The organism is Sphingopyxis sp. H073 (assembly GCF_001468395.1).
Lineage (GTDB): Bacteria > Pseudomonadota > Alphaproteobacteria > Sphingomonadales > Sphingomonadaceae > Sphingopyxis.
Genome location: NZ_LNSG01000002.1, coordinates 1 through 56,527 on the forward strand (window position 1 = coordinate 1; position 56,527 = coordinate 56,527).

Sequence of the window (56,527 nt, forward strand, 5' to 3'; positions counted from 1 at the left end):
TCAGCGTTTCGCCAATCGCGAAACCCGCCCGGTCGAACAGGAAACCGAACCCCGTCCGGATGTTTCGGTCCGCGAGATTGTCCGCCAATGTCGCAAACAGGCCGTAGGCGACCACAAGCCCGCCCGCGATCAGCAGCCAGGGTAACGCAGCGATGGCAAGCCGCCTGTGTTTATGAGTCATCGCATCGGCAACGGGTAGATCAGCCCGCCGTCCCGATAGAGCTTATTCTGTCCGCGTTCGACGCCGAGCGGCGTAATGTGCCGGTCGAAGATTTCGCCATAATTGCCCGTCGCCTCGATCGCGCGATACGCCCAGTCATCGTCGAGGCCGAGCGACTTGCCGAATCCGGGCAGGCCGCCGAGCATCTTGCGCACTTCGGGGTCACGCGAGGCCATGCGCATGCGCGCTGCATTCGCGCGGGTGACCCCCATTTCCTCGGCAGCAAAGAGCGCGTTCAGCACCCATTTGTTGATCTCATACCATTGCTCGTCGTCGCTGCGCACGACGGGACCTACCGGCTCCTTGGTGAGTCGTTCGGGCAGCACAACATAATCGTCCGGATGCGCGGTATCGGCGAGACGGATCACGGTCAGCGTGAAGGCATCGGTGGTCATCGCGTCGCACCGCCCGGCAAAGAAGGCGAGCTTGGCTTCCTCGGGATTCTCGAACACGACGGACTGGAAACGCAGCCCCTTGCGCTCGAAATATTCGGCGGTGTTGAGTTCGGAGGTCGTCCCCTTGGTGATGCAGATCGATGCGCCATCGAGATCCGTCGGAAGCCGCACACCCGATCGCCGGGGCACCAGGAAGCTCTGCCCGTCATAATACATGGTGCCGACGAAATTCACCCCGAGGTCGGTGTCGCGCGTCAGCGTCCATGTCGTCGTCCGCGACAGGACGTCGGCCTCGCCCGTCTGCACGATCGTGAAGCGCTTGTTCGAGGCGACCGGCATGAACCGGACCTTGCGGGCATCGCCGAGGACCGCAGCGGCGAGCGCCCGGCAGTAATCGACGAAGAAGCCCTGCCAACGCCCGCTTCTGTCGAGATAGGACATGCCGAGCTGCCCCGTATGAATTGCGCAATTGAGCGTTCCGCGCGCGCGAATCCGCGCAAGCGTCGATCCCTTCGCCGCGGCGATTTCATGCCCACCGGTGCCGGCGGGCTCGCGGCCGCAGCCGCCGAGTAACAGGGCGCCTGCGGCGAGCAGCGCCGGTAACCAGCGGCGCGATGCGTGCGACCTATTCATAAACGAGGCTTTCAATGCTAGCGCCATAAGAAATAGCTATAGGGAGCGATGTCCGATGAACCTGCGTCACCTCGAAGCCTTCAGGGCCGTGATGCTCTCGGGATCGGTCACCCAGGCCGCGCAGTCGCTCAACCTGTCGCAACCCGCGGTGAGCAAGATGCTTGCCGAGCTCGAGCATCAGCTGGGCTTTCAGCTCTTCCTGCGTTCGCGCGGCAGCGCGCTCACCGTGACGCCCGAAGCCGACGCCTTTTTCTACGAAGTCGAGCGGAGCTTCTCGGGCATTGCGGCCCTGAAGCGGGTAGCGGAAGACATCCGCAACATGGCGACCGGCACGCTCCGGATCGCCGCCCTTCCGGCGCTCGCGGTCAGTTTCCTGCCGCGTGTGATCGCGGCCTTTCGCGAGACACATCCCGGCGTCACCGTTCAGCTCCAGACCCGCAGTTCCTCGACGGTGCGGCAATGGATGGCGAACCAGCAGTTCGACATCGGGCTCGCGACGCCGGCGCGCGAATTGCCCGGCATAAGGATGGAGCGCTTCCTGCGCTGCCCCGGCGCCTGCGTTCTCCCTGCCGGCCACCGCTTGGCCGTCAAGGACGTCATCCGGCCGGCCGATCTCGAGGGCGAGCCCTTCATTTCGCTCGCGCTCGAGGACGGCGTGCGTCACCGCATCGACCGCATTTTCGAGGACGCGGGCGTCCACCGCGAGATGGTCATCGAAACCCAATATGCGATGACCATCTGCGCGCTTGTCATGCAGGGGGTCGGATGTTCGATTCTCAACCCCGTGACCGCAGCGGATTATGCCGAGCGGGGCCTTACGGTCCGTGATTTCGCGCCGGAGGTCCATTTCGAATATATGCTCTTCACGCCGAAGTTGAGGCCGATGTCCCAAGTCGCTGCGGCCTTTATCGCGGTGCTCGAATCCCACCGCGACGCGATGTTCGGCTCCGACGCCAGCTGAAGACACAAGACGCCGCACGGCCCTCACGGCCACCGATCAGAAGGAGGCGGTCGCGCGGACGTACCAGAAGCCCCCGTTGAACCCCGTCGGCGCGAAGCGGAGATATCGGATCCCGTTGTTGATCTGGGATTGCCGCGCCTCGACGTCGGGGTAATTGTCGAAGATATTCTCGCCGCCGACCGCGAGCTTGAGCATGTCGCTAACCTTGTAGGACAGCTCGAGATCGACCAGCAGTTCGGCGCCGCCCGTCTGGTCGGCAGCCGGTGCGGCGCCATAGTCGGTCCATTTGCCATAATAGTTCGCCCGCGCGACGAAGCCGAAGCGCTCGCCCGCATAAGTGAAGGACGCATTGCCCTTCCACTTCGGAACGAAGCCCTCGAGTTCGAGCAGCCGCTCGCGGTCCGCAGTGATCACCGGCGAGGCCTTGATGACATCGGTTTTGGTATAGTTGCCGTTGAGGCCGAGCGTGGCCTTGCCGTCGCCGAGGTCGAAGCCCACGGTGAGCACCGCATCGACGCCCTGGGTGCGGCTGTCGAAGGAATTGGTGAAGAAGCTCACCTGCTGGAAGGAATCCCCACCGGGAATGCCAAGCGCCGCGAGCTGCGCACGCTGCGCCGGGGTGAGATTGAAATTGCCCGATACGGCGATCCGGTCTTCGACCTTGATGTTGAAATAGTCGAGCGTGAAGGTGATGCGATTGGAGGGCTTCACCACGATGCCGCCGGCGACGTTGAACGAATTCTCGGGCCGAAGCGGCGTCGCGCCGAAGAATTGCGCCACCGGATTGTTGGGCGCGATAATGCCTGCGGTCAGCGGCGCCCCGGTTATCGAGTCGATGTTGGTCTGGACCTGCGAGGCGTTCGACTGGCCCGGCGTCGGCGCCCGAAAGCCGGTGTTGACCGATCCGCGCACCGCGAAGACGTCCGAGAAATCATATCGCCCGTTGATCTTCCAGGTGAATTTCGAGCCGAAGTCCGAGTAATTCTCGTAGCGGCCGGCAAGGCCGAACTGGAGCGCGTCGGTGAGATTGCCTTCGAGCGACGTATAGGCGGCCCAGTTGCTGCGCGCGAACTCGCCCGCCTGGATGGGACTGAAGCCCGGGAAGCCGTTCGAGCCGACCGGCAGTCCGACGCGGTTTCCGGTATCGGGATCGATGACCGACGCGAAAGGACCAACCTGCCATGATGCGATGTCGCCGGCCGTGATCTCATATGTCTCGCGCCGATACTCGAGACCGCCTGCAAGCGTCAGCGGATCGGAGGTGCCGATCGCGATGGGGTAAGTGAGATCGAGATTGAAAGCGAGTTCGCGCTGCTCGAGCTGCCCCGGCTTGAAGGAGGTCGGCGACGCGAGGCCAAGCGACGGATTGACCGTATTTTCGATCCGGTAGGAAGCATGGTTCTGACCATAGGAAGCGCTGAGGTCATAGGTCAGGCCCGAGGAGAATTCGCCCTTGAGGCCGGCCGCCAGCGCCGCATCGGTCACCGTGGCACCGAAATCCGGGGTGAAACCGCCGGGAAAGAGCTGGCGGAAGCTGAACCGCTGTCCTCCGGGCGTATTGGTGAGCGGAATCGAGGTGGAAATGAAGCTGGCATCGGGGTTGCGGTAAAAGAAGGCCGTCGTGCCGCGGCTCCAGCTATAGTTGCCGAAGGTGTAGAATTCCATCTGGTCGGACAGGTCGATCCCGGCGTTGACGAAAATGCGAGCGGCCTCGGACTCGGGATTTCCCCAACGCTGCGCCGGAACCGGGACGTCCGCGACGCCGGCGTCAATGAGCGCCTGCGCGTCGGGCCGCTGGATGCCGCGCGACGTCGAGCTGGCGTTCACATATTCGCCGCTGATGTTGACGAAGCCCGCGTCGGTGAAGGGGAGCCCGACATTGCCCTGGACGAGGACATCCTCCCCATCGCCCTTGTAGAATTGGCCGTAGCGGGCGATCAGCAGGCCGCCCTCCCGGTCGCGCCGCAGCCCGAAATTGAGGACCCCGGCGATCGCGTCCGACCCGTAGAGCGCGGACGCCCCGTCGCGAAGGACTTCGAGCTGGCCGATCGCGATCGACGGGATCGCCGAGAGGTCGGGGCCCTGCGATCCACGGATATAGGGGATGTTGGTGAACTGAACCGTCGCGCCGCGATGGCGCCGCTTGCCATTCACGAGCACCAGCGTCTGGTCCGGCGGAAGACCGCGGAGAGAGAATGGCCGGGTGAAGACGGCGCCGTCATTGCTGACGAGGCGCTGGACGTTGAGCGACGGGACCTCGGTGCGGAGGAGGTCGTTCATGTCGGCCGTGCCCTTTTCGAGCAGCTCGGCGCCGGTGATGATGTCAATCGGCTGGGCGGAATCGGCCGCCTTGAGATCGTTCCGCCGCGTTCCCGTCACGACGATTTCGCTCTGCGTCGTCCCCGGTTTCGGCGTCTCACCCGCGCCATCCTGGGCGAAGGCGGCGGCGGCCGACATGGCAGCGACGGCGGCGGCAATCGAGCCACTCGTGCGAAGCAATTTCCTCATGGTCCCCTCCCATTTTCGAAAGCTCTCGGCTTCCCCACCGAGCTAACTGCGCGACCCTGACATGGCCAGAAATAATCACGACTCATCGCCATAAACGAGATGGTTATTCCATATGGTTATATCTGGGTGACAGGCTGCGCGGCACCGACCCTGAGCGGGCGCTCTCGCGGGCAGCCGGGCTCGGGATCGTCAGCGCCACCCGCGTTCGCGTGAAATCTCGCGCTTCCGGCCCGAGCTTCCTCGCTCGCCGGCGAGCCAGCTGGCCGGCCGAATTCCGCCGGGCAGCTGGCCGTGTCCGAAACTCAAGTCCTATTTCTTGTCCATATCGTGCCCGGCATGGGGATCGGGTTCGGCCGGCTTCGGCGCGTCCGGCACGGTCTTGGTTTCGGGCGGAGGCCCGGCCTTCCTGGCGGGGTCCTGTTTGGGACGCGTCGTCTCGGGAGCCTTTGCCGCGTGCGGTGCCGCCGGGTCAGAGGCGGCCGGGGCATCGTCCGCAGCTGGCACGGTGTCGGCGATTGGGGGCGCTTCCCCCGTGGGGATTTCCGCCGGCTCAGGCGTCGCATCGCTCTCCTTCGCCGGCTCCGAGCCGCATCCGGCCAGTGCGAGCATCAGCGCTGCGGCGCTCGATAAGGGAATGAGTTTCGCCATATCCGTCTCCACTTGTCGTTTCGGCCGATCATGCGCGGAATTGCGAAACCTTGCCGTCATCGCCGAACGCCATCACTTCGAACGGGTCGGAGCTTCCGTCCGGCATTTCCATTCCCGGAGATCCGCGCGGCATGCCGGCGACCGCAATTCCGCGAATGTCGCGCGGCTGCAGTTGGAGCAGCTTCGCGACATGGCGCATCGGCACATGCCCCTCGATGGCGTAACCGCCGATTACGGCGGTGTGGCAGGACGCCAGCGCGTCGGGCACGCCATAGCGCGTCTTGACTGCAGCCATGTCGGCGCTGTTTTCGATGGTGACCGCATAGCCTCCTGCCCGGGCGATATCCGCCCAGGCTTCGCAGCAGCCGCAGTCGGGATCCCGGTAGACGAGCATCGGCATGCCGGGCTTGTCTTTGGCTGGCGGAGGCGAGGCGGACATTCGGGACGTATTATCGGGCGTTGCGGACTTGCGATCGCATCCCGCGAGCACGGCCCCGCCGGCCAGTGCGAAAAGCGCGAGAAGCCGGCGCCGGCTGTACGCAGTCGTCATATTCATTTTCGGTCCAATATGCTCTTCATCTGATCGATCTCGGACGCCTGGCCGGCGATTATGCTCTTGCACAGCTGAAGGATCTCGGGATCGGAGAGCTTGGCTTGTTCGCACATGAGAATCGCGCCCGAATGATGCGGGATCATCGAGCGCAGAAAGGCGGTGTCGCCGATCGTCGCCTGCGTCCGGATCAAGGCGAAGCTTCCGAAAAATGCGACCGCCGATCCGAGCAGGAGGAGCGTGTTGAGACGCTTCGACGGGAACATGTCGCGCATGGCGACGATCATCAGCACCACCATGGGCGAGACCATCATCAGCGTCATGTAGAGCATGTTCAGATTGTTATAGAAGCTCGAGAGTCGGTCGATCATCACGAACATCACCAGATACATGATGATTCCGCTGACGATCGTCTGCAGCGCGAGGCTGCGATAGGCTGGTTTCACGGCACTTCTCCTCGGCGTGTCTCCACCTCGCGAAATTCTAGAACCAGGTCCGCACCCCCATCACGAAGCTGACGCCATTGGCATCCGCGCCCGCCGCCCGCGCGAAGCGCGCGGTATCGCCGAATTTGCGCGCCCATTCGACGCCGACATAGGGGGCGAATTCCTTGACGATTTCGTAGCGCAGGCGAAGGCCGAGCTCGAGGTCGGAGAGGCCGGAGCCGGTGCCGGTCTCAGGCACGTCCTGCAATGCGAAATTGAGTTCGGCCATCGGCTGGAGGATCAGCTTCTGGGTGATGCGCTGATCATAATAGCCCTCAAGCCGGGCGAGCAGGTCGCCCTTGTTCGACAGGAACAGCGCGCCCTCGACCTCGAACCAATAGGGTGCGAGCCCCTCGAAGCCGACCGTCGCATAAGTGCGATCGGGCCCCGGCCCAAGATCTTGCCTGATCCCCGCCTGCGCGTTGAAATAGGGGCCGATCGCCCGGCTGTAGAGCGCCTGCACCTCGGCGCCCTCGATGCCTTCGCCAAAGACGCCCTCGCCTTCGCTCTTAAGAGTCAGCCGGTTGATATCGCCGCCGTACCAGGCCTCGCCGTCCCAGCGGAAACCGTCACCGCTCTTGCGCGCCTGATATTCGGCGAGATTGAAGCTGATGAAGGCAATGGTCTGACCGCCATTTTCCTTCATCATGTCGTGGCGCGAGTGGTCCATTTCGGCCTTGGGATAGACGCGGTCGGCGTACCAGTCGCCCGGGGGCGCCGGCGCGGGCGCATCGCCCGGCGGCAGGTCGGTGCCGCTCGCGCCGCCCGTGGCCATGCCCTCCATCGTCGCCATGGGTTCCGCGGTCGCGCCTTTCGGCGCGCAATGGCCCATTTTGGCGTGTTCGGGCGGGCAATCCGGATCGGACGCTGGCGGCGTGCCATGGTCCATCGCTCCCATGGCGGGAGCGTCCTTACCTGGCGTATCGACACCCTTGCCCGGGTTCTCTTCCTCGGGCGTACAATGGCCCATCGCCGCATGTTCGGGCGAGCAACTCGGCGCCTTTGGCTCCATGTCCATGGGCTGCATGCTGCCGTGATCCATCTGCTCCATCGATTCCCCGCTGGCGGATGGTCCGGGCGCGGGGGTTGGTGCCGACGCGGGAACGGGTGCGGGCGCAGACCCATGCATCGAATGATCCATCGATTGGGCTGCTGCGGGGACCGCGAAGGCAAGCGGCGCGATGCCGGCGAGGAGGAGCGCGATCCGGGTCATTCGGCGTCTCCCTTCGGACGGACGCTGACGACCCGCATCATTCCCGCATGCATATGATAGAGGAGATGGCAGTGGAACGCCCAGTCGCCGAGAGCGTCGGCGGTGAAGTCGAAGCTCGCGATGCCGCCCGGCTGGACCAGCACCGTATGCTTGCGCGGCGAACGATCGCCCTTGCCTGTGACCAGTTCGAAGAAATGGCCGTGCAGGTGGATCGGGTGGCTCATCATCGAATCGTTGATGAGGTTGATTCGCACGCGCTCGCCCTCGATGAAGGGGATCGGTTCGTGATGATCGGACATCTTCACCCCGTCGAACGACCACATGAAGCGTTCCATGTTGCCGGTCAGATGGATGTCGAGCGAGCGCGAGGCAGCGCGCACGTCGGGATTGCGTTCGAGCGCGACAAGATCGTGATAGGTCAGCACCTTGTGCCCGACATCATCGAGGCCCTGTCCAGGATCGCCCATGCGGTCGACCGGCATCGGCGAGATCGTCTGGACGCTCGGGTCGCGCTTGACCTGCGGCGCGACGCTAAAGTCGCGCATGCTGTGCTGCATTCCGCCGGAGCCATGGTCCATGCCCGCCATCGCACCGCCTTCGCCCGCGGGCGTGCAGTGACCCATCTTGGCATGTTCGGGCGAACAGGCGGGATCGCTCGCGGGCATTGGCATGGCGCCCATGTCGCCCCCGGAATGATCCATTCCGGGCATCGAGCCGCCCGACATATCCATGCCCCCCATTCCCATGTCCTTCATGGTGACGAGCGGCCGTTCGCGGAGCGGTGGGACCTCGGCCGCCATGCCGGCACGCGGCGCGAGCGTCGCGCGGCCCATCCCCGACCGATCGTTCGCCTCGGCGACGAGCGTATAAGCGCGATCCTCGACCGGGGTGACGATGACGTCATAGGTCTCCGCAACAGCGATCTGGAATTCGTCGATCTCGGTCGGAACGACATTGAGCCCATCAGCCTGAACGACCGTCATTCGTAGCCCCGGAATGCGCACGTTGAAGATCGTCATCGCCGACGCGTTGACGATGCGCAGCCGCACGCGTTCGCCGGGATTGAACAATGCGGTCCAGTTGTCGCGCGGACCATGGCCGTTGACGAGGAAGGTGTAGGTCGAACCGTTGACGTCGGCGATGTCGGTCGGGTCCATCCGCATCTTGCCCCAATCTATCCGCTCCTTGAGTGGCTGATCCTTTCCGGCAAGCAGGCCCGACAGCGTTTGGCGCTGCATGTTGAAATGGCCGGGATTGACCTTCAGTTTGCGGAAGATCGCCTCGGGGGACAATTGGCTGTGGTCCGACAGCACCACGACATGCTCGCGGTCATAGCCGATCGGATCTGCGCCGGCAGGATCGATGACGATCGGGCCATAGTGGCCAAGTTGTTCCTGCAGTCCCGAATGGCTGTGATACCAATAGGTTCCTGACTGGACGACAGGAAATTCGTAGACGAATTTCGATCGCGGCTTGATGCCGGGAAAGCTGACGCCGGGGACACCGTCCATCTGAAACGGCAGGATCAGCCCGTGCCAGTGGATCGAGCTGTCCTCGTCGAGGTCGTTCACGACCGTGAGTTTTGCCGTCTGACCTTCCTTGAGACGCACGAGCGGCGCCGGCACCGTACCGTTGATCCCGATTGCACGGCTTAGCTTGCCGTCGATCCGCATCGTCTGACGTGCGATGCGCAGGGTGATGTCGTTGCCCGATACGATGGGGAGCGGGGCGGTGATGCCTTGCGACACAGGCTGGGCCCACGCCGGGAACCAAGCCGCCGCCGCAGCGGCAGCGCCGCCACCCAAAGTTGCGCTCACGAAGCGACGCCTGTCTATCTGCATGTTCTTCCCGACCGTTACTGACTGTTCCTAAAGCATACGCAGGCGAGACGGTCGCCCCTCATCAAAAAATGCCGAATGATGAGAGGTGCCGCCCGAACGAGAGGACAAAACGTCAACCCCGCGCGCTCGTGAGTGTTCCCGCGAGCAATTCCCTGAGCCTGGTTCGTGCGCGGTAGAGGCGGGTTTCGACGGTCTTTTCGCTGACCCGCAAAATCACGGCGGCTTCGGCCTGACTGACCTCGTCGACACCGCGAAGAAGCAGCACCTCTCGCAAATTCTGCGGCAGCCGGTCGATCGCTCCGCGGACTCGCGCAAGCTCCCGCTTGTCGGCCACCTCGGCGTCGGGGGAAGGAATGTCGCTTGCCACATTATGCGCGCTCTCGAGCGGGAGCGCGCGGGAGAAAAAGGCACGCACCCTCCGCCGGCGCGCCCAGTCTCGACATTTATTGAGCGCGATCCGGGCAATCCAGGTGCGGAACGGGCGATCACCATCATAGCGATGCAGGGCCGAGAAGCCGGCAACGAAAGTTTCTTGCGTCAAATCCATCGCCTCGTCGGCGTCACCGACTTGCTTGACGATGAGCCGATAGACGCCAGCCTTGTAACGGCGCAGCAACTCGCGACAGGCATCGTCGCGACGCGCGAGCGCGAGGGCAGCCAAGTCCTGGTCGCTACACTGCGTTAGGTCAGAGATCACCGCGCATCGGCGGTCAGCGCCTTGACCACGCTCTTGTCGAACATGCGCGCCTGATCGCGATCGAGAACTGCGCGCATCGCGAAGAGATGCTGGAGCGTTTCCTTTTGCAGCTCGCCCATCACTTCGTGTGTCTCATCGATCGCCTTGGTAACCTGCGGCCCGTAGCCATGTTCGGCTTCTATCGCCTGGGCGAGCCGGACATTGGCACCGCGCATCTCGAGCTCAAGCGCCGTGCGACGTTTCGCGAAATCGGCCTCGATCTGCTCGATCCTCGCCTCCTGCGCCGGCGTAAGGTCGAGCTGGTTGTGGAGAAGCGCATGGAGTTCGGTTTCGCTGGCTCTCGGTGCGTCGGACACAATGCGCCCGATGAACACGCCGGCGAGGGCCGCAACGAAAGCGATGAGTCCCAGCAGCAGAGCGCGGCGCGACAGCATCGTTATTGGGTGTCGAGCAAGGTGGAAGGCGCCAGTGCGCTGGCCGGGCCGAACGGGGTGAGCGGACTGGCCGCAACCGCCGGTTGGGATATCACGCTGCCCGCGACAACACCGCCGCCGAGCGAGACAAATGCCGCCAGCGCCATCAACCGCCCCGTCGCCGCTGTTTCGCGGCGGCGCTCGGAGAGGGCGCCGATAATGCGATCATCGAGGGCATCAAGCGCCGCAGGCAGATCGATCCTGTTCAATATGCGAAGCTCTTTATCCATCGATCGTCTCGTCAAATCCTTCCGTCATCATATATACGCGGCGATGCGCTTCATCCCTCATCCCAGAAATTTGAGGGTTATTTCGTCGACCTGCGTATTAGCAGGACAGACACGCAATTGGAGATCCTTATGTTCAAATCACTTCTCCCCTCCGCGGCGGCGGCTTTCGCGCTGCTCCTCATGCCTGCCGCAGCGAGCGCCCATACCAAGCTCGTCGGCTCGACACCTGCGGCCAATTCGACCGCCTCGAAAGTGACGTCGGTCAATCTGCAGTTCAACGAAAAGGTGGTCGCCTCAACCCTCAAGACCGAGTTGGTCATGACTGGCATGCCCGGCATGGCCAATCATGCGCCGATGAAGGTGCCCTACTCGTCGATGATGGGCAAGGATGGCAAGTCGGTGATGCTGATGCTGAAGCGGGCGCTGACGCCGGGCACCTACAAGGTCAAATGGTCGGCAGCGGGCGCCGACACCCACCGCATGGGCAGCGAATTCAGCTTCTCCGTAAAGTAAGGCGGTGGGCGACCCCGTCCTGATCGGCATCAGGTTCGCACTTTATGCGATCCTGATGCTCATCGCCGGCCTCGCTGCGTTTCCGCTATATGCGCTGACACGGAGCGAACGCCTTGAGCCGCAACCGATGGCCGCGCTCTGGCGCGCGGAGCGATCGCTCTGCGCCGCCGGGCTGCTTCTTTCCGCATTGGGGATGGGCGTGCTCGCGGCATCGATGCAGGGCGTGGACCTCCTCTCCCTGGAGTTTCAGCCCTTCTGGGATCTTGTTCGCGAGACCCACGTCGGGATGGCCTGGATTTACCGGAGCGCTGCGCTCCTGCTCGCACTGGCAGTAGCGATCTGCGTGACACGGTGGCCGACAACCGCCGCTGCCATTCTCGCCGCTGCGGGGTCGGTGGCCGTCGCGACCTTGGTCTGGTCCGGTCATGCTGGCGCGACCGAAGGCGCAGCGGGTACGGTCCACCGGGCCAGCGACATATTGCATCTTATCGCAGCCGCGATCTGGATCGGGGCGATCGGCGCCTTTCTTCTGCTGCTCTCGCCCCGAGTCATCCGCGAATCGCCGAATGGACTCCGGATCGCCGCGCGGAGTCTCGAACAATTTTCACTCGTCGGTACGATCTGCGTCCTCGTCATCGCCGCAACCGGCCTGATCAACAGCCAGATGATCGTCGGCGCCGAGAATCTCGGCCGGTCGCTCGGTTCACCCTATGGGCAATTGCTCCTTGCCAAGCTCGCGCTGTTCGGACTGATGCTGGCGCTCGCGGCCGCCAACCGCTGGCGGCTGACGCCCGCGCTCGCGGCGGCCGTCGCAGGCGTCGATTCCGAAAGTGCCGACCCCGACCAGACGCTTGCGGCCATGCGCAAGAGCCTGGTTATCGAAGCCTCGGCCGCGCTCGCCATACTCGCGCTGGTCGCGTGGTTCGGTACGCTCGAACCATTCGTCGGCACCGACCCGGTTTGACCGCCGACACGGACTCGCGGTCCGGTTCGGTCATGCCGGACCGGCTGGGCATTGATCGACGCGAGCATCGGGAAACAGCGGTCCCCATAGCGTGGCATGTCCGGCACTGCCCGGGGCCGCAGGGCGCGATCGTGCATCCCTCCCTATCGACCCGATTGGTCGCGCCGATGCGCTGCTGCCTGCCCGATCGGCACCTGTCCCGCCGCCACCGCCGGAAACGTCGGGCCTCGGCCGGATAGCAAGCGCCGCCGACGCCAAACGCCGGGCCTCCGATCATCTCGATCGGCCGCAGATAGAGTCTGTTGGATACGCGCCTGCGCAAGAAAATCCGAGGGGCGGCGGGCTTTCTTGCGTATCGATAGGAGTGGCCCCATTCTGCAGCCGCGATGAAGCGGTGTCGGCGCGGGGCGAACCCGACCGACAACCCGGGCGGCCCGCCTGTGCAGAAGGGCGCGCTATGACGACAGGAGCGGCGGCGATGCACGATCATCAGGGCGCAGAAATAGGCAGCGGGAGCATGACCGACCCGGTCTGTGGCATGACGGTCGACCCGGCGAACACGCCGCATGTCGCGACGCATGGCGGTGAACATCAATATTTCTGTAGCGCAGGCTGCCTCGCCAAATTTGAAGCTGAGCCCGATCGCTATACCGCGAAAGGCGAGCCGGCCGCAGCCGATGCACCCGAAGGCGCGATCTGGACCTGCCCGATGCATCCCGAGATTCAGCGCCCCGGTCCCGGGAGCTGCCCGATCTGCGGAATGGCGCTCGAGCCCGTCATGCCCGACGCCGCCAGCGGCCCCAGCGAAGAATATCGCGACATGCGGAGACGCTTCTGGATCGGACTCTTTCTCGCGCTTCCCGTCCTTGCCCTTGAGATGGGCGGCCATCTGACGGGTCTCCACGAAATCCTTGGCCGCCAAACGAGCAACATAATCCAGATGCTGCTCGCGACCCCTGTTGTCCTGTGGGCGGGCTGGCCCTTTTTCGAGCGCGCCTGGCTCTCGATCCGCAACAAGAGCCTCAATATGTTCACCCTCATCGCAATGGGGACGGGCGTCGCCTGGGGTTACAGCATGATCGCGGCGCTCGCGCCCCGGATTTTCCCGGGCGCGTTCCGCGCGGCCGACGGATCGGTCGCAGTCTATTTCGAGGCGGCGGCCGTCATCACGGTGCTGGTACTGCTCGGACAGGTGCTCGAACTCAGGGCGCGCGAGACGACGAGCGGCGCGATCCGCGCCCTTCTGGACCTGACGCCGAAGCTCGCCAGGCGCGTCCGCAGCGACGGGGGCGACGAGGAGATCGCTCTCGAGAATGTCGCGGTCGGCGACGTGCTGCGCATCCGCCCGGGCGAAAAGATCCCGGTCGACGGGATCGTCCTCGAAGGCCGCGGCACGGTCGACGAGTCGATGGTCACGGGCGAATCGATGCCGGTCACCAAGGAGACCGGCGCTGCGCTCATCGGCGGCACGATCAACCAAACCGGCGGCCTGCTGATGCGCAGCGAGAAGGTCGGGCGCGATACGATGCTGGCGCGCATTGTACAGATGGTCGCCGATGCGCAGCGCAGCCGCGCGCCGATCCAGCGTCTTGCCGATACGGTTTCCGGCTGGTTCGTGCCGGGCGTCATCGCCGTGGCCATCGCCGCCTTCGTCGCCTGGTCGCTTGTCGGCCCCGCACCTGCCATGGCCTATGGCCTGATTGCCGCCGTCTCGGTGCTCATCATCGCCTGTCCCTGCGCGCTCGGCCTTGCGACGCCGATGTCGATCATGGTCGGCGTCGGGCGCGGCGCCGAAGCCGGGGTGCTGATCAAGAATGCCGAGGCGCTCGAGCGGATGGAAAAGGTCGATACGCTCGTCGTCGACAAGACCGGAACGCTCACCGAAGGCAGGCCATCGGTTGTCGACATCGAAGTCGCGGACGGGTTTGAAGAAAGGGACCTCCTCCGTACAGCCGCTAGCCTTGAGCGCAGCAGCGAGCATCCGCTCGCGGCTGCCATCGTCAGGGCAGCCGAGGACCGGAATCTCGTTCTTGTCGAGCCATCGGGGGTCGATCAGCCCGTCGGCAAAGGAATCGTCGGGGTTATCGACGACCAAGCGATCGTCCTGGGGAACGCTGGTTTCCTCGAAGAATATGATGTCGATCCGGGCGGGCTCGCAGAAGTGGCAGACAGGCTTCGCGCAGACGGCGCCACGGCGATCTATATCGCGGTCAACGGCAAGGCGGCCGGCGTCATCGCCATCGCCGATCCGATCAAGGAGACGACGGGCGAAGCACTCGCGGCGCTGCGCGAGGCGGGAATCAGCGTCATCATGCTGACCGGCGATAATCGCGTCACCGCCGAGGCGATTGCGCGGCGTCTCGGCATTGACGATGTCGAAGCCGACGTCCTGCCCGACCAGAAGAGCGCCGTCGTCCTGCGGCTGCGCGAGCAGGGACGGATTGTCGCCATGGCGGGGGACGGGGTCAACGACGCCCCCGCGCTTGCCGCCGCCGATGTCGGGATCGCGATGGGCTCGGGAACCGACGTCGCGATCGAAAGTGCGGGCGTCACGCTGTTGCGCGGCGACCTTCTCGGCATCGTGCGAGCACGGCATCTCAGCCACGCAACAATGACGAATATCCGCCAGAATCTCTTCTTCGCTTTCGCCTATAATGTCGCGGGCATTCCGGTGGCGGCAGGCGTACTCTATCCGGTCTTCGGACTGCTCCTGTCGCCGATCATCGCCGCCGCGGCGATGGCGCTTTCCTCGGTCAGCGTCATCGCCAATTCACTGCGCCTGCGGTTCGTGAAAATCTGATCGAAGCATCGCCGCGCCGTTGGGCGGCGACGGGTATCAATCAAGGGAGAATAAGGATGAGAGGTTTCACAATAGCGGCGATCGGGCTTGCCTTGGTCATGGCGGTCCCCGCCCACGCGGCCGCAACGCCGGATTATCAGGCGGCGGCCGCGACTCTGGCGCAATATAAGCACGCGATCGAGAGTAGAGACCTGTCGGGCGCCGAAGCGCTGTTTGCGTCCGACGCCCAGATATTCGAGTCGGGCGGCATCGAAGGCAATTTCGCGCATTATCGCGATCATCATCTCGCACCCGAATTGAAGGCATTCAAATCCTTCGCCTATAAGGGCTATAAGGTTTCGGTACGCGGCGAAGGTGACGTCGCGATCGTGACCGAAACCTATTCCTACACGATCGTCCTTCCAAGTGACGAGACGGCCGAGCGCAACGGCGTCGCAACAAGCGTCCTCAAATGGACGGATGGAAAATGGCAGATCATCAGCCTGCACAGCTCCTCGCGCAAACCAAAGGCCTAGCCAGCGGGCATGTGGGCCGAGCACAGGAAGCAGTCCTTTTTGCCGATAGAAGCGGATCATCTCGACGTGGACGCCAATAGGTCTCGCAAGCTGCGCGATGGTCATGTCGCGCAAGGGCTTGACTCCGTACCATGGCACGGACCCTGTAAGCGAACGAGCAGCTGAAATCTGGTGATGATCGCGATGGCGCTGTGGATGCTTGTTGCCCGCCGTCGGACCGATGGCGGACCGAGCGAGCGGTTGGGATGTAACCATGGGACGGCGCTGGACGAACAATTATCGGTAAGTCGCGCGTCACCGAAACAAATTGACGCCTGAACGAACAAGGATCATGATTTTACCGTGAAACATTGGCTGTCCTTCCTGCTCCTCTTCGGAGCCATATTGGGGCTTCTCGCCCAGGAAGCGGCGTTTGCCTCCGCCCCTGCGATGCAGGGGCCAAGCGCGGCGATCGCCGCGCAGGCGATGAGCGACGAATGCGCGGAAATGATGGGCATCGACAAGTCTCAGGACAAGAAGTCCTGCGCCGGCCTCACGCTTGACTGCATTGCCAAGATGGGCTGTGCGCTTCCGCCCGCCGTCGTATCGCCAGCCATGCCGCTCGCGGTGAAAGCCCACATCCCGGGCTTGCTCGACCCGCTTCCGATCCGGCGATTGCATGGCCGGACGATCGGTCCCGAACCCGATCCTCCTTTGTTCTTCGGCTGAATTGCACGATGCGCGACGGCCCGTTCCGGCGCGCGTTTCCTGCCTTTTCAACTGAGGAATTCGACATGAAGACCATAATTGCCGTTGCCGCGCTCGCGGCAGCAACCCTTGCCGCTCCCGTTCTCGCTCAGGACCAATCGGGCGGCCATTATGAATGGCAGACCCGCCAGGTGCCGGGACCGAACAAGTCGGGCACCACGACGCGGGTCCGCGTCTGGGTCAAGGACAAGCCGGGACAGATGGCGCATTGCGACTGCGACATGATGAAGGTGAGTCCAGCCGACTGCATGAAGAAAATGTCCGGCGACCAAATGGGACATCCCGGGGCGTAAAGCTCTCCGCCCTCGGCGCCGATGCGTCGGGGGCGGTTCTTGTCCGGACCACAAAAAGGGGACAGCATGCGTCTTTTCCTTACGGCAGCCTTACTAGCGCTGCCGACGCCCCTTCTCGCCAACCCGATGTCGCTCGACGAAGCGCTTCAGCTGGCGGCGACGCGCGCGCCGGAACTGCAAGCCCGCGAAGCGGGCATCGATGCCGCGCGGTCGGCGGCGATCGCCGCCGACCGGCTGCCCGACCCGAAACTCAATATCGTCCTGCAGGATTTCCCGGTGACCGGGCCCGACGCGGGCCGGTTCAACCGCGACGACTTCACGATGCAAGTCATCGGCGTCAGCCAGGATTTTCCGAACCCTGCCAAACGCCGCGCGCGTGCAACGCGCGCACAGGCCGACATCGGAATCGCCCGTGCCGACGAAGCTGTGACCGCACAGGACATCAGGCTCGCGACGGCGCTTGCCTGGGTAGATCTCTTCTATGCCAAGAAGCGTCTCAAGGAACTCGACCTGCTCGACGACGGCCTTGAAGATTTGCAAGCGACCGTCACGGCTCGGCTCGCGAGCGGCGCGGCGCGCCCGGCACAGGCGCTCGAACCCGATCAGCTTCGCGCCGCGATCAACGATCGCCGCAGCGCACTTACAGCCGAGATCGCGCGCGCCCGGGCGCAACTCGCACGCTTTACCGGCGACCCCGCCGCCGACACGCTCGGCGATTTGCCGCCGCAGATGATCGACCAACAAGGATTGCGCGCCGGCATCGACGCCCTGCCAAGGCTCAGGGCGCTCGACGCCCGCGCCATAGCCGCCGATGCCGAGACCGGTCTCGCGCGCGCCGACAAGCGGCCAGACTGGAGCGTCAACGCTGCCTATGGGCGGCGCGAGCCCAATTATGGCGACCTCGTCACGGTCGGGGTCACCGTAGACCTGCCCTTCTTCTCGAAAAAGCGGCAGGATCCGAAGATTGCCGCGCGCGCCAGCGAAGCGACGCGCGCACGGCTCGACCGCGAGGCCGCCAAGCGCGACATCGCGGCGGCGCTCGACGCCGATCTCGCCGATCACCGCATGCATCATGAGCAGCTCGCCAATGCGCGCACGCGGCTCGTGCCGCTCGCGAAGAAGCGCGCCGAGCTCGATCTTGCCAGTTACGCCGCCGGAAAGCTCGACCTCGGGACTGCGCTCCTGTCGACGCTCGCGCTCGCCGAGGCCGAAGTCGATGCGCTCGCGCGCGAAGCCGAGGTCGCGCGCGACGCGATCCGGATCAATTATATCTATGGGGAGGCAGGTCAATGACCGATGCAACATCAGCGGCGCGCTGGCGCGCCGGAATCCTGGCTGCGGTGCTGATCGCGGGCGGCGGCGGCTACTGGCTCGGACAGCGTGGGGAAAGCGAGGCGCCAGCCGAAGCGACGGCCGTAGGGCGCAAGATCCTCTATTATTACGATCCCATGTTCCCGAACCAGAAGTTCGACAAGCCCGGCAAGTCGCCCTTCATGGATATGCAGCTCGAGCCCAAATATGCCGACGAAGGCAGCGGAGCTGCACCCGGCGTATCGGTCGATCCTGCCGCGCGGCAAAGCCTCGGCATAAGGGTGGTCGCCGCCGAAATGGGCAGCCTTGCGGCGACCTTCGACGTCAATGGCAGCATCGATTTCAACCAGCGCGACGTCGCGATCGTCCAGGCGCGTTCGGGCGGGTTCGTCGAGCGCGTCTATCGCCTCGCGCCCGGCGATGTGATCGGCGCCGGCACGCCGATCGCCGACCTGCAATTGCCCGAATGGGGCAGCGCCCAGACCGAATATTTGAGCGTCAAAAGGCTCGGAAAACCGGAACTCACCGCGGCGGCGCGACAACGGCTGCGGCTGATGGGCATGCCCGAGGGGGTAATTTCCGAAGTCGACCGGAGCGGACGCACCGGCGGCAGGCTGACGGTGCGCGCGCCGATCGGCGGCGTAGTCCAGACGCTGGGCGCGCGTGCGGGCGTGACGCTTGCCGCGGGGCAGACGCTCGCCGAAATCTCGGGGCTCGGCACGGTGTGGCTCAACGCCGCGCTCCCCGAAGCGCAGGCGGGACTCGTACAGGTCGGCCAGCGCGCGACCGCGACGCTCACCGCCTTTCCCGGCGAAGCATTCACCGGCAGGATCATTGCGATCCTGCCCACTGCATCGGCCGACAGCCGGACGCTGACGGTGCGCGTCGAACTCGCCAATCGCGGCGGGCGTCTCCGCCCCGGCATGTTCGCGGTGGTGGCGCTCGGGGGCGATGCCAAACCGGCGCTGCTGGTGCCGAGCGAAGCGGTGATCCGCACCGGCACGCGCAGCATCGTGATGCTCGAGAAGGGCGACGGGCGCTACCATCCCGCCGAAGTGATCACTGGACGCGAAGGTGGTGGCAAGACCGAGATATTGCAGGGGCTCGCTCCCGGCGAAAAGGTCGTCGCGTCGGGCCAGTTCCTGCTCGATTCCGAGGCGAGCCTGACCGGCCTCACCGTCCGTCCGCTGGAGCCCGCGCAATGATCGCGAAGATCATTCGCGCTTCGGTCGCGGCGCGCGGGCTCGTCGTCGCGGCGGCGCTGATCCTGACCCTGCTCGGGATCGCCGCGGTGCGCACGACGCCGGTCGATGCCCTGCCCGATCTCTCCGACGTCCAGGTCATCATCCGCACCACCTATGCGGGTCAGGCGCCGCGGATCGTCGAGGATCAGGTCACCTATCCGATCACGACGACAATGCTCTCGGTGCCCGGCGCGCGCGTCGTGCGCGGCTACAGCTTCGTCGGCGACAGCTTCGTCTATGTGCTCTTCGACGACGGCACCGATCCCTATTGGGCGCGCAGCCGCGTGCTCGAATATCTGAGCCAGGTGCAGAGCCGGCTCCCCGACGGCGCGCGGGCGAGCCTCGGCCCCGACGCGACCGGGGTCGGGTGGATCTATGAATATGCGCTCGTCGACAAGAGCGGCCGCCACGATCTTGCCGAGCTCCGCAGCCTCCAGGACTGGTTCCTGCGCTTCGAACTGAAGTCAGTGCCGGGCGTCGCCGAGGTCGCGAGCATCGGCGGCATGGTGCGCCAATATCAGATCATCGTCGATCCGCAGAAGCTTGCCGCCTTCGGCGTGACCGCAACCGACGTGGCAGACGCCCTCAAGCGCGCAAACCAGGAAAGCGGCGGCGGCAGCCTCGAACTCGCCGAGGCCGAATATATCGTGCGCGCGGGCGGCTATCTGAAATCGCTCGACGATTTCCGCAGCGTCCCGATCCGCACCGCCGGCGGCGGCATCCCGGTGACGGTCGGCGATGTTGCGACGGTCCAGATCGGCCCCGACACGCGGCGCGGCATCGCCGAACTCAATGGCGAGGGCGAGGTCGCGGGCGGCGTGATCGTCATGCGCGAGGGCAAGAATGCCCGCGAGGTCATCGACGGCGTGCGCGCCAAGCTCGCCGAGCTCAAGCGCAGCCTGCCGCCGGGGGTCGAGATCGTCACCACCTACGACCGTTCGGGGCTGATCGATCGTGCGGTCGACAATCTCACCTCGAAGCTCGTCGAAGAATTCATCATCGTCGGGCTCGTCTGCGCGCTGTTCCTGTGGCACGCCCGGTCGGCGCTGGTCGCCATCCTGACCCTGCCGCTCGGCATCCTCATCGCCTTCATCGTCATGCGGCTGCAGGGGCTCAACGCCAATATCCTGTCGCTCGGCGGCATCGCGATCGCGGTCGGCGCGATGGTCGATGCGGCGGTGGTGATGATCGAAAATGCCCACAAGCATCTCGAACATTGGGAGCGCGATCATCCGGGCGAGGAATTGAAGGGCGCCGAGCGCTGGCGCGTCATCACCGATGCCGCCGCCGAGGTCGGCCCGGCGCTGTTCCTCAGCCTTCTCATTATCACCTTCTCCTTCTTGCCGATCTTCACGCTCGAAGGCCAGGAAGGGCGGCTCTTCGCGCCGCTCGCCTTCACCAAGACCTATGCGATGGCGGCCGCTGCGATCCTCTCGATCACGCTCATCCCGGTGCTGATGGGCTGGCTGATCCGCGGAAAGATCCCGGCCGAACAGGCCAATCCGGTCAACCGCTGGCTGACCCGCGCCTATCGCCCGGCACTCGACTGGGTGCTCGAACGGCCGAAAAAGGCGCTCCTCATCGCCGGCCTCGTCTTCGCCACCAGCCTGTGGCCGATGACCCAGATCGGCGGCGAGTTCATGCCGCAGATGCATGAGGGCGATCTCCTCTACATGCCCTCAGCGCTTCCCGGCATCTCAGCAGCGCGGGCGTCGAGCCTGCTCCAGCAGACCGATCGGCTGATCAAGACGGTGCCAGAGGTCGAAAGCGTGTTCGGCAAGGCGGGCCGCGCCGACAGCGCGACCGACCCCGCGCCGCTCGAGATGTTCGAGACGACGATCCGCTTCAAGCCGAAGGACCAGTGGCGCCCCGGAATGACCGAGGAGAAATTGATCGAGGAGCTCGACGCGCGGGTCCGGGTCCCTGGGCTCGCCAATTTCTGGATCCCGCCGATCCGCAACCGCATCGACATGCTCGCGACCGGGATCAAAAGCCCGGTCGGCATCAAGGTCGCGGGCTCGGATCTTGCCGAGATCGACCGCACCGCGAAGCGCATCGAGGGCGTAGTCAGGACCGTCCCCGGCGTCGCCTCGGCGCTGGCCGAGCGCCTGACTGGCGGCCGTTATATCGACGTCGACATCGATCGCGCCGCCGCGGGGCGCTATGGTCTCAACGTCGCCGACGTGCAGGCGATCGTCGCGGGCGCGATCGGCGGCGAGACGATCGGCCAGACGGTCGAGGGGCTCGCGCGCTATCCGATCAGCGTCCGCTATCCACGCGAGATGCGCGACAGCATCGGCGAGCTCGCGGCCCTTCCGATCCTGACGCCGTCGCGCCAGCAGATCACGCTCGGGACGGTGGCGAGCGTCAAGGTCAGCGACGGGCCGCCGATGCTGCGCAGCGAGAATGGCCGCCCGGTGACCTGGATCTATGTCGACAGCCGCGGCCGCGATTTGCAGGGTCTGGTGCACGACATCCAGCGGGCGATCGCGCGCGATGTCGAGCTGCCCCCCGGCGTCAGCATCTCCTACACCGGGCAGTTCGAGTTCCTCGTTCGTGCGACCGAGCGGATGAAGGTGGTCGTGCCGGTCACGCTCGCGATCATCTTCATCCTGCTCTACCTCACCTTCCGCCGCTGGGACGAGGCGCTGCTCATCATGGCGACCTTGCCCTTTGCACTCACCGGCGGGCTCTGGCTGCTCTATCTGCTCGGTTACAACCAGTCGGTCGCGAGCGCGGTCGGGTTCATCGCGCTCGCCGGCGTCGCCGCCGAGTTCGGGGTCGTCATGCTCATCTACCTCAAGCATGCGCTCGCCGATCGCGGCGATGGCGACATATTGGCCGCGGTTCGCGAGGGCGCGCTGCTTCGCGTCCGGCCGAAGGCGATGACCGTCGCGGTGATCCTCGCGGGCCTGTTCCCGATCCTCGTCGGGACCGGCACCGGCTCCGAAGTGATGAGCCGCATCGCCGCGCCGATGATCGGCGGCATGCTGACCGCGCCGCTGCTCTCGATGCTCATCATTCCCGCCGCCTATCTGCTGATGCGCAGGCGCGCGGCCCATCCCGTTCAACCCGAAGGAGAAATGACATGAAGAATTTGACCGCCATCGCACTGGGCATCGCGCTCAGCGCAGGACTTGCCGGCTGCGGCAAGCAGGGCGAAGCGCCGAAGACCGAAGAAAAGGCCGCGATGGCCGATGACGCCGGAACCATGGCGATGCCCGCCGAAACCAAACATGGCAAGGGCACGGCGACCGTGACCGCAATCGATAGCGCGAAGGGACAGGTCACGCTCGATCATGGCGCGATCGCCGAACTCGAATGGCCGCCGATGACGATGGGCTTCGCCGCAAAGCCCGAGCTGCTGAAGGACATCAAGGTCGGCGACAAGGTCGCGTTCGAGCTCGACTGGAACGGTAAGGCCGGGACGATCACCAAGCTCGACAAGGCGCCATAATATCCGCCGGCGCGCGCGGCGAAGCCAGTCGTCGCGCGCGCCAGCCCCTTCCTTCCCCGAACCCGGATGCGTCCGGTCGGATCGATCAATCGGTCTGGAGCGCGAGTTCGGTGCCCGCGATCGCCTCGATCACCCGGCATTCGGCGGCCCGGCCGCCCTCGCAGGAGGTCGCGACCTCGGTCAGCGCCGAGCGCAAGGTTTCGAGCCGCGCGATGCGGATGCCGATATCGGCAAGATGCGCGCGCGCGATCGCCGCAGCCTCGCCGCAATCGCGGTCGGGCTGATCCGAAAGCGCCAGCAGCGAGCGGATTTCGGGGATCGAAAAACCGAGCTGCCGGCCGTGGCGGACGAAGGCGAGCCGCCGAAGGTCGGCCGCATCATAGCTTCGCCGTCCCGAAGCGGTGCGCAGGGCTTCGGGCAGCAGCCCGATCTCTTCATAGAAGCGGATGGTGTTGACCTTGGTCCCGGTCTCCCGGGCAAGGTCGCCGATCGCGAGCCGCTTGGTCATATTATGCTTGATCCTCCAGTGACTGGAGGATGTATAGGCGGTCCTCGTCCGAAGTTGAAGGCGGCAAAGCGAAGAGCGCGCCACCACCATGGAGTGAAGACGCGATGGCGGAGGGATCCGAGAACGGCGACGGCTGCGGCTGCACGGGAGACCCGGTGCGCGCGGAAAAGGACCCGGCCTATCGCCGTGCTCTTTGGATCGTGGTTATCCTAAATCTCGGCTTCGGCGCTATCGAGATCGTCGGCGGATTCATCGCCAACAGCCAGGCGCTGAAGGCCGACTCGCTCGACTTCATCGGCGACGGCACCATCACGCTGGCCGGCCTCGTCGCGATCGGCTGGACGGCGCTCGCCCGCACCCGCATCGCTCTTGCCCAAGGCCTGTTCCTGCTGACGCTCGGGCTCGGCGTCATCGGCGTCGCGCTGTGGCGCGCCCTGACAGCGGTTCCGCCCGAAGCCGAGCTCATGGGCGGCATCGGCTTCGTTGCACTGCTCGTCAATCTCACCTCGGCGGCGGTCCTCTCGCGGTTTCGCGAAGGCGACGCCAATGTCCGCGCTGTTTGGCTGTTCAGCCGCAATGACGCGGTCGCCAATGTCGCGGTAATCATCGCTGCGGGTCTCGTCGCATGGACCGGCCAGGCCTGGCCCGACCTTGCAGTGGCCGCCATCATTGCAGCGCTCTTCCTGCATTCGGCCTATGAAATTCTTCGCAGCGCGCGGACCGAGCTGCGCCAACTGTCGGAACAAGGGATTCGTGGTCAGGCTTGACCCTGTAGTTGCTACAGGGTGCATAAGGCCGGCGAATCGACGCAAAGGGAAATGTCGCGAGCATGCTGGATCGACGTCAAGCTGCCGGCCTGATCGCCGCCGAGATGACGCATTACCGGGCCGCGCGGCGGGCCGGCGATTATCCCGCGGCCTGGCGCGCGCTCGAGCGCGCGCACATCGTTGCGCAGCCCTTCTTCGGCATTCACCTGTCGTCGCATGGCCACATGCTCGGTTTCGCGATGGCGCTCGGCGACTGGCGCGAAGCGGCGGGGCAGATTTTCCGGCTGGCCCTCGTCCCTCTGGGATCGCTGACGGGCCGGATCCCGGCAGGCAATAGTGGGCGGGCGCGGGTCAGCGCGTTCCAACCCATGGCGATTCCATCCGATCTGGCCGCCGCGATGTCACGCCGCGACAAACAGATGACGGGTCGATAGGGGGCTTTATGGCTGGTGCGATGATGCGACTGCTGGTGATTGTGGGCGTGCTGCTTTGCACCCTGCAATTCTGTGAGCCCGCGTCCGCGCATATTGCCGATCAAGGCACCGCCTATTCGCTGGACAGGGACGGCGGCAAGCAAGTGCCGGGCGAACCGGCAAAGAAATTCGCCCATAGCGGCCATCATCATTGCCCCATGGCGCCGGACCAGCATCAGACGGTCAGCGAAGCCCCGCTGGCCCCGGCGCGTGGGCCACTATTTGCCGCGCCGGTCGTGCAGCGACCATCGCGCGTCCTGCCGCCCCTTCTCGACCCGCCCCTCGCCTGACGTCTTGACGCGCTCGCGCATTCGCGCGGCGATCTATCGGCTCAATCGAGGATGGAATTATGTACAGGATCGTTGTTGCCCTCGTGGCAGCCACATCGTGCGTTGCGATAGCGCAGGCACAGGAGGTCGGCACCGAAAGCCGGCAGATATCAGGACCGCTCCTGACGCTCGACGAGGCGGTTGCGCTCGCGGGCGGCAGCGCGCCCGCGGCGGAAGCCGCAGCGGCGGACGTTGATGCCGCAAGCGCAGCCCGCCGAGTCGCGGGGCTGCGCCCCAACCCAGCGCTTTCGGTCGAAGTCGAGAATTTCGTCGGCACCGGGCCCTATAATGGCGTCAATGGCGCCGATATCACGGCAAGCGTCGCGATCCCGCTCGAACTCGGCGGCAAGCGGCAGGCCCGGATCGCGGTTGCCGATGCGGCGGCGCACCGCGCGCAAATCGCGCAGGCGATTGCGCAGGCCGATATCCGGTTCCAGGTCACCGAACTCTATATCCAGGCCTCGGCCGCCGAAGTGCGTGTCGCGATTGCCGAGGACCAATATCGTATCGCCGGCGACACGGCGCGCGCCGCGACCATAAGAGTGCAAGCGGGGCGCGCCTCGCCGCTCGAACAAGAACGCGCCGAAGTCGCGCGCCTGACCGCCGAAACCGAGGCCGAGAAAGCGCGCCGCCTCGCCGATGCCGCGCGCGCCAGTCTCGCGCGCCGCATTGGCCGCCCGGTCACCGGCCCGCTCGATGTCGCGGTACTCGGCGGCCCCGGAAGCGGCACCATGGGTCCGCCCCGCCCTGTATCGGCGGCTGGCACGCTCGCGCTGGCGGCGGCCGATGCCGACCTCGCCACCGCGGATGCCGGCGTCGAACTGGCGCGTTCGCAGCGCGTGCCCGATCTTACCGTCGGGCCGGGCGTTCGCCGGCTCGAAGCCACCAACGATGTCGCTGCGGTGTTCAGCGTCTCGGTGCCGCTGCCGCTGTTCAACAACGGACGCGCCGCGGTCGACCAGGCGAATGCCGAACGGCGGCGTGCCGACGCGCAGCGCCGCGTCACCGCGCTCGATATCGAGCAGAAGATCAGCGACGCCGAAGTCGAGGCTGCCAATGCGGCCGCGGCGGCGCGCGTCGCGAGCGGCCCCGCTCTGTCCTCGGCCATGGAAGCCGCGCGCATTGCGCGCATCGGCTACCGCGAGGGCAAGTTCGGACAGCTCGAACTGCTCGATGCCGAACGGACGCTGACCGAGATGCGCTCCGCGTCGATCGAAGCCCTCGCCTCCTATCAACTCGCCAAGGCCCGGTTGGAACGCCTGACGGCTCCCGCGCCGCTCGAAGGAAATTGACCCGATGACTATCACTATCAACCGAAAGCTGCTGCTCGCCGCGACGCTGCCGCTGTTCCTCGCCGCCTGCGGTGGCGGCGAGACCGCCAAACCCGCCGACGAGCATGGCGAGGAAGAGGCCGGCCATGCCGACGAGGGCAAGATCACCCTCACCAACGAGCAGATCAAGATCGCGGGGATCGCGCTCGGCAGCCCGACCATCGGCAGCGCCGGCGCGCTGCAATTGCCCGCAACGATCGAAGGCGATCCGCAAGGAACGCAGGCCGTGTCGGCCGCGATCGGCGGGCGGATCGTCGCGCTCAACCGCAATCTCGGACAGAGCGTCGGCCGTGGGCAGACGCTTGCGATTGTCGAGAGCCGCGAGGCCGCGCAGCTCCAGGGCGAGGTGCAGGCCACGCGTGCCCGATTAGCGCTTGCCAACTCCAATCTCGCACGCGAGGAGCGGCTGTTCGCACAGCGCGTGTCGCCCGAGCAGGATGTGATTGCGGCACGCACGGCCGCGACCGAAGCCAGGATCGCCTATCAACTCGCGCAGCAGCAGGTATCCGCCGCAGGGGGCGGCGGCGGCCAGCTCAACCGGATTGCCATTACCGCGCCGATTTCGGGCCAGGTAATCGCGCGCAGCGTGGTGCTCGGTCAGACGGTTCCCGCCGATGCAGAACTCTATCGCATCGCCAACCTCTCGAGCGTTTCGCTCTCGCTGAACCTCCAGCCCGCCGACGCCGGTCGTATCCGGCCCGGCGCCGTCGTCTCGGTGAGCGCGCCTGGACGCCAGGCGACCGGCAAGATCAGCTTCGTCTCGCCCGCGCTCGATCCGGCCACGAAGCTCGTGCCCGCAATCGCGATCCTCGACAATCGCGCCGGCCAATGGCGCGTCGGCGAAGCCGTGACCGCCTCGGTCGCGCTGGCTGCGAGCGGCGGCGTCGGCTCGATCAGCGTTCCCGCGACCGCGATCCAGACCGTCGAGGGCAAGAGCGTCGTGTTCGTGCGTATCAAGGACGGGTTCGAGGCTGTCCCCGTGGTGCTCGGCGACCGCGCGGGAGCCAATGTCATCGTCCGCTCCGGGCTCAAGGGCACCGAGCAGATCGCCATCACCAACAGCTTTTCGCTCAAGGCCGAGATCGGCAAGGGCGAAGCAGGCGATGAGGACTAAGCCATGATCGCTCGTATCGTTACCTGGGCGGTCGAAAAGCGCTGGCTTGTCGTCCTGCTCACCGCCATCGCCGCCATAATCGGGGCGACAGCATTGTCGCGCCTGCCGATCGACGCGGTTCCCGACATCACCAACAACCAGATCCAGATCAACGTCCGCGCCCCCGCGCTCTCGCCCGAACTCGTCGAGAAGCAGGTCGCCTTCCCGATCGAGACCGCGCTCGCGGGGATCCCCGGCCTCGATCACACAAGGTCGCTGAGCCGCAACGGCTTCGCGCAGGTCACCGCGGTCTTCGACGATTCGACCGACATTTATTTCGCGCGCCAGCAGGTCGGCGAACGCCTCAACGAGGCAACCGAGAATATACCCGACGGGGTTCGCCCGGAGATGGGGCCGATCGCGACGGGTCTCGGCGACGTCTATATGTGGACGGTCCGCCTCGCGCACCGCAAAGACGATGCGCACAAGGCCGGCGAGCCCGGCCTCCAGCCTGACGGCAGCTATGTGACCCCCGAAGGCGAACGGCTCGTCACCGAGGCCGACAAGTCGACCTATCTTCGCACGACGCAGGACTGGATCGTCACGCCGCTCGTCCGGACGGTTCCCGGCGTCGCGGGCGTCGATGCGATCGGCGGCTATTCGAAGCAGTATCTGGTCGTTCCCGACGTGCAGCGCCTCGCCGCGCTCGACCTCAGCCTCACCGAGCTCGCCGAAGCCCTCGAACGCAACAATAGTGCGGTCGGCGGCGGCGTCGTCGAGCGCAATGGCGAAGGGCTCGCCGTTCGTTCGGACGCGTTGGTCCGCGACACCGCCGAGCTGGCACGCACCGTCGTCGCAACGCGCGCGGGCGTTCCGATCACGCTCGACCAGGTGGCGACGGTCCGCACCGGACAGGCGGTTCGCATGGGTTCAGCCTCTGAAAATGGCACCGAAGTCGTCGTCGGCACCGCGGTCATGCGCATCGGCGAGAACAGCCGGACGGTCGCGACCGCGGTCGCAGACCGGCTGAAGGAGGTAAACGCCTCGCTGCCGCCCGATGTCGTTATCGAGCCGGCGCTCGATCGTACCAAGCTCGTCAATTCGACGATCTGGACGGTCGGCAAGAACCTGACCGAGGGTGCGCTGCTCGTCATTGTCGTGCTTTTCCTGCTGCTCGGCAATTTCCGCGCAGCGCTGATCGCGGCGCTCGTCATCCCGATCACGATGCTGCTCACCAGCTTCGGCATGCTGCGCGCCGGCGTCTCGGCGAACCTGATGAGCCTCGGCGCACTCGACTTCGGCCTCATCGTCGATGGCGCCGTCATCATCGTCGAGAATGCGCTGCGGCGCATGGCCGACCTCCAGCATCGCCACGGCCGCATCCTGACCGTCCAGGAACGTCTCGCGACCGTTGCATCGGCCGCGCGCGAGATGGTGCGACCGTCTGTCTACGGGCAGGCGATCATCATCCTCGTCTATGTGCCCTTGCTCACCTTGAGCGGGGTCGAGGGCAAGACCTTCATCCCGATGGCGCTGACCGTGATCATCGCGCTCGCTTTCGCCTTCATCCTCTCGCTCACATTCGTCCCCGCCGCGATCGCGATCTGGCTTTCGAAGCGGGTCGAAGAAAAAGAGGGCCGCATCATGGCGTGGCTGAAGCAACGCTACGAGCCGGGTCTCGACCGCGCGATTAGCAAGCCCAAGATCACCCTCGGCGCGGGCATCGGGGGGTTCGTCATCGCGATCCTCGCCTTCTTCTCACTCGGCCAGGTCTTCCTGCCGCAGCTCGACGAGGGAGATCTCCTGATCCAGGCGTTTCGCGTGCCCTCGACGTCCGTCGAACAGAGCCAGGCCATGCAAGTGCCGATCGAGCGGATGCTCGCAAGGCAGCCCGAGGTCGCGATCGTCTTCTCGAAGACCGGCACGGCGGACCTCGCGTCCGATCCGATGCCGCCCAACGCGACCGACAATTTCGTGATCCTCAAGCCTCGCAAAGAATGGCCCGACCCAAGCCTCCCCAAGGCCGAACTCGTCGAGCGGCTGGAGAAGGAACTGAACAAGATCCCGGGCAATGCCTATGAGATCACTCAGCCGATCCAGATGCGCTTCAACGAGCTGATTGCGGGCGTGCGCGGTGACATTGCGATCAAGGTCTATGGCGACGACTTCGACGCGATGAACGCGACCGCGCAGCAAGTCGCCGCAATCTTGCGGAAGACCGAAGGCGCGAGCGACGTGCGCGTCGAAGAAACCGAAGGTCTCTCGATGCTCGACATTCGGGCGAACCGCGACGCGATGGCGCGGCTCGGCGTCAGCGCGCGTGACGTGCAGGATGTCGTCACCGCAACGATCGGCGGCCGCGAGGCCGGCACGATCTTCGAAGGCGACCGGCGCTTCCCGATCGTCATCCGGCTGTCCGACGCGCAGCGCGCTGACCTGTCGGTGCTCGAACAGGTACAGGTCCCGGTGGCGGGCGGCGCCTTCGTGCCGCTTGCGAGCGTCGCCGATATCCGTATCGTCGAGGGACCGAACCAGATCAGCCGCGAAAACGGGAAGAGGCGCGTCGTCGTCCAGGCCAACGTCCGCGGCCGCGCGATCTCCGACGTCGTGGCCGACGCCAAGGCCGGCATCGCTAAGGATGTTCGCCTCCCCGCCGGCAGCTACCTTGAATGGGGCGGCCAGTTCGAGAATCTCGCCTCCGCACGCGACCGGCTTCAGCTCGTCGTCCCGGCCTGCTTCATCCTGATCCTGCTGCTGCTCTATGGCGCGCTTCGATCGTCGCGCGATGCGGCGATCGTGTTCACCGGGGTTCCGCTGGCACTGATCGGCGGCGTGCTAGCACTGTTCCTGCGCGGGATGGACTTCTCCATCTCGGCAGCAGTCGGGTTCATCGCGCTCTCGGGTATCGCGGTGCTCAACGGCCTCGTGATGGTGTCGTCGATCCAGGAACTGATGCGCTCGGGCATGGCGCGGGCCGAAGCCGCAAGGCAAGGCGCGCTCATGCGCCTTCGCCCCGTCGTGATGACCGCGCTCGTCGCCAGCCTCGGGTTCGTGCCGATGGCGCTCGCGACCGGCGCGGGCGCCGAAGTGCAGAAGCCGCTCGCGACGGTGGTGATTGGGGGACTGATCTCGGCGACCCTGCTCACGCTCTTCGTACTTCCGACCCTCTATGCCCGCTATGGCAGCCGGGAAGCCGACCTGCGGGAAGATCATTTGCAGTACGACGACAGCCTATCTGCGAGCACCCCCTAATGATCAGCACGACAAGACGCGCGGCACGCAAGGCTGCGGTTCTGTTGAACCGGCGGGCGACCATGCTGCTCGCTGGCGCCCGGGCGCCGATTCTCGACGACTTCGTGAACAGGTTGCCACATTGCCCGGCGATTCACATCGTAAGGGATCAGAATTCTAAAAATCTGGATCCAGGTCCAGCCCGGAACGGATGAGGTGCTCGTCACCGGAAGCGCCCAACGAGCCGGGACGAGCAGAGTCGTAAACCGCGGGCATCTTCACGCTTCCGCCGACATCGTCGGTGGAAGCGAGTCGATCATCGCAGACGCGCGCTAGACCTGTCCGATTTCCCCGTGCGTTAGATATTCCGCCCGGTTCGGCGTATCTATACCGATTTGAACATCTATCTGCTCCGCAACCGCTTGGCTGGAGTGGGTGGAAATCGCTGCCGGAGAACATGACAACGTCCTCTTCCGCCTCGGCCGGGCAGCCGTTTCCGAAGGGGTCACGCCGTTGGCGTTCCACTCCAGCAATTTTGACGCAACCCAGCCGATCGGAGGGACCGACTCATTCTACTGCGCGCTTGGGCCCCGATCCGGTAGTTGCAGCACGCTAAGCGCCAATCCTTTCCTAGACACACCCGTCGGCTCGCCGTCATCATATTACGTCCTTATTACGCGAGACGAAATGCGGCTCGACGTAACGCGGCATATTACGCCGCCTTTTGGCGTAAGTGACTGGAATTACTAGGAAAACTGGAGCGGGCGAAGGGATTCGAACCCTCGATCGCCGAGCTATGCCGCAAGGAAGGCATTGCCCAGAGCCTGTATTACACCTGGTCGAAGGAGTTCATGGAAGCTGGCAAGCGCCGCCTGGCCGGCGACACCGCCCGTGCCGCGACCACCGGAGAGGTCCAGGACCTGCGCCGCGAAGCCCGGGCCCTGAAGGAATGCGTGGCCGATCTGACACTGGAAAACCGTCTGCTCAAAAAAAGCATGGTCGCGGATGGGGGCAACGACGAATGAGATATCCCGCATCCGAGAAGCTCGAGATCATCAGAACCGTCGAGCAGTCGCACCTGTCGGCCAAGCGCACGCTGGACCAACTCGGCATCCCTCGTCGGACATTCTACCGCTGGTATGATCGCTACCTCGAAGGCGGGCCGGAGGCGTTGGAAGATCGGCCATCGGCGCCGAGCCGGGTGTGGAACCGCATCCCGGCGGGCATCCACGACCAGATCATCGAGCTGGCGCTGGAACAGTCTGAGCTGAGCCCCCGGGAACTGGCCGTGCGCTTCACCGAAGGGCAGCGCTACTTCGTGTCGGAATCCACGGTTTACCGCCTGTTGAAGGCCCACGACCTGATCACCAGCCCGGCCTATGTCGTGATCAAGGCTGCCGATCAGTTCCACACGAAAACCACGCGGCCGAACGAGATGTGGCAGACCGACTTCACCTACTTCAAGATCATCGGGTGGGGCTGGATGTATCTGTCGACCGTGCTCGACGACTTCTCACGCTACATCATCGCCTGGAAGCTGTGCACCAACATGCGAGCCGAGGACGTCACCGACACGCTGGACCTCGCCCTGGCGGCTTCTGGTTGCGACAGCGCCACGGTGCTGCACAAACCCCGGATACTCAGCGATAATGGCCCCAGCTACATCGCGGGTGAGCTGGCGGAATACATCGAGGCCCGGAAGATGAGCCATGTCCGCGGCGCCCCGTGTCATCCCCAAACCCAGGGCAAGATCGAGCGCTGGCACCAGACCCTGAAAAACCGCATCTTGCTGGAAAACTACTTCCTGCCCGGCGACCTCGAAGCCCACATCGAGACCTTCGTCGAGCACTACAATCACCAGCGATACCACGAGAGCCTGGCCAACGTGACGCCTGCCGACGCCTACTTCGGCAGGGCTCCGGCAATCATCAAACTGCGCGAAAGGATCAAGCGACAGACCATCGAACATCGGCGCTTGCAGCACCGCAAGTTCGCCGCCTAACATCAACCCCCTGACGAGGTCCGCACTCCGCTAATCTACGCCGCGAGTTGTGCCGAATGTTCTGACGACGGACACCTATTTAACCGACGGCCTTCCCTGAGTGGAGCGAGAGCCACATAGACCGTCGCGATCATTTGGCACGGAGCGCCGCCGCGATCGATGCGCGAACAGAAGGAAGCCGCGCCCACGGTAAGCCGGTGACGGTTAAGGTGGCGCAACACAAGAGGAGTGAGTCCGACAAGGCTGAGGGGAATGTGATTTTTGCGTATATCAGAGAATGACGATCCGAATGAAGGCGAGTTGCAATCATGCCGCCTGGTGAAAGGCGGTTGAGCTGGAAATCTGACAGGAGCTTCTGACAATGGATCATCAGCATCATGGCCATTTGGCGGAAGGCGCGGTTACCGATCCCGTCTGCGGGATGGCAGTCGATCCGGAGACGAGTATTCACCAGCTCACGCATGCCGGCGTCCATCATTATTTCTGCAGTGCGGGATGTCTGGGCAAGTTCAGAGCGGACCCGGCTCGCTATCACGGCGGCGCGGAGAACTCGGCACCGCCCCCTCCGAAGGGCGCGATCTGGACGTGTCCGATGCATCCCGAGATCCAGCGGCCGGGACCAGGAGCTTGCCCGATCTGCGGAATGGCATTGGAGCCTATCGTTCCCGAAGCCACCGACGGCCCGAGCGAAGAATATCGGGACATGCGCCGACGCTTCTGGATCGGCCTGGTGCTTGCGCTTCCGGTCCTTGCCCTCGAGATGGGCGGGCACATGACCGGACTTCATATGCTGATCTCCCGCCAGGCTAGTAATTGGGTCCAGATGCTGCTTGCGACGCCCGTCGTCCTCTGGGCGGGCTGGCCGTTCTTCGAGCGCGGCTGGCAGTCGCTGCGTACGCGTAACCTCAACATGTTCACGCTGATCGCAATGGGGACAGGCGTTGCCTGGCTTTACAGCATGGTCGCAGCACTCTTGCCCGATATCTTTCCAGATGCTTTCCGCGCCGCGGACGGTTCGGTGGCGGTCTATTTCGAGGCAGCCGCCGTAATCACGGTGTTGGTGCTGCTCGGCCAGCTACTCGAACTGCGCGCCCGCGAGACAACCAGTGGCGCGATCCGGGCGCTTCTCGATCTTTCACCGAAGCTCGCCCGCCGCGTCGCCGCGGACGGCAGCGACGAGGAAATAGACCTTTCCGAGGTTGTGGTAGGCGACGTCCTGCGAGTCCGCCCTGGCGAGAAGGTCCCGGTAGACGGTATCGTCATGGAAGGGCGGAGCACGGTCGATGAATCCATGGTTACCGGGGAATCCATGCCCATCACGAAGGACATCGGGGCCGCGCTGATCGGTGGAACGATCAATCAGACCGGCGGACTTGTGATGCGAAGCGAGAAGGTCGGCCGCGATACGATGCTTGCGCGTATTGTGCAGATGGTGGCCGACGCCCAGCGCAGCCGTGCCCCAATTCAGCGGCTCGCCGATGCGGTATCGGCCTGGTTCGTGCCGACTGTCATTCTGGTCGCACTGGTTGCCTTCGTCGCCTGGTCGCTATTCGGCCCGGCGCCATCGATGGGATATGGACTTGTGGCCGCTGTCGCGGTCCTCATTATCGCCTGCCCCTGCGCGCTCGGTCTCGCGACGCCGATGTCGATCATGGTCGGCGTTGGCCGCGGTGCCGAGGCTGGAGTGCTGATCAAGAACGCCGAGGCCCTGGAGCGCATGGAGAAGGTCGACACTCTGGTCGTCGACAAGACCGGAACGCTGACGGCCGGAAAGCCTTCGGTCGTCGCCATCGAAGTTGCGGAGGGTTTTGCTGAGGAAGAGATTCTGCGCATTGCGGCAAGCCTTGAACGTACAAGCGAACACCCGCTGGCACAGGCGATCGTCCAGGCCGCCGAGCAGCGCGGGATCAAGCTCCTCGAACCGACCGCAGTCGACCAGCCGGTTGGCAAGGGCATAGTCGGCATGGTCGACGGGCAAACCGTGCAGGCGGGCAACGCGAGTTTCCTGGCCGAATATGATATCGGCCCCGGCGACCTCGCGGGTCCGGCCGACCGGCTGCGCGGGGACGGGGCTACCGCCATTTTCCTGGCAATCGGCGGGCGCGCAGCGGGCGTCATCGCCATCGCCGATCCGGTAAAGGAGACAACTCCGGCAGCGCTCAGGGCGCTCAGGGAGGCCGGCATCAAGGTAATCATGCTGACGGGCGACAACCGCACGACCGCGCAGGCGATAGCGCGGCGCCTCGATATTGCCGATGTCGAGGCCGACGTCCTGCCGGACCAGAAGAGTGCCGTGGTAACGCGCCTTCGCGAGGAAGGGAGAATTGTCGCAACGGCCGGCGACGGCGTCAACGACGCGCCCGCGCTCGCTGCTGCCGATGTCGGGATCGCGATGGGATCGGGCACCGATGTCGCGATCGAGAGCGCCGGAGTGACGCTGCTCCATGGCGACCTGATGGGTATCGTCCGGGCGCGGCATCTCAGCCATGCCACGATGCGGAATATTCGCCAGAATCTCTTCTTCGCCTTCGCATATAATGTCGCCGGGATTCCGATCGCGGCTGGCGCGCTCTATCCGGTTTTCGGCTTGCTGCTGTCGCCGATTATCGCCGCCACCGCGATGGCGCTCTCTTCGGTCAGCGTGATCGGCAATTCGTTGCGACTGCGCCTGGTGAAAATCTGATCCGTGCGGCGCTTCGCACATTGCGTATACGGGCGAGGAACAGCGAACAGCATCTCTCGGGCAAGCTCGGTTTGATGAGCGAAACCAAAGTCCCTCTCGGGAATATGCGCGAGGCTCACGAACGCGGGGCGGATCTTCGGGTGTGTCGAGGGGCGGTTGCTGAGAGGGAAACAAGCGAGCCCAACGACAACTTATGACCCGCTTCGCACCCTCGGCGGGCCATTCCCCAACCGGCTGCCTCGGTCGCGACCCGCCGGAGAATCTCGGGCATCCGGACCCGGACTGGTCGGTCAGGATCATGAAACGGCCTGACCTCGGACGAGGATCCAGTCGCATGATCCGTGCGAATACCGGGCCGCTCCAGAGTGGATTCGTAACTTACGTATATTGAAGGGACGGTCGGGACGGCATTGAGGCGATCTAGCTCAAGACAGCTAATGGAGCGCGATCATGTTCGAACAGGCCTTCAGCACCATCAATGCCGCGCCGTCCTTCCGGCATCGCTATGACAATTTCATCGGTGGTCGTTGGAGTCCCCCCGCTGCGGGAGAATATTTCGCCGATACGAGCCCGATCAACGGCGCCCTGATCGCCGAGTTCGCGCTGTCAACACCGGAAGATGTCGAGCGCGCGCTCGATGCGGCGCACGCGGCCAAGGATCAGTGGGCCAAGATATCACCAGCCGAGCGTGCGCGGTTGCTCAACCGGATCGCCGACCGGCTGGAAGACAATCTGGAGCTGCTGGCCTTCGCCGAGACGATCGACAACGGCAAGCCGATCCGCGAGACGCGTACCGCAGACGTGCCTCTGGCGATCGACCACTTCCGCTACTTCGCCGGCTGCATCCGGGCGGAAGAGGGCGCGATCTCGACGATCGATGCCGACACGATCGCCTATCATTTCCGCGAGCCGCTTGGCGTCGTCGGGCAGATCATCCCGTGGAACTTCCCGCTGCTCATGGCAGCCTGGAAAATCGCTCCGGCACTTGCCGCGGGCAATTGCACGGTGATCAAACCTGCGTCCCAGACGCCTTTGACATTGCTGATGTTCGCAGAGCTCACCGCCGATATTCTGCCGCCTGGCGTGTTCAACGTCGTGACGGGACCTGGACGCACCGTTGGCCAGGCGATCGCCGCCAATCCACGGATCGCCAAGGTCTCCTTTACGGGCGAGACGGTCACCGGCAAGCAGATCATGCATGCGGCCGCCGACCATCTCATCCCCCAGACGATGGAACTTGGCGGCAAGTCGCCCAACATCTTCATGGCCGACGTGCTCGACGAGGAGGACGCCTTCTTCGACAAGGCGCTGGAGGGCTTCACGCTCTTCGCGTTCAACAAAGGCGAGGTCTGCACCTGTCCCTCGCGCGCGTTGATCCACGAATCGATCTTCGACCGTTTCATCGAGCGCGCCGTGGCGCGTGTCACAGCGATCCGCCAAGGTGATCCGCTCGACCCTTCGGTCCAGATCGGCGCCCAGGCATCCGAAGATCAACTCCACAAGATCCTCGGCTATATCGACATCGGAAAAACCGAGGGCGCGCAATGCCTGACCGGCGGCGCGCGGGCGCTCCCCGGCGGCGAACTCGATCGGGGCTATTTCGTGCAGCCCACCGTGTTCCTCGGCGAAAATCGGATGCGCATCTTCCAGGAAGAGATCTTCGGGCCGGTGCTGTCGGTGACCACATTCAAGACAGTCGACGAGGCGATCGCGATCGCCAACGATACCGCCTACGGCCTCGGCGCGGGCGTCTGGACCCGCAACGGCAACACGGCCTACCGGCTCGGCCGCGCGATCGAGGCCGGGCGGGTCTGGACCAACTGCTACCATCACTATCCCGCACATGCCGCTTTCGGCGGATATAAGGCGTCGGGTTTCGGACGCGAAAATCACAAGATGATGCTCGACCATTATCAGCAGACCAAGAACCTGCTCGTCTCCTATGACGAGCATGCGCTCGGCCTGTTCTGATCCCTCCCGGAAGGAGAAGCAGACATGGCGAAAACCATGAAGGCGGCGGTCGTCCGCGAATTCGGCAAGCCGCTGGTCATCGAAGAGGCGCCGATCCCGACGGTCGGACCCGGCCAGATCCTGGTAAAGGTCGCGGCGGCCGGCGTATGCCACACCGACCTGCATGCGGCCGAGGGCGACTGGCCCGTCAAGCCCAACCCGCCCTTCATTCCCGGGCATGAAGGCGTCGGACATGTCGCCGCCGTCGGATCGGGCGTCACTCTTGTAAAAGAGGGCGACCGGGTCGGCGTCCCCTGGCTCTACTCCGCCTGCGGGCATTGCGTGCATTGCCTGGGCGGCTGGGAGACGTTGTGCGAGAGCCAGCAGAATACCGGCTATTCGGTGAATGGCAGCTTCGCGGAATATGTCCTCGCCGATCCAAATTATGTCGGGCATCTTCCCGACAATGTCGACTTCCTCGACATTGCGCCGATCCTCTGCGCCGGCGTCACCGTCTATAAAGGGCTGAAGGCCACCGAGGCGAAGCCCGGAGAGTGGGTGGTCGTCTCCGGGATCGGCGGGCTCGGCCACATGGCGGTGCAATATGCCCGCGCGATGGGTCTCAATGTGGCTGCGGTCGACGTCGACGACCGCAAGCTCGATCTCGCGACCCGTCTCGGCGCGGCGCTCACAGTCAACGCGCGTGAAGAGGATCCGTCAGCCGCCATCAAGCAGGCGATCGACGGTGCGCAGGGCGTCCTCGTCACCGCGGTCTCGCCCAAGGCCTTCCAGCAGGCGCTCGGCATGGTCCGGCGCGGTGGTACGGTCGCGCTCAACGGCCTTCCACCGGGCGATTTTCCGCTGTCGATCTTCGACACCGTACTCAACGGCATCACCGTTCGCGGTTCGATCGTCGGCACCCGGCTCGACCTTCTCGAAGCACTGGCCTTCGCCGGCGAAGGCAAGGTGCATGCGACGGTGCACGCCGAAAAGCTGGAGAACATCAACGACGTCTTTGCGCGTATGCGCCGCGGCGACATTGACGGGCGGATCGTTCTCGATCTGGCCTGACCATCTTCTGGCGAAAGAAACATTCAATGCCCCTCCTTCATAGCTTGCCGATCGCACGGCGGCGCTTCGTTCAGGGGCTGGCGATTGGCGGAGCCGTCGCGGGCTTCATCCCGGCACTGCAGGCGAAATCCCTCTCCGCGTCGACGGCTGAGTTGAGCGGGACCGAATTCGACCTCGAGATCGCCGAGATCCCGGTCAACTATACCGGCAAGCGCCGGGTCGCGACGGCAGTGAACGGCGCCGTACCCGCGCCGATCCTGCGCCTGCGCGAGGGCGACACCGTCACGCTGCGCGTTCGCAACAGCCTCAAGGAGATGTCCAGCATCCACTGGCACGGGATCATCCTGCCCGCAGAAATGGACGGCGTGCCCGGCATCAGCTTCGCCGGTATCGCCCCGGGCGAGACCTTCACCTATCGATTCGAAGTGCGCCAAGTGGGCACCTACTGGTATCACGCCCACACGCTCGCCGAGCAGACCGGGCTCTATGGCGCGATCGTCGTCGAGCCGAAGGTGCCGACGGGGCCTGTTCCCCACCGCGACTATACCATCATGCTGAGCGACTGGTCGGACGAACCACCGCTCCAGATCTTCACGAACCTCAAGAAGCTGAGCAGCTATTATAACTTCGCGCAGCCGACCGCCGGCGACTTTCTAGAGGATGTGAGCGAGCTGGGCCTCGCCAAAGCCCTCGAACGGCGGCGGATGTGGAACGGGTCGCGGATGAATCCGACCGACTATAGCGACCTTTCCGCAGCGACCTACACTTATCTTATGAACGGGACGACGCCTGCGGGCAACTGGACCGCCGTCGCCGCGCCCGGCGAGCATGTGCGCCTGCGCTTTGTGGGCGCGGGAACGGCGACCTTCTTCGACGTACGGATCCCCGGTGTGGAGCTGACAATCGTTTCTACCGACGGGCAGCCGGTGGTGCCGGTGACGGTCGAGGAGTTCCGGATCGGCCCGGGGGAAACCTATGATGTCGAGTTCACCATGCCCGACGGCAATGCACGCACGATCTTCGCCCAGGCGATCGATCGGACCGGCTTTGCCCGCGGCACGATCGCGCCTGCTCCCGGCATGTCGGCACCGGTCCCCGCCCTCGATGCGCGGCCCTGGCTCGATCCCGTCGACATGATGGGGGCGATGATGACGATGGGCGGCGGCGAGCACGCCGGGCACGGCCTGACGGAGATGCCGCCGAAGGCCCGGCATGCCCGCACCGAATATGGCGCGAACACCGATATGCGCGTCGACTATCCCCGCGCCAATCTCGATGATCCCGGCGCCGGCCTGCGCGACCGCTCATGGCGTGTCCTGACGCTGGCGGACTTGCGGACACCCAATGGCGATCCCGATCCGCGCGAGCCCGAACGCGAGATCGAGCTCCACCTCAACGGCAATATGGAGCGCTTCATCTGGGCGCTCGACGGAATCAAGCTCAATGACTCGCGGCCGCTCCACTTCAAGCCGAACGAGCGACTGCGCATCATCTTGGTCAACGACACGATGATGTCCCATCCGATGCACCTCCACGGCATGTGGAGCGATGTCGAAGGATCCGATGGCGCCTTCCAGGTCCGCAAGCATACGGTGGTGGTCCAGCCTGCCCAGAGGGTGAGCTTCCGCGTCACCGCCGATGCTATGGGTCGATGGGCGTTTCACTGCCATCTGCTCTACCATATGGCGGCCGGCATGTTCCGGGAGGTCGTCGTCGCATGATCCGCATGGCCCGCACCCGCCCCGCGCCGTTCCTGGTTGTCCTCCTCTTCTCGACTGCGATTGCATCACCCGCCTCGGCGCAAGAGCCATCTTCCACGGCGCCGGACGCCTTCCAGGCGGGGCAGGTGCCTCCACCGGAGGAGCACATCCATCCCGCGTCTCAAACCCAGGACCATGCGGGAATGGACATGCCTGGCATGGATGTGCCGAGCACCGGTATGAAGATGGACATGGGCCGCATGCAGGGCGGCAAGGCTCCGCCGGACGCGCGCGATTCAAATGACTATTCGGACGGCTACCGCAATTCGACACTGCCCGGCTATGAGATGGCCGACAAGCTCTCGATTCCGAAGGTCCTCGTCGACGAGCTCGAGTTCGTCAGCGGCAATGAGGGCCAGGGGGTGGGCTGGACGGTGCTCGTCACGAAGGGGCAGGACAATGACAAACTATGGCTGCGCAGCCAGGGCCTGAAAAACTCGCGCGATCGTCTTGATGCTGAAAGCAGCGTCGAGGCGCTCTGGTGGCACAGCAAGAGTCCATTCTGGGGCACGGTGCTGGGAGTTCGCCAGGATCTCGGCAAGGGAGCGACGACATGGCTTGCCGCAGGCGTCGAGGGATTGGCGCCCTATTGGTTCGACGTGCAGTTGACCGCCTATGTGGGCGACGATGGCCGCATCGCGGGGCGCGCCAAGGCCGGCTACGAGGTTCTGTTCACCAATCGGCTGATCTTGACCTCCCAGGTCGAGACCAACCTCTATTCCAAGCGCTCGGTCGACCGCGAGCTTGGTGGCGGGTTCAGCAATGTCGAGCTGAGCGGCCGACTGCGCTACGAGTTGTCGCGCAAGTTCGCACCTTATGTCGGCTTTGTCTGGGAACGCGCGCTCGATGGCACCGCCGCCTTCCGGCGCGCGGACCGCGAACTGACAACCGAGCGTCGCGTGGTCGTCGGCCTCAGATTGTGGTGGTGATCCCTGGACCCGAGACGGTAGCGAACGCGCAACGGTACGATGGTGCGACCGGACGGCCATATCAGGCGGCCGGTCATCACCACCCAGGCGACGGTGCATGATGGACAATTGCATGCTTGAACGTGCGATCTTCATCCATTGAGTGCCGGATCGGAAATCTTGGACTGACCTCGCGTCACGGCCTGCTTGCACTGGCTATCGATCCGTAAGGCCTGCGCCATTGGCATGCGAACTCCAAGGATCGGCTTCAGCGACGCTTGCTCGCAATGGCTATCGGTCTCGTGTGTTGGCTGACTCGCAGCATCGGTGCTCGCGGGACGGTTAGCCGGGGCCATATCGACGTCGAGTATCGGTCACGCCAGCCTGGAGCAGCGGCCCGCAAGCAATGGTCTCGAGTGGCGCGGCGGCGAACGATGATCGATCCCGACAAGGCGGCATTACACCGGAACGCCCGCGCCGGTGCAGCGCTCAGGCTGGATCGCGCGAGAAATTTCGAGGGGTATCGCGCCGAGCTGCGTATTTGACTTGGTGCCCGTTCCGATTGGGGGATTCCGACGGCCATGAAACCATTGCCCTGTCGCCTACGCGCCCGGCCTGGACGGCTGGGGATGACATGATCCCCGAAGACAATTCGGTAGCGTGGCGCGACGACGTCCGCGAAATCGAGGCGCTATCGGAGCTCATGCTTCGCGAGGCCAGCGGCTATGTCGTCGTGTTGCTCGATCCCGCCGGCACCATCCGCGCGATCAATGGCGAGACCGAGAGGAAGGGACTTTGGTCGAGCGCCGATCTGTGCGGCCGCTCGCACGAGATTTTCTATCCGCCCGATGAAATGGCGAACGGCCGGCCTGAAGCCGATCTGGCGGCGGCCCTCGCGCAGGGTTCCCTCGAGCGTGAGGCTTGGCGCGTGTGCCGTGATGGAACCGAATATCTCGCCAGGCTGACGATCAATGCCCTGAAAGATCAAGCGGGTGTTATTCGCGGTTTCGGCAGCATCGTGCGCGACATCACCGAGGATGCGGCAATGCGCGGCTCGATCGAAGCCCGCGAACGACATCTGCAGTCGATTCTCGCGACCGTTCCCGATGCCATGATCGTCATCGACGAGCGGGGCCGCATAACCTCGTTCAGCGCTGCGGCCGAGCGATTGTTCGGTTATGGCGAGAGCGAATTGCTTGGCCGCAATGTGTCCTGCCTCATGCCGCGGGCGGACAGTATCAGGCATGACGAATATATCGGCCATTATCTCGAAACGGGAGAGCGCCGAATCATCGGGATCGGCCGCATCGTGGTCGGGCAGCGCCGGGACGGTTCGACTTTTCCAATGGAATTGTCGGTCGGCGAGGCGGGGGGGCCGGAAGGGCGCATCTTCACCGGCTTCATTCGGGACCTGACGGAAAAGGAACATGATGAGCTGAGGCTCAAGGAATTGCAGGCCGAGCTTGTGCATGTCTCGCGGCTGAGCGCGATGGGAACGATGGCCTCGACCTTGGCCCATGAGCTTAACCAGCCGCTGACTGCTATTGCCAACTATCTGGAGACGACGCGGGATCTTGTTGACGGGGAAGGGGATATACCGCGGGATATCCTGCACGAAGCGCTGACGGAGGCCGCCAATGAGACCCTCAGGGCAGGCTATATTGTTCGCCGCCTCAGGGATTTCGTAGCTCGGGGCGAGGTGGAAAAGACCGTAGAGGATTTGCCGCGCCTGATCGACGAGGCAGGCAAGCTGGCGCTTATCGGTGCCCGGGAACGCGGGGTCCGCAGCTTTTTCACCTTCGACCCGGCCGCGACACCTACGCTCGTGGACCGCGTCCAGATCCAGCAGGTTCTGGTCAACATCATGCGCAATGCCATTGAAGCGATGGCGGACTCCGAAGTGCGGGAACTGCGCGTTTCCACAAGGCTGCGGGCCGACGAGATGATCGAGATTGCGGTAGAGGACAGCGGTCCCGGCATTGCGGAGGACGTGATACCGCGGCTGTTCCAGGCTTTTGTCAGCAGCAAATCGGACGGCATGGGGCTCGGCCTGTCGATCTGTCGGACGATCGTTGAGGCTCATGGCGGACGGATCTGGGTCGAGGACGGTCCAGGCGGTGGAGCCGTGTTCCGATTCACCTTGGTTCACGCAAAGCTGGAGGAAGAACATGCAGGATAAGCGCCTCATTCATCTGGTCGATGACGAAGAGGCCATCCGGAAGTCAGCCGGATTCATGCTGCGGACGGTGGGGTTCGAGGTACGGACCTATGCGAGCGGCGTGGAATTTCTGAAGCTGGCACGCACGGCCGAGACTGGATGCGTACTTCTCGACGTTCGCATGCCTGAGTTAGATGGGCTTCAGGTCCAGTCGGAAATGGCGCAGCGCGGCATCAATATGCCGGTCGTCGTCCTGACCGGTCATGGCGACGTCACTCTCGCGGTGCAGGCGATGAAGGCGGGCGCAGTGGATTTTATCGAGAAACCCTTCGAGAAGGCATCGCTACTTGAGGCTATCGACCGCGGATTCGCCCGTATCGACCGGGTCGATGTCCGAGCGACGGAAGAAGCCGAAGCGCAGGTCCGGATCGGCGTCTTGACGCCCCGCGAGAAGGAGGTTCTCGATGGGCTCGCGCGAGGCTATCCCAACAAGACCATCGCCTATGATCTAGGCGTTTCTTCGCGAACCATCGAAGTCCACCGGGCAAGCCTGATGAGCAAGTTGGCTGTCCGCAGTCTTTCCGATGCGCTCCGGATTGCATTTGCTGCGGGCCTTGGTCGCAGCGAAGCCAAACTGGGATGATTACGTAGCGACTGAGATACGCGGTTCTGGAATGCTGCACTCACGGAGAATCGATTTTCGGATGCTCGCCACTCATGTCTGTGCACATCGGGCAATCGTACCGTCACCCCTTCACGATATTGGTCTCGGACGACGACCCGGGCGTCCGCCGTTCGACGCAATTGATGCTGCGGGCCCAGGGATTTCGGGTCCGGGCCTATACTAGCGGCAGCGCGCTATTGGCCGACCCGCGATCACTTCATGCCGATTGCCTTGTCGTCGACTTTCGCATGCCGGACATCGACGGCCTGTCACTCCTGAGACGCTTGCGCTCGAAGGGCTGGTGCGGTTGCGCGATCATGATCTCCGCCTATCATGACGACGCGCTGGAACGCGAAGCGAGGCGCGTTGGATTCGAGCATGTCATTTCAAAGCCGCTGATCGCGCGCGCACTGCTCGAGGCGATCGCTTGCTCCGCAAGGGATCATGGCTGACTGGACCGATCGCTCGTCCGTTCCCCCTCTTGCCACAGCAAAGGCAGGCTGAGAGCGACGATCAATGCCGCCGCCGCCAGGGTGAACGTGATCACCCACTGCTGCCCCACTCCCGCGAGCGCAAGCCCGATCGGCGCCGCCGCCTGTCCAATACTCGCCGCCGCATGCTGGAGCCCGAGCCGAGCACCCGAAACCCGGGAGCTGCGGTTGCTGATCCAGAAGCTGGTCACGAGGCGAAGGCTGGCCGCGCTCCAGCCGAGAAGGAAAGCGATCCCCGCGAGACCAAGGATCGACCGCGGATTTTGCGAAGCCAACAGTCCGATTGCCAGAACGAGCAGCATAAGACGCGTGAGATCGACCGGCCGGCGGACAAGCCAACCCAAACGGGCCTGCGCGATTTGTGCCGCGAGCATGCCGACGCCGCAAAGGCTCAGCATGAAGGCGATAGCTTTGCGGTCGAGCGAAAGGCCTTGGCCGGTCACCAGCAGACCGATGTGAAGGGCCGCCAGGGCAGCGCCGGCGATAATGGTGATGACGAGGAGTGTCGCAGTCTTCCGGTTGTTGTCGCGGTTGCTGCGGCGCGGGATGGCATGCGAACGAGACCGTTTGGGAAGCTGAGAGGGCGACAGCAGGCAACCGGCGAGCAAGAGTGCCAGGGCGAGAGGGAACAGCGGGGCCGACGGCAGCAGCGGAAAAGACAATTGTGTGAGCAGGGGGCCGGCCAGATCACCAAGAAAGACAAAGCTGGTCAGCCATGTGAAGAGACGGGCCCGACCCACCCGGCTCTCGGCCCGGAAGCCCGCAGCAAGGAGCGAGAGAGGAATGATGGCCCCCGACGCCATGCCAGACAGGATGCGCAGAAGATATAAGGTGGCGAGATCGGTACTGCCGAACGCCAGTGTCGTTGCCGCGAGGACCAGAAGCGCGATCCGAAGAAGCACCCGATAGTCCATGCGATCGGCCAACCACCCCCAAATGGGCGCAAGGCCGAGAGCGGCAAGAGGAAAGGAAGCCGAAAGGCTCACTATATGGAAATCGTGGGTTGCGGCAACGGGGATCACCGCGCTGCCCTCGATCAAGGACGGCAGAAAAGCGATGGCGGCCGTTTGCGTGGCCGACGTCGCGGCAACGGCAATCAGGAGGAGCAAGAATCCGAAGCTTGATCCGCCAAAAACTGCGGAGTTCCGGCTGGCTGCCGCAGGACCGAAAATCTTCACGGGAACATTTGAGCTTTTCAGACAAAAAGCCCGCTGCCACGGGGGCAGCGGGCTTCCGGGGGGATGGACCGACCGATGCTCACATATGCTCGTGCTTCATCGGCATGTCTTTCGGTTTGTCCGCAGGCTTGGAAGTCCCCATGCCGCCCATGGCAGGCATGGGCTTGTCGTTGCCGCCGCATCCACCGCCGGACTGATCCTGCATCTTTTCCATGCCCTCGCGGTGATCTTTCATCATCTTGTCGTGCATCTGCTGTCCGCCGTGGTCCATGCCGTGGCGATGCTCGTCGCCGGGCTTCTGGGCCGGCGCGGTGGCGGCCGGCTTCTTCGGCGGCCCTTTGCTCTCGTCGGCGAGGACCGGCATCTGGGTCAGGGCGAGGAGGCCAAGGACCGCCAGAACAGGGGAAATCTTGCGCATGATATGTCTCCATTCGAAATCTTTGCTTTGTATCGACACCAAGTCGGATCGGCGCCGCTGTGCTCGGTATGCTGCACCGAACGTCCGGATCGAAATACGTGAAGCCCACATGTTGATCTCTCGCCCGAAGAAAATCGGAACGCCGCGTGCTGCTATGAAGGCATGACCATCATGCCGCACCCCTCGGCACAGCGGCGGCTTAAGTTCGCGCAGCGCAATAGTTGTGCGTCACCCGTGAATGCAGCGCAGTTCTCCGCGCACAATCGGCAGATCTGGTCGCAGGTCTGGCAAAGGACCCCATGAGCCGGAGAATTGCGAAGCAGCGATTGCGCGGTCGTGAGGCAAATCCCGGCGCAATCGGCGAGAATAGCCATGATCCCCGGAGCGGCCTTGTCGCCGCCCTCTTCGAGGCAATGGCGCGCGGCTTCGATGCAGCTTCGATGCGTTTCCAGGCACAACGCCGCGCAATCGGCAAGCGGCATTGCATGGGAGTCGCGCATTCCCCCGCCGGGCGGTGGATCTTCGGCGCGCGCGGCGCCGACGAGCATTGTCAGGGCAAGCCCGGTCCCCAGGATCGATCGCCTCTCAAGCATGAAAATTCTCCCATTGAATCGAGCCAGGCGGCCGAAGCCGCCATCCTCTCGGAAAGATGCACCCGAGCGTGTCGGATGGCATGGTGGTCACCGGTCCGTCGCCGCGTCGAGGCGGGCGCGCTCCATGCGCGTATTCTCCCAAGGCCAATGACCATTGATCTCGACGCCCAGCGAAATGCTCAGGAAGGTACGAACAAACACGAGGCCCGCGAGCACGACGAGGTCGTTAAGCGTAGGGTTGATCACCAGTGATTTCACGATGTCGCCGGCTACGAGAAACTCAAGGCCGAGCAATATGCTGCGACCGAGTGTCGATCGGAACGGACGATAGGCTTCGGCATAGAGGCCTCGGCAGGCCTGACGGAGAAACGTCGCGGTCGCCAGCGCGGCACCTGTCAGGATGGTTGCCGTGCCGCTCAGTTCCAGGATAACCACGGCGAGGCGGAACAGGCTCTCGAGCCAGTGACCGCTTCCGCCGTCAATGGTGATCATACCAGCCTCTCCTGCGAATATTGTTGAAACTGTCGGTCGTGTGACAGGCATAGCATTGTTCCACGGTCGCCCGCTCGCCTGCGGCGCGCTGCGAAACCATGCTGAAATGCTCCATATAGTGGCTCGGCGGCGCCCGGTGGCATTCGGAGCAGTTCCGGGAATTGGTCGAGGGATGCCGGTAGCCGTCGATGCGCCAGCTGTCGGTCGCGTGGCAACTCGCGCAGCGCGTTCCGAAGAGGCCCAGGTGCGGGTCACGAATGGAATGGCAACCAGCACAGGCGAGCACGCCTGTCACCGCGCCGCCGGCGGTCGCGGCGGCGGGGCGCTGCGACCATATTCCCGGCTTGAACAGGGCCTTGTGATCCATGCGAATGAGGCTCTGTCTGCCCGCATGCTCGACGTGGCATGAGGTGCATTGCGAGGCCGAGGCATGGAATTGGGTCGATTGCTTGTTTCCGAAGTCGGTCGCGGCATGACAACTCTTGCAAGTCTCCCCCGTCACACCAGCAATGGGGGTGTGGCAGTTTCGGCACGATCCTGCGAGGCTGCGGTGGGCTTCGGACAGGGGGCCCGGCGAAACGAGCTGCGCGACCACGCCGGCCTGCGGCGGCGCGTTCGACCGCGACAGCGCCGGTAGCCCAAGCAGCACGACGAGCAGGCTGGTCGCAAAAAGGGCCGGAAGCAGCCAGTGGCGCATCATGGCCAGCGAAGACCAAAATAGACCGCGGCTGCGATATGGAGAATCACGAGCGCGTAAAGCAGCGAACCGGCTACGATATGAAACCATCGCCAGCGTGCGAAAAGTACTTCCGTCACTTCCTCTGCCCGCACGGCATATTCGGTGTCGGAAATGGCCGCGGCAAGCTTGATCGCATCCCGCGGTGGTGGTTCGGCGGGCTGGTTTGCGCGGGTGAAGACATATCGAAGCCAGCGTGGCGGCTCCTGCGTCTCCCCAATTTCGCCCGGCGCCGCCGGAATGTCCAGAAAGGCCGACTGGAGCGAAGCCAGTTCCGACTTGCGGCCGCGCAAGGCCCTCGCAAGTTCGCCGAGAAGATAGCGCCCGGCAAATCCGCTTGCAACGGTGAGGAGGAGGAGGCCGGTTAGCATGAGGCCCAGCGGACTCGCGAACTTGTGAGCGGTGTGAAGGAGGGCGAAGAAAGCTCCCAGAACGCCAGAATAGATATGAACGGCAAGGAGCGTCGGCTTCCGCACATAGCGTGTAATCCGACGCTCGATGAACGGGATATGTTTGGCCGCCAAATAGGGAAGCGTCAGCAGCATGCACAGGGCCGCAAGGATGCCGAGCAGACCGCCGCCGAGGCTACCGGGGAAGCGCGGGGATGCGTGAACGAGAAATCCGGCCGGAAAGACCAGAATGAACCCCACCAGAAGCACCATCAGTATGTCGCCGCGTTCGCGCATCAGGCTTCAACCACGATCGGCTTGCCGCTGCCTTTGGCCTGGCAAGCCAATATATAGCCGTTCGCCTTGTCTTCCGGCGCCAGGCCCGCTTCGTTCGCCATCGTGACTTCACCGTCGAGCAGCTTGGTGACGCATAGTCCGCAGTCTCCGGTGCGGCAGGAATAGGGTATCTCGACGCCAACCCCCTCGGCGGCTTCGAGCACGGTCTGATCGCCAGCCAGGGCGGCGGACACACCCGACAGAGCGAACGTCACCGAAGCTTCGGCAATCCTTGTGGAAGGCGCGGACGGAGGCTGTACCGTGCGACTTGCATCGTTGCCGGGCGCGCTGGGCGCGTCGACTGGATCGATGGGCAGCGATGCGGGCCCAAAGGCTTCGGTATGAAGTTGCACTTCCGGCACGCCGAGCTCGGCGAGCTCCGCCTTCATCGCCGCCATCATCGCGGGGGGACCGCACAGGTGGATGCGGCGGCGCGCGATGTCGGGGACGGCCGAAAGCAGCATGTCCCGCGTCAGGGGGCCGACGGCGCCATGCCAGACCGTCCCTGGCGAGCGCTCCATCGCGGCGAAGACATGCAGATTGTCATGAAGCCGCTCGAGTCGCTCGATTTCGTCACGGAAGACGAACTCGTCCGTGGACCGAGCGCCATAAAGGAAGAATATCTCGCCCGGCCAGGCGGTGTCTGTAAGATAGCGCAATACCGATATCATCGGCGTGATCCCGACACCGCCTGCGATGAGCACGATACTATCCGCGGTCGTCCCGGTGAAGGTGAAGGTGCCGAAAGGACCCGAGGCTCGAACGAGATCCCCGACAATGAGCGTGTCGTGCAGGTGGCGGGACACCGCTCCCTGCTCCTCGCGCTTCACCGTCAGTTCGACATAGGCCCGCTGCGTCGGCGACGAGGCGATAGTGTAGGATCGGCGGGCACGCTTGCCGGGCTCGGGCTCGACCTCGATTTGCAGAAACTGACCGGGCAGGAAATCGAAAGGCAGCCGGTCGGCTGCGGGATCGGCGAGACGGAAGGTCCTGATGGTCGGCGTCTCCCGGATGATCCGCGTCACCCGCAGCGGTCCGGACCAGGGCCGGGGCTTGCGCAGCGAAGCACCGGCCGGGGCGGGCGCGTTGCTTGGCGCGAGTGCTGCGGTCGTAGCGGCCTGCATCTCCGGAGCTGCGGCCGGCGACGGCTGCGTGTTGGCGACCTTCGCGGTTCCTTTTCTGGCTGCGACGATCCGACGGATGCGCTTGAGACGAAGTAGCTGCAGCGCGGCGAGGCCGGTACTCAGCAAGAGGAGGAACAGCATCAGCAGCAGGTGGGAGGGAGACAGACCGAAAGGATGGGCCGCGTGCGTCTCGTCCGGCTCGATCGACAGGCGATCGCGGAACCAGTTCATCGCGGCGCCCTCGGGCTTTCCGGTCCCGGCGAGGGCCATCCGGGCGGCCGCACCGCTATCGAGAAGATCGCTGCCTTCGCGAAGATTGCGCACGGCGGCGATTTGCTCGGTCGCCGTTTCGGCGTGCGCGGCTGCACGGGCAGCCTCGGAGATCAGCATCAGCCCTCGATGCGACCGTTGCTCGGCTTGCCGCAGCAGGGCTTGCCTCGCCGCGTCATCGAGTGCCGGTAGCGCGAGCAATTGCGAGAAGAAAGGAGACTGGCGGCGGCCGCCATGCTCGCCTTCCATCATTTCGCCCATCATCGATTGCATTTCGCCCGCGGGCTTCATCCCGGATGACGCCATGCTGCCAGCCGCCACGCCGCCAGCCGGCGAGGCACTCCCATGATGGGCGGCGTGCTCGTCGGCATCCTCCGCATGGACGTGCGACGCCATCAGAAGCGCCATCGCCACGCACAGGCCGAAGCGGAATGATTTCTGCATCTTTGGTCACCCCGCCCGGCGAATCTGCTTACATATGCTTCATCGGCGCCGACTGATCGGTCGTGGTCTGATCCGCGGGCTGCATATTGCCTTGCCCCACCCCGCCCTTGCGCATCTCGTCATGGTCCATCTCCTGACGATGGTGACGCTTCATTTCCTCGTCCATCGCATCATCTTCATGATCCATGGCATCCGGCGCGGCCGGCGCGGCGGATGGGGAATCGGTGGCGGGCGTGGAACCAGCGGCACCAGCGGTCGCGTCGGGGGTCACCGAGGCGGCATCCGCGGCCTTGTTCTCGGCCTTGTCTCCACAGCCGCCGAGCGCGAGTGCCGCTGCGAGCGCGACACCATATCCAGCCCATTTGAGGCCGATTTTTCCGTTTGTCATGGCATTCTCCCTTCCTCGAACTAGTCCGGGTGGCCATCGGCCACCCGGACAAAGTCATTTCGCGTCGCGCAGAATCCGCTGGCAGCGGCCGTGCGACAGGTTCATCGGATTGAAGCCCTGGCGTTTCATCTCGCCATGGTCATGGCGCTGATCGAGCCCCATCTTCTCTTCCATGGCCCGGCAGCTATCGACTTCGGCCCGAGTGGCCCGGGTCGTGACGCAGCCTCCGAGAAGGAGCGCGGGGGTGAGCAACAAAATGGAATATTTCTTCATAAAAATCCCCTATTTTCAATGGTGTCATACGTTCCCCTGCGAACGCTATTTTTTTGGTCTTCGTTTTTCCGCCAAGAATGCGATTATGTTGCAGTCGGAGACCGGCGCCTCTCGCGGGCAATTGTCGGCGAGGTCCTGCAGCACATCCCGAATCTCAGTCAGCTTCCTGACCCGCGTTTCGGCCTCCCGAACCTTGTCGAGCGTGATCGCAAGCACGGCCGCCGCGGTGGCGGTATCCGATGCCTTGAGGGTGAGAAGCTGGCGCGCCTGTTCGAGCGTGAATCCGAGTTCCTGCGACGCGCGAATGAAGTTGAGCCGCTCAAGGTCCCCGTCGCTATAAAGGCGATAGCCAGCTGAGGTACGTCCCGGGGCCGGTAGCAAACCCGTCCGCTCATAATAGCGTATCGTATCGCGCCCCACGCCTGCGGCTTCGGCGAGCTTTCCGATCTTATAGCTTCCCATGACATCCGCTCGCTTGTGCAGGTTGGACCATGGTCCAAGGTCAAGAGGCATTCGGCATTGGAGGCGGGCTATTACCGCTTCATGCCTCCACCACGGATCCGACATCCGGGCCGCGACGCGGCGCGTTCCTGTCCGCGCACGGGGAGGACCCCCGGCCCTCGCCCGCGCTGCGGAAAGGACCGGACTCAGTCTTTGCGAAGCTCGACGATATCGTTCTTGGCCGGCTTGCCTTCGGCGATCGTGACATGGGCGAAATGGTCATCGTAAATATGGTCGATGGTTACCTGGCCGACACGCTTGCGATGGAAGGGGGCAACATTGCCCTTCGATGACACGGGACCCGGATGCCGGACGTTTCGATAGACGTCGAGCGTCTGGCCAACCTCGGCACCGTCGGCCTTGCCGATGCAGACCACGGTATTGCCCGCGCTGGCCTCGACGATCGAGCCCCGCATGAAGAAACTGTGCCCGATGCCCTGGGCGAATGCCGGAGCGGCCGCGAACATCGAAATGCCTGCCGCCGCGATGATGATGCTTTTCCTGATCATCTTGAACTCCTTCGGGCCGCTGCCCTGACTGCCTGTCGAAGAATCCTGTTCTTCGCCAACAGGACTAGGGTCCCGGGTCCAAGCTCGACATACGTAGTGTTCGCAGCTTCGGAAAATACCTAGATATCGGCCGCTTTATCGATCGAGCTTGGCGAGGAGGCGCTGCACGCCCTGCGCGACGACCGGTTGCAGGCTGATGGCGTTGCTGGAATGAGCGACGGCATCGGTACTGACGATACGCCCCGCCTCGGCGGACAGTGCCGCGAAGGCGCCTCGAGCGAATAATGGGTGCACGATGACGCATTCGGGCGGCGGAAAGCCGGCCTCTCCTATTCCCCGCGCCGCTTCGATCAGCGTCCGGGCCGATGACGCGATATCGTCGACCAGAACCGGGGTGCGCCCCGTATGCGCCGCGAGATCGGGTAGCGCGATCCTGACGTCGCGATCGCCCAATCTCAGCTTGCTGCAGACGGCATGAGGGGCACCCGCACGGCGTGCGATCGCGCTCGCCCATTGCTCGCTTTCGCTGTCGGGACCGATGATGAGCGGTCGCTCGATATGGGTTCTGATCCAGTCGGAAATCGGCACGGCGGCATGCACGGCCTCTGCCGGAATATCATAGATGTCGCCGAGCGAGGCATATCGATGAAGATGGGGATCCGCCGTGACCAGCCAGTCGACGGCGCCCGAAATGCGGCGCGCGAAACTGCGCGAGCTGATTGCCTCGCCATTCTGAAAGCGCCGGTCCTGGCGCATATAGGCAAGATATGGGGCTACGAGCCCTACGCTGAGGGCGCCGAGCTCGCGGGCCGCGTCGGCTGCGATAAGAAGCGAAACCAGCTTGGTATCGGGGCGATCCAGCGTGCAGACGAGCACGATGTCGCGGCCGGCAACCTCGGAACGGAGCCGCAGATAGGTCTCACCGTCCGGAAATCTGCGGGTTTCGATCCGTCCGACCTCGCCCCCGAGCAGGCCCGCGAGTCCAACCGCGAACTTGCCGTTACCGGGCAGCGGCAGGAACATCGGCGGGGTCATCGGTCGGATAGCTCGAGAATGGGGCCAACGGCCTCGGCATAGGCCAGCGCATAGGCCAGTTCGCCCTGGCTTTCGGCGTGCACTGTGAGGAGGGGCGTTCCTGTTTCGACCGCGGAGCCGAGCCGGACGTGCATTTCGAGGCCGGCACTTTTCGCGGCTGGCGCGCCTGCAAGCTTGGCGAGCTTGGCGAGCCTGCGATTGTCGATCGCCGAAACGTATCCCGGGCGCTGCGCAGTTATCACATGGCGATGATTCGACAGGGGCGGTGTCCGCATGCCGCCCTGCGCCTCGCAGATTCGCTGGAACTTGCTCCAAGCCGACCCGTCGGCCAGCACTTGAGCGGCCAGGGCCGCACCGGTACCGGGGCTGGCGCGGCCCGCGAGTTCGATGAGCGCGCCTGCCAATTCGCAGGCGCGGCGGGCGAGATCGGGGGGCGGATCGCGTCCCTCGAGCACAGCCAGGATGTCGCGCGCCTCGAGGGCAGGGCCGATTCCCCGACCGATAGGTTCGCGACCATCGCCTTGCATCACCTTGAGGATCAGGCCGAACTCCGCTGCAACCTTCTGAAGCGCCCCCGAAAGTGCGGCAGCATCGGCGGGCGAGCGGACCTTTGCCGTCGGTCCGATCGGCATGTCGACGACGAGGTGCGTTGCGCCCGCCGCGAGCTTCTTGGACAGGACCGAGGCGACCAGTTGGCCCGCCGCATCGAGATCGAGCACCCGCTCGACACCGATGATGATGTCATCAGCCGGACTGAGGGAGACGGCGCCGCCCCACACGATGCATCCGCCTTCGTGGTCGACGACACGTCGGATCGCGCCGACGTCGAGATTCACGGGCGCGAGCGTTTCCATGGTGTCGGCCGTACCTGCCGGAGAGGTGATCGCTCGGGACGATGTCTTTGGCATGATGAGGCCCAGCGCGGCGACAATCGCGACCACGATCGGGGTGGTCCGGTTTCCGGGCAGGCCTCCCACGCTGTGCTTGTCGACGACGACGTCCGAACCCCAGGCCAGCCGCTCGCCGGACGCGACCATGGCACCGGTCAGCGCCACCGTTTCCGCATGATCCAGAGGGAAGGCGGAGCAGGCCGTTACGAAGGCGGACAGATGGACGTCGCTATACCGGCCAGCAACGATATCGTCGACGATCGACCGAAAGGCCGCGCCATCGAGACGATTTCCATACACGCGACCGCGTAATGCTCCGAAGGAATCGATGGGCGGTGCGTGGCGCACGCTGACGGCATCGCCGGGGGCGACCCCAAGCGCCGCGGCGGCTGATTCCGAAAGGCCGATCTCCCCCGGCGCGATCATTTCGCCGGACGAATGCAGGAGCGAGGCCAATATCTCCCGCTCCCCTGCCTGGATCAGCACCTGGCTGCGCGCCGCAAGACCTTCCGAGCGGCATATGTAGCAATCGGTTCGCATGACGACGGCCGGTTGCTGCTGTGGCAGGAACAGGCCGAGGGGCCGAGCCCGTAGGCGATGGGGTGCCATATTCTCCGACGCGGGTCCGGTATCCGGGGCGGGGTGGGTCATTCGAGCACCACCCGATCGCCAAGGCCGGGTATCTGGCAAGGCCAGCCGAGCTCGTCGCCGATGCGCCGCGCAAGAGCGGCCGCGGCATCGGGCTCACCATGGGTGATGAACGTCATCCGGGGCGCCCGTACGAACTGGCCGAGCCACTTCAGTATCTCGTCGGCATCGGCGTGCGCGGACAGCATCGAAAGATTGCGCACCTCGGCTCGCACGGGAACCTGTTCGCCATGGATCTTGACGCTGGGAGCACCCGCCACCATTGCAGCGCCGCGCGTGCCGGACGCCTGGAAGCCGGCGAACAGAATGAGGTTGCGGCCATCGGGCGCATAGCGTTTGAGATGGTGGAGAACGCGGCCGCCTGTTGCCATTCCGCTTGCCGAGATGATGACCTTGGGCACCGGACTCATTGTGAGAGCCTTGGACTCTTCGACATCGCGAACATAGCGCGCGACCTTGCAAGCGGCATCGCATTCCGCTTCGCTCAGCCTGTGGTCGCCGGCATGGCGGCAGAAGATGCCGCTCGCGTCGATTGCCATCGGGCTATCGAGATAGACGGGAACATTGCTGATCCGCCCCGCGGCGCGCAGGCGTGATAGATGATAGAGGATGGATTGGGCCCGGCCGACGGCGAAGGCCGGAATGACCACGGTTCCGCCGCGGCGAACACAGCGCTCGATGGCATCGCCAAGGGCCGCTACGGCATCCAGCGCCTCATGGCTCCGGTTGCCATAGGTCGATTCGACGATCAGATAATCCGCTTCCACGGGAGGCGAGGGATCGAGCATGACCGGATCGTTGAAGCGGCCCAGGTCTCCCGAGAAGAGGATCGTGCGGTCACGCCATTTGAGTTCGACGAATGCCGCCCCGAGTATATGTCCGGCACGATGGAAGCGAAGTTCGGCGCCCCCTGCCACCGAACGATATGCCCCGAAGCGGACCGGATCGAGATAGTCGAGCGCCACCTCGGCGTCCTTCTTCGTGTAGAGAGGAAGCGCGGGCTTGTGGCGCGAATAGCCGTGGCGATTGGCGAACACCGCATCATTCTCCTGGAGAAAGCCGCTGTCGGGCAAGAGGAGGCCGCAAAGGTCCGCAGTGGCGTCAGTGCACAGAATCCGGCCGCTCCAGCCTTCCTTCACAAAGCGCGGAATATAGCCTGAATGATCGAGATGTGCATGGGTCAGAACGATGGTGTCGATGGCCCGGTGGTCAGAGAGCGCCGGCTCCCAATTTCGTTCGCGAAGCTCACGACCACCCTGAAACAGGCCGCAGTCGATCATGATCTTCGCGCCGCGATCTCCGAGAAGATATCGCGAGCCGGTCACCGTACCCGCCGCCCCGAGAAACTCGATCGAGATTTCCTCGCCAGCGTCCCGTTCGCCCGCGCCGCCGAATGGCGCTCGCCCTTCCCCTGTCTGCATCGTCTCTACCCAGCCTGTTGAACCATGGGCTGAGGAGATCGCCGCAAATGACCGGGCCGGGAATACGCAATAACCGCAAAGACGGAGCCAAGCAAACCGGCGGTTCGCCAGCCATCCACCCTTATAATGCGCTCAATCCCTTGCCGGGCGCCGCGCCGCTAGACCAGCCGCATCGCGGCGATGATGGCGATGGCGGCGATGGCAACCCAGCACAGCCAATATCCCGCTCGCTGCCACCATGGGGGGTTATAGCCGCCTGCAGCGAGAAGGCGGCGTGTTCCGACCATGGCAAACAGGTGGGCTATGAGGCCGATGGCCAGCAGCGGCCAGGCGATGGACCGTAGGGGCAGAGCCAGGAGCACACCGACAGCAACGCCAGCGAGGGCCGCTCCGACGACCGAGAGCGTCGCGAGTGCCGACCTTGCCTGTTCGGTCCGTTGATGCGGTTCCTGGCTCATTCATCCGCCCCCCGACACCCAAGGAATGCGTCCGGTCTGCGTCGTTCGGATCGGAAGTGCAAGTCCGGCATATAAAAAGACACGCGCGGCCACGCAGGCTCAGCGCCGCGAACGCAGGCGCGCAAAACCCCGATCGGCTGCAATGAAGCGCTCGACCATGGCGGGGATGAGCCGTTCAGGTGGCAAGGGAGTCGCGAGGCCGGTCTGCGCCGCATGGACGGCGGCATAGTCCGCTACATCGCGCGCCAGCAGCCCGGGCAATTCGAGAGTCAGTTTGACCGGCTTGTCTTCGGCGATCGGACCGAGC

General features: G+C 64.4%; 54 protein-coding genes and 1 pseudogene (1 of these 55 cut by a window edge). 26 read left to right on the plus strand and 29 right to left on the minus strand.

All coding sequences use genetic code 11. From position 1 onward, the window contains the following. Together ATE64_RS02915 and ATE64_RS02920 are read right to left on the minus strand one after the other, a co-directional pair. Positions 1 to 181, minus strand: a 181-nt coding sequence (locus ATE64_RS02915; protein ID WP_058810739.1) for a hypothetical protein, incomplete at its 3' end; no start/stop codon positions are given. After that, positions 178 to 1,248, minus strand: coding sequence for an amino acid ABC transporter substrate-binding protein (locus ATE64_RS02920; protein ID WP_231729017.1), 1,071 nt, complete (start codon positions 1,246 to 1,248; stop codon positions 178 to 180). The genes ATE64_RS02920 and ATE64_RS02915, both read right to left, overlap by 4 nt. A gap of 55 nt (positions 1,249 to 1,303) precedes the next feature. On the opposite strand from ATE64_RS02920, the gene ATE64_RS02925 reads away from it, so the two are divergent. After that, complete coding sequence (locus tag ATE64_RS02925; RefSeq protein ID WP_003046376.1) at positions 1,304 to 2,209, plus strand: LysR substrate-binding domain-containing protein; 906 nt, start codon at positions 1,304 to 1,306, stop codon at positions 2,207 to 2,209. 36 nt (positions 2,210 to 2,245) lie between these two features. On the opposite strand, the gene ATE64_RS02930 is transcribed toward ATE64_RS02925, so the two are convergent. The 9 genes from ATE64_RS02930 to ATE64_RS02970 form a co-directional block, all read right to left on the minus strand. Beyond that, positions 2,246 to 4,717 (minus strand): TonB-dependent receptor, encoded by a 2,472-nt coding sequence (locus ATE64_RS02930; RefSeq protein ID WP_058457614.1) that lies wholly within the window; start codon positions 4,715 to 4,717, stop codon positions 2,246 to 2,248. 309 nt (positions 4,718 to 5,026) lie between these two features. Further along, positions 5,027 to 5,365, minus strand: coding sequence for a hypothetical protein (locus ATE64_RS02935; RefSeq protein WP_058457615.1), 339 nt, complete (start codon positions 5,363 to 5,365; stop codon positions 5,027 to 5,029). 28 nt (positions 5,366 to 5,393) lie between these two features. Beyond that, the gene (locus ATE64_RS02940) at positions 5,394 to 5,765 is read right to left on the minus strand and encodes a DUF411 domain-containing protein (protein ID WP_231729018.1); all 372 of its coding nucleotides are present in this window, start codon (positions 5,763 to 5,765) and stop codon (positions 5,394 to 5,396) included. 152 nt (positions 5,766 to 5,917) lie between these two features. Then, entirely contained in the window at positions 5,918 to 6,307 is a 390-nt protein-coding gene (locus ATE64_RS02945; protein WP_197410200.1) for a DUF305 domain-containing protein, read from the minus strand. A 91-nt stretch (positions 6,308 to 6,398) separates the two neighbouring features. Beyond that, entirely contained in the window at positions 6,399 to 7,613 is a 1,215-nt protein-coding gene (locus ATE64_RS02950) for a copper resistance protein B (protein WP_058457618.1), read from the minus strand. Next, complete coding sequence (locus ATE64_RS02955; RefSeq protein ID WP_058457619.1) at positions 7,610 to 9,454, minus strand: copper resistance system multicopper oxidase; 1,845 nt, start codon at positions 9,452 to 9,454, stop codon at positions 7,610 to 7,612. Before ATE64_RS02955 ends, ATE64_RS02950 begins: the two co-directional genes overlap by 4 nt. Positions 9,455 to 9,566: 112 nt before the next feature. Continuing rightward, entirely contained in the window at positions 9,567 to 10,151 is a 585-nt protein-coding gene (locus tag ATE64_RS02960; RefSeq protein ID WP_058457620.1) for a sigma-70 family RNA polymerase sigma factor, read from the minus strand. After that, positions 10,148 to 10,585, minus strand: a complete 438-nt coding sequence (locus ATE64_RS02965) for a periplasmic heavy metal sensor (protein ID WP_058457621.1) — start codon at positions 10,583 to 10,585, stop codon at positions 10,148 to 10,150. Before ATE64_RS02965 ends, ATE64_RS02960 begins: the two co-directional genes overlap by 4 nt. Positions 10,586 to 10,587: 2 nt before the next feature. Further along, the gene (locus ATE64_RS02970; protein ID WP_058457622.1) at positions 10,588 to 10,854 is read right to left on the minus strand and encodes a hypothetical protein; all 267 of its coding nucleotides are present in this window, start codon (positions 10,852 to 10,854) and stop codon (positions 10,588 to 10,590) included. Between the two features lie 129 nt (positions 10,855 to 10,983). Between ATE64_RS02970 and copC the strand changes: the two genes are divergently transcribed. The 10 genes from copC to ATE64_RS03020 all read left to right on the plus strand — a co-directional run bounded on the left by copC (position 10,984) and on the right by ATE64_RS03020 (position 22,698). Next, on the plus strand, positions 10,984 to 11,367 hold the full coding sequence (gene copC, locus ATE64_RS02975) for a copper homeostasis periplasmic binding protein CopC (protein ID WP_058457623.1): 384 nt from the start codon (positions 10,984 to 10,986) through the stop codon (positions 11,365 to 11,367). Between the two features lie 4 nt (positions 11,368 to 11,371). Continuing rightward, entirely contained in the window at positions 11,372 to 12,331 is a 960-nt protein-coding gene (copD, locus tag ATE64_RS02980; protein ID WP_058457624.1) for a copper homeostasis membrane protein CopD, read from the plus strand. 478 nt (positions 12,332 to 12,809) lie between these two features. Continuing rightward, a complete protein-coding gene (locus tag ATE64_RS02985) occupies positions 12,810 to 15,131 on the plus strand; it encodes a heavy metal translocating P-type ATPase (protein ID WP_156416461.1) in 2,322 nt (773 codons plus the stop codon). A 56-nt stretch (positions 15,132 to 15,187) separates the two neighbouring features. Beyond that, positions 15,188 to 15,646 carry a nuclear transport factor 2 family protein gene (locus ATE64_RS02990; protein ID WP_058457626.1) on the plus strand — a complete coding sequence of 153 codons (459 nt, stop codon included), beginning with the start codon at positions 15,188 to 15,190 and terminating at the stop codon, positions 15,644 to 15,646. Between the two features lie 342 nt (positions 15,647 to 15,988). Beyond that, positions 15,989 to 16,354 (plus strand): hypothetical protein, encoded by a 366-nt coding sequence (locus tag ATE64_RS02995; RefSeq protein WP_058457627.1) that lies wholly within the window; start codon positions 15,989 to 15,991, stop codon positions 16,352 to 16,354. Positions 16,355 to 16,419: 65 nt separating this feature from the next. Continuing rightward, positions 16,420 to 16,686, plus strand: a complete 267-nt coding sequence (locus ATE64_RS03000) for a hypothetical protein (protein ID WP_058457628.1) — start codon at positions 16,420 to 16,422, stop codon at positions 16,684 to 16,686. 66 nt (positions 16,687 to 16,752) lie between these two features. Beyond that, complete coding sequence (locus ATE64_RS03005) at positions 16,753 to 17,979, plus strand: TolC family protein (RefSeq protein WP_058457629.1); 1,227 nt, start codon at positions 16,753 to 16,755, stop codon at positions 17,977 to 17,979. Next, positions 17,976 to 19,202, plus strand: coding sequence for an efflux RND transporter periplasmic adaptor subunit (locus ATE64_RS03010; RefSeq protein ID WP_058800144.1), 1,227 nt, complete (start codon positions 17,976 to 17,978; stop codon positions 19,200 to 19,202). Before ATE64_RS03005 ends, ATE64_RS03010 begins: the two co-directional genes overlap by 4 nt. Further along, positions 19,199 to 22,333: an efflux RND transporter permease subunit gene (locus ATE64_RS03015; RefSeq protein WP_058455290.1), complete on the plus strand. Its 3,135-nt coding sequence runs from the start codon at positions 19,199 to 19,201 to the stop codon at positions 22,331 to 22,333. The genes ATE64_RS03010 and ATE64_RS03015 overlap by 4 nt, the downstream gene beginning before the upstream one ends. After that, a complete protein-coding gene (locus ATE64_RS03020; protein WP_011542714.1) occupies positions 22,330 to 22,698 on the plus strand; it encodes a copper-binding protein in 369 nt (122 codons plus the stop codon). The genes ATE64_RS03015 and ATE64_RS03020 overlap by 4 nt, the downstream gene beginning before the upstream one ends. 85 nt (positions 22,699 to 22,783) lie before the next feature. Here the strand turns inward: ATE64_RS03020 and ATE64_RS03025 are convergent, their stop codons facing one another. Further along, positions 22,784 to 23,206 carry a helix-turn-helix domain-containing protein gene (locus tag ATE64_RS03025; RefSeq protein ID WP_011542715.1) on the minus strand — a complete coding sequence of 141 codons (423 nt, stop codon included), beginning with the start codon at positions 23,204 to 23,206 and terminating at the stop codon, positions 22,784 to 22,786. A gap of 104 nt (positions 23,207 to 23,310) precedes the next feature. Here ATE64_RS03025 and ATE64_RS03030 point away from each other — a divergent pair, with 104 nt between their 5' ends. The 7 genes and pseudogenes from ATE64_RS03030 to ATE64_RS03065 all read left to right on the plus strand — a co-directional run bounded on the left by ATE64_RS03030 (position 23,311) and on the right by ATE64_RS03065 (position 32,432). Further along, positions 23,311 to 23,973 (plus strand): cation transporter, encoded by a 663-nt coding sequence (locus tag ATE64_RS03030; protein WP_041383325.1) that lies wholly within the window; start codon positions 23,311 to 23,313, stop codon positions 23,971 to 23,973. 62 nt (positions 23,974 to 24,035) lie between these two features. Beyond that, on the plus strand, positions 24,036 to 24,407 hold the full coding sequence (locus ATE64_RS03035) for a DUF3703 domain-containing protein (RefSeq protein WP_011542717.1): 372 nt from the start codon (positions 24,036 to 24,038) through the stop codon (positions 24,405 to 24,407). Between the two features lie 20 nt (positions 24,408 to 24,427). Then, complete coding sequence (locus tag ATE64_RS03040; RefSeq protein WP_041383326.1) at positions 24,428 to 24,736, plus strand: hypothetical protein; 309 nt, start codon at positions 24,428 to 24,430, stop codon at positions 24,734 to 24,736. A gap of 59 nt (positions 24,737 to 24,795) precedes the next feature. After that, positions 24,796 to 26,067, plus strand: a complete 1,272-nt coding sequence (locus tag ATE64_RS03045) for a TolC family protein (protein WP_011542719.1) — start codon at positions 24,796 to 24,798, stop codon at positions 26,065 to 26,067. 4 nt (positions 26,068 to 26,071) lie between these two features. Further along, positions 26,072 to 27,220, plus strand: a complete 1,149-nt coding sequence (locus tag ATE64_RS03050) for an efflux RND transporter periplasmic adaptor subunit (protein ID WP_058456029.1) — start codon at positions 26,072 to 26,074, stop codon at positions 27,218 to 27,220. 3 nt (positions 27,221 to 27,223) lie between these two features. Then, entirely contained in the window at positions 27,224 to 30,451 is a 3,228-nt protein-coding gene (locus ATE64_RS03055) for a CusA/CzcA family heavy metal efflux RND transporter (protein WP_011542721.1), read from the plus strand. Between the two features lie 635 nt (positions 30,452 to 31,086). Continuing rightward, positions 31,087 to 32,432, plus strand: a pseudogene (locus ATE64_RS03065) (IS3 family transposase). 130 nt (positions 32,433 to 32,562) lie between these two features. Here ATE64_RS03065 and ATE64_RS21935 read toward each other — a convergent pair. Further along, positions 32,563 to 32,895 carry a hypothetical protein gene (locus tag ATE64_RS21935; RefSeq protein ID WP_167541737.1) on the minus strand — a complete coding sequence of 111 codons (333 nt, stop codon included), beginning with the start codon at positions 32,893 to 32,895 and terminating at the stop codon, positions 32,563 to 32,565. Here ATE64_RS21935 and ATE64_RS03070 point away from each other — a divergent pair. From ATE64_RS03070 to ATE64_RS03105, 8 genes are all read left to right on the plus strand, one after another. After that, on the plus strand, positions 32,794 to 35,115 hold the full coding sequence (locus ATE64_RS03070) for a heavy metal translocating P-type ATPase (RefSeq protein WP_058456027.1): 2,322 nt from the start codon (positions 32,794 to 32,796) through the stop codon (positions 35,113 to 35,115). The genes ATE64_RS21935 and ATE64_RS03070 overlap by 102 nt on opposite strands. 450 nt (positions 35,116 to 35,565) lie before the next feature. Continuing rightward, positions 35,566 to 37,086, plus strand: coding sequence for an aldehyde dehydrogenase family protein (locus tag ATE64_RS03075; protein ID WP_058456026.1), 1,521 nt, complete (start codon positions 35,566 to 35,568; stop codon positions 37,084 to 37,086). Positions 37,087 to 37,110: 24 nt separating this feature from the next. After that, on the plus strand, positions 37,111 to 38,136 hold the full coding sequence (gene adhP, locus ATE64_RS03080; RefSeq protein ID WP_058456025.1) for an alcohol dehydrogenase AdhP: 1,026 nt from the start codon (positions 37,111 to 37,113) through the stop codon (positions 38,134 to 38,136). 26 nt (positions 38,137 to 38,162) lie between these two features. Next, a complete protein-coding gene (locus ATE64_RS03085; RefSeq protein WP_058456024.1) occupies positions 38,163 to 39,857 on the plus strand; it encodes a copper resistance system multicopper oxidase in 1,695 nt (564 codons plus the stop codon). Continuing rightward, positions 39,854 to 40,825 carry a copper resistance protein B gene (locus ATE64_RS03090; protein ID WP_188235722.1) on the plus strand — a complete coding sequence of 324 codons (972 nt, stop codon included), beginning with the start codon at positions 39,854 to 39,856 and terminating at the stop codon, positions 40,823 to 40,825. Before ATE64_RS03085 ends, ATE64_RS03090 begins: the two co-directional genes overlap by 4 nt. A gap of 613 nt (positions 40,826 to 41,438) precedes the next feature. Next, positions 41,439 to 42,983 (plus strand): PAS domain S-box protein, encoded by a 1,545-nt coding sequence (locus ATE64_RS03095; RefSeq protein ID WP_011542731.1) that lies wholly within the window; start codon positions 41,439 to 41,441, stop codon positions 42,981 to 42,983. Beyond that, on the plus strand, positions 42,973 to 43,605 hold the full coding sequence (locus ATE64_RS03100; protein ID WP_058456022.1) for a response regulator: 633 nt from the start codon (positions 42,973 to 42,975) through the stop codon (positions 43,603 to 43,605). The genes ATE64_RS03095 and ATE64_RS03100 overlap by 11 nt, the downstream gene beginning before the upstream one ends. 74 nt (positions 43,606 to 43,679) lie before the next feature. Next, complete coding sequence (locus ATE64_RS03105) at positions 43,680 to 44,078, plus strand: response regulator (RefSeq protein WP_058456021.1); 399 nt, start codon at positions 43,680 to 43,682, stop codon at positions 44,076 to 44,078. On the opposite strand, the gene ATE64_RS03110 is transcribed toward ATE64_RS03105, so the two are convergent. The 16 genes from ATE64_RS03110 to ATE64_RS03185 all read right to left on the minus strand — a co-directional run. Further along, on the minus strand, positions 44,069 to 45,295 hold the full coding sequence (locus tag ATE64_RS03110) for an MFS transporter (RefSeq protein WP_231729019.1): 1,227 nt from the start codon (positions 45,293 to 45,295) through the stop codon (positions 44,069 to 44,071). The two genes, ATE64_RS03105 and ATE64_RS03110, sit on opposite strands and share 10 nt — an antisense overlap. Before the next feature lie 79 nt (positions 45,296 to 45,374). Further along, positions 45,375 to 45,713 carry a hypothetical protein gene (locus ATE64_RS03115; RefSeq protein WP_058456019.1) on the minus strand — a complete coding sequence of 113 codons (339 nt, stop codon included), beginning with the start codon at positions 45,711 to 45,713 and terminating at the stop codon, positions 45,375 to 45,377. Between the two features lie 152 nt (positions 45,714 to 45,865). Beyond that, the gene (locus tag ATE64_RS03120; RefSeq protein WP_231729020.1) at positions 45,866 to 46,306 is read right to left on the minus strand and encodes a four-helix bundle copper-binding protein; all 441 of its coding nucleotides are present in this window, start codon (positions 46,304 to 46,306) and stop codon (positions 45,866 to 45,868) included. Between the two features lie 87 nt (positions 46,307 to 46,393). Continuing rightward, positions 46,394 to 46,798, minus strand: a complete 405-nt coding sequence (locus ATE64_RS03125; RefSeq protein WP_011542737.1) for a DUF1622 domain-containing protein — start codon at positions 46,796 to 46,798, stop codon at positions 46,394 to 46,396. After that, on the minus strand, positions 46,785 to 47,498 hold the full coding sequence (locus ATE64_RS03130) for a cytochrome c3 family protein (protein WP_058456018.1): 714 nt from the start codon (positions 47,496 to 47,498) through the stop codon (positions 46,785 to 46,787). Before ATE64_RS03130 ends, ATE64_RS03125 begins: the two co-directional genes overlap by 14 nt. Further along, positions 47,495 to 48,220 (minus strand): hypothetical protein, encoded by a 726-nt coding sequence (locus ATE64_RS03135; RefSeq protein ID WP_058456017.1) that lies wholly within the window; start codon positions 48,218 to 48,220, stop codon positions 47,495 to 47,497. The genes ATE64_RS03130 and ATE64_RS03135 overlap by 4 nt, the downstream gene beginning before the upstream one ends. Continuing rightward, on the minus strand, positions 48,220 to 50,097 hold the full coding sequence (locus tag ATE64_RS03140) for a 2Fe-2S iron-sulfur cluster-binding protein (protein ID WP_058456016.1): 1,878 nt from the start codon (positions 50,095 to 50,097) through the stop codon (positions 48,220 to 48,222). The genes ATE64_RS03135 and ATE64_RS03140 overlap by 1 nt, the downstream gene beginning before the upstream one ends. Before the next feature lie 28 nt (positions 50,098 to 50,125). Then, a complete protein-coding gene (locus ATE64_RS03145) occupies positions 50,126 to 50,485 on the minus strand; it encodes a hypothetical protein (protein WP_058456015.1) in 360 nt (119 codons plus the stop codon). A 54-nt stretch (positions 50,486 to 50,539) separates the two neighbouring features. Then, positions 50,540 to 50,758: a hypothetical protein gene (locus tag ATE64_RS03150; RefSeq protein WP_058456014.1), complete on the minus strand. Its 219-nt coding sequence runs from the start codon at positions 50,756 to 50,758 to the stop codon at positions 50,540 to 50,542. A gap of 45 nt (positions 50,759 to 50,803) precedes the next feature. Then, positions 50,804 to 51,220, minus strand: coding sequence for a heavy metal-responsive transcriptional regulator (locus tag ATE64_RS03155; RefSeq protein ID WP_058456013.1), 417 nt, complete (start codon positions 51,218 to 51,220; stop codon positions 50,804 to 50,806). A 185-nt stretch (positions 51,221 to 51,405) separates the two neighbouring features. Continuing rightward, positions 51,406 to 51,768 (minus strand): hypothetical protein, encoded by a 363-nt coding sequence (locus ATE64_RS03160; protein ID WP_197410128.1) that lies wholly within the window; start codon positions 51,766 to 51,768, stop codon positions 51,406 to 51,408. Positions 51,769 to 51,903: 135 nt separating this feature from the next. Beyond that, the gene (locus ATE64_RS03165; protein WP_058456012.1) at positions 51,904 to 52,803 is read right to left on the minus strand and encodes a ribose-phosphate pyrophosphokinase; all 900 of its coding nucleotides are present in this window, start codon (positions 52,801 to 52,803) and stop codon (positions 51,904 to 51,906) included. Beyond that, positions 52,800 to 54,344 carry a thymidine phosphorylase family protein gene (locus tag ATE64_RS03170; protein WP_058456011.1) on the minus strand — a complete coding sequence of 515 codons (1,545 nt, stop codon included), beginning with the start codon at positions 54,342 to 54,344 and terminating at the stop codon, positions 52,800 to 52,802. Before ATE64_RS03170 ends, ATE64_RS03165 begins: the two co-directional genes overlap by 4 nt. Continuing rightward, entirely contained in the window at positions 54,341 to 55,762 is a 1,422-nt protein-coding gene (locus tag ATE64_RS03175; protein WP_058456010.1) for an MBL fold metallo-hydrolase, read from the minus strand. Before ATE64_RS03175 ends, ATE64_RS03170 begins: the two co-directional genes overlap by 4 nt. A gap of 158 nt (positions 55,763 to 55,920) precedes the next feature. Next, positions 55,921 to 56,220 (minus strand): hypothetical protein, encoded by a 300-nt coding sequence (locus tag ATE64_RS03180; protein WP_058456009.1) that lies wholly within the window; start codon positions 56,218 to 56,220, stop codon positions 55,921 to 55,923. Between the two features lie 99 nt (positions 56,221 to 56,319). Further along, on the minus strand, positions 56,320 to 56,527 hold the 3' portion of the coding sequence (locus ATE64_RS03185; RefSeq protein WP_011542748.1) for a DUF2274 domain-containing protein. 14 nt of this gene lie beyond the right edge of the window; only the last 208 of its 222 coding nucleotides appear in the window; its start codon lies off the right edge, out of view; it ends in the stop codon at positions 56,320 to 56,322.

Bases quoted from the DNA above. Each gene is read 5' to 3' on its own strand.
- ATE64_RS02920 (WP_231729017.1), bottom strand. From the start codon at position 1,248: ATGAATAGGTCGCACGCATCGCGCCGCTGGTTACCGGCGCTGCTCGCC.
- ATE64_RS02925 (WP_003046376.1), top strand. From the start codon at position 1,304: ATGAACCTGCGTCACCTCGAAGCCTTCAGGGCCGTGATGCTCTCGGGA.
- ATE64_RS02930 (WP_058457614.1), bottom strand. From the start codon at position 4,717: ATGAGGAAATTGCTTCGCACGAGTGGCTCGATTGCCGCCGCCGTCGCT.
- ATE64_RS02935 (WP_058457615.1), bottom strand. From the start codon at position 5,365: ATGGCGAAACTCATTCCCTTATCGAGCGCCGCAGCGCTGATGCTCGCA.
- ATE64_RS02940 (WP_231729018.1), bottom strand. From the start codon at position 5,765: ATGCCGATGCTCGTCTACCGGGATCCCGACTGCGGCTGCTGCGAAGCC.
- ATE64_RS02945 (WP_197410200.1), bottom strand. From the start codon at position 6,307: ATGTATCTGGTGATGTTCGTGATGATCGACCGACTCTCGAGCTTCTAT.
- ATE64_RS02950 (WP_058457618.1), bottom strand. From the start codon at position 7,613: ATGACCCGGATCGCGCTCCTCCTCGCCGGCATCGCGCCGCTTGCCTTC.
- ATE64_RS02955 (WP_058457619.1), bottom strand. From the start codon at position 9,454: ATGCAGATAGACAGGCGTCGCTTCGTGAGCGCAACTTTGGGTGGCGGC.
- ATE64_RS02965 (WP_058457621.1), bottom strand. From the start codon at position 10,585: ATGCTGTCGCGCCGCGCTCTGCTGCTGGGACTCATCGCTTTCGTTGCG.
- ATE64_RS02970 (WP_058457622.1), bottom strand. From the start codon at position 10,854: ATGGATAAAGAGCTTCGCATATTGAACAGGATCGATCTGCCTGCGGCG.
- copC (WP_058457623.1), top strand. From the start codon at position 10,984: ATGTTCAAATCACTTCTCCCCTCCGCGGCGGCGGCTTTCGCGCTGCTC.
- ATE64_RS02985 (WP_156416461.1), top strand. From the start codon at position 12,810: ATGCACGATCATCAGGGCGCAGAAATAGGCAGCGGGAGCATGACCGAC.
- ATE64_RS02990 (WP_058457626.1), top strand. From the start codon at position 15,188: ATGAGAGGTTTCACAATAGCGGCGATCGGGCTTGCCTTGGTCATGGCG.
- ATE64_RS03000 (WP_058457628.1), top strand. From the start codon at position 16,420: ATGAAGACCATAATTGCCGTTGCCGCGCTCGCGGCAGCAACCCTTGCC.
- ATE64_RS03005 (WP_058457629.1), top strand. From the start codon at position 16,753: ATGCGTCTTTTCCTTACGGCAGCCTTACTAGCGCTGCCGACGCCCCTT.
- ATE64_RS03010 (WP_058800144.1), top strand. From the start codon at position 17,976: ATGACCGATGCAACATCAGCGGCGCGCTGGCGCGCCGGAATCCTGGCT.
- ATE64_RS03015 (WP_058455290.1), top strand. From the start codon at position 19,199: ATGATCGCGAAGATCATTCGCGCTTCGGTCGCGGCGCGCGGGCTCGTC.
- ATE64_RS03020 (WP_011542714.1), top strand. From the start codon at position 22,330: ATGAAGAATTTGACCGCCATCGCACTGGGCATCGCGCTCAGCGCAGGA.
- ATE64_RS03025 (WP_011542715.1), bottom strand. From the start codon at position 23,206: ATGACCAAGCGGCTCGCGATCGGCGACCTTGCCCGGGAGACCGGGACC.
- ATE64_RS03030 (WP_041383325.1), top strand. From the start codon at position 23,311: ATGGCGGAGGGATCCGAGAACGGCGACGGCTGCGGCTGCACGGGAGAC.
- ATE64_RS03035 (WP_011542717.1), top strand. From the start codon at position 24,036: ATGCTGGATCGACGTCAAGCTGCCGGCCTGATCGCCGCCGAGATGACG.
- ATE64_RS03040 (WP_041383326.1), top strand. From the start codon at position 24,428: ATGATGCGACTGCTGGTGATTGTGGGCGTGCTGCTTTGCACCCTGCAA.
- ATE64_RS03045 (WP_011542719.1), top strand. From the start codon at position 24,796: ATGTACAGGATCGTTGTTGCCCTCGTGGCAGCCACATCGTGCGTTGCG.
- ATE64_RS03050 (WP_058456029.1), top strand. From the start codon at position 26,072: ATGACTATCACTATCAACCGAAAGCTGCTGCTCGCCGCGACGCTGCCG.
- ATE64_RS03055 (WP_011542721.1), top strand. From the start codon at position 27,224: ATGATCGCTCGTATCGTTACCTGGGCGGTCGAAAAGCGCTGGCTTGTC.
- ATE64_RS03070 (WP_058456027.1), top strand. From the start codon at position 32,794: ATGGATCATCAGCATCATGGCCATTTGGCGGAAGGCGCGGTTACCGAT.
- ATE64_RS21935 (WP_167541737.1), bottom strand. From the start codon at position 32,895: ATGCGTGAGCTGGTGAATACTCGTCTCCGGATCGACTGCCATCCCGCA.
- ATE64_RS03075 (WP_058456026.1), top strand. From the start codon at position 35,566: ATGTTCGAACAGGCCTTCAGCACCATCAATGCCGCGCCGTCCTTCCGG.
- adhP (WP_058456025.1), top strand. From the start codon at position 37,111: ATGGCGAAAACCATGAAGGCGGCGGTCGTCCGCGAATTCGGCAAGCCG.
- ATE64_RS03085 (WP_058456024.1), top strand. From the start codon at position 38,163: ATGCCCCTCCTTCATAGCTTGCCGATCGCACGGCGGCGCTTCGTTCAG.
- ATE64_RS03090 (WP_188235722.1), top strand. From the start codon at position 39,854: ATGATCCGCATGGCCCGCACCCGCCCCGCGCCGTTCCTGGTTGTCCTC.
- ATE64_RS03095 (WP_011542731.1), top strand. From the start codon at position 41,439: ATGATCCCCGAAGACAATTCGGTAGCGTGGCGCGACGACGTCCGCGAA.
- ATE64_RS03100 (WP_058456022.1), top strand. From the start codon at position 42,973: ATGCAGGATAAGCGCCTCATTCATCTGGTCGATGACGAAGAGGCCATC.
- ATE64_RS03105 (WP_058456021.1), top strand. From the start codon at position 43,680: ATGTCTGTGCACATCGGGCAATCGTACCGTCACCCCTTCACGATATTG.
- ATE64_RS03115 (WP_058456019.1), bottom strand. From the start codon at position 45,713: ATGCGCAAGATTTCCCCTGTTCTGGCGGTCCTTGGCCTCCTCGCCCTG.
- ATE64_RS03120 (WP_231729020.1), bottom strand. From the start codon at position 46,306: ATGCTTGAGAGGCGATCGATCCTGGGGACCGGGCTTGCCCTGACAATG.
- ATE64_RS03125 (WP_011542737.1), bottom strand. From the start codon at position 46,798: ATGATCACCATTGACGGCGGAAGCGGTCACTGGCTCGAGAGCCTGTTC.
- ATE64_RS03130 (WP_058456018.1), bottom strand. From the start codon at position 47,498: ATGATGCGCCACTGGCTGCTTCCGGCCCTTTTTGCGACCAGCCTGCTC.
- ATE64_RS03135 (WP_058456017.1), bottom strand. From the start codon at position 48,220: ATGCGCGAACGCGGCGACATACTGATGGTGCTTCTGGTGGGGTTCATT.
- ATE64_RS03140 (WP_058456016.1), bottom strand. From the start codon at position 50,097: ATGCAGAAATCATTCCGCTTCGGCCTGTGCGTGGCGATGGCGCTTCTG.
- ATE64_RS03145 (WP_058456015.1), bottom strand. From the start codon at position 50,485: ATGACAAACGGAAAAATCGGCCTCAAATGGGCTGGATATGGTGTCGCG.
- ATE64_RS03150 (WP_058456014.1), bottom strand. From the start codon at position 50,758: ATGAAGAAATATTCCATTTTGTTGCTCACCCCCGCGCTCCTTCTCGGA.
- ATE64_RS03155 (WP_058456013.1), bottom strand. From the start codon at position 51,220: ATGGGAAGCTATAAGATCGGAAAGCTCGCCGAAGCCGCAGGCGTGGGG.
- ATE64_RS03160 (WP_197410128.1), bottom strand. From the start codon at position 51,768: ATGATCAGGAAAAGCATCATCATCGCGGCGGCAGGCATTTCGATGTTC.
- ATE64_RS03165 (WP_058456012.1), bottom strand. From the start codon at position 52,803: ATGACCCCGCCGATGTTCCTGCCGCTGCCCGGTAACGGCAAGTTCGCG.
- ATE64_RS03170 (WP_058456011.1), bottom strand. From the start codon at position 54,344: ATGACCCACCCCGCCCCGGATACCGGACCCGCGTCGGAGAATATGGCA.
- ATE64_RS03175 (WP_058456010.1), bottom strand. From the start codon at position 55,762: ATGCAGACAGGGGAAGGGCGAGCGCCATTCGGCGGCGCGGGCGAACGG.
- ATE64_RS03180 (WP_058456009.1), bottom strand. From the start codon at position 56,220: ATGAGCCAGGAACCGCATCAACGGACCGAACAGGCAAGGTCGGCACTC.